General features: G+C 58.8%; 53 protein-coding genes and 1 pseudogene (2 of these 54 only partly in view). 29 read left to right on the top strand and 25 right to left on the bottom strand.

What is annotated here, in order from left to right:
• The 4 genes in view from L867_RS0115100 to traI are tightly spaced (at most 7 nt apart) and all read right to left on the bottom strand, a layout consistent with a single transcriptional unit that may run on beyond the window.
• Positions 1-206: the 5' portion of a conjugal transfer protein TrbD gene (locus L867_RS0115100; RefSeq protein ID WP_028737667.1), read on the bottom strand. The gene continues 94 nt to the left of window position 1, outside the view; the window shows 206 of its 300 coding nt (coding positions 1-206); it begins with the start codon at positions 204-206; its stop codon lies beyond the left edge, outside the window.
• Entirely contained in the window at positions 199-576 is a 378-nt protein-coding gene (locus L867_RS0115105; RefSeq protein ID WP_028737668.1) for a TrbC/VirB2 family protein, read from the bottom strand. Before L867_RS0115105 ends, L867_RS0115100 begins: the two co-directional genes overlap by 8 nt.
• On the bottom strand, positions 566-1,531 hold the full coding sequence (trbB, locus tag L867_RS0115110) for a P-type conjugative transfer ATPase TrbB (RefSeq protein WP_028737669.1): 966 nt from the start codon (positions 1,529-1,531) through the stop codon (positions 566-568). Before trbB ends, L867_RS0115105 begins: the two co-directional genes overlap by 11 nt.
• A 7-nt stretch (positions 1,532-1,538) precedes the next feature.
• Entirely contained in the window at positions 1,539-2,162 is a 624-nt protein-coding gene (traI, locus tag L867_RS0115115; RefSeq protein ID WP_028737670.1) for an acyl-homoserine-lactone synthase, read from the bottom strand.
• Between the two features lie 388 nt (positions 2,163-2,550).
• Here traI and repA point away from each other — a divergent pair, with 388 nt between their 5' ends.
• The 5 genes from repA to L867_RS0115140 all read left to right on the top strand — a co-directional run bounded on the left by repA (position 2,551) and on the right by L867_RS0115140 (position 7,619).
• Positions 2,551-3,738: a plasmid partitioning protein RepA gene (gene repA / locus L867_RS0115120; RefSeq protein ID WP_028737671.1), complete on the top strand. Its 1,188-nt coding sequence runs from the start codon at positions 2,551-2,553 to the stop codon at positions 3,736-3,738.
• Positions 3,739-3,812: 74 nt separating this feature from the next.
• Positions 3,813-4,799: a plasmid partitioning protein RepB gene (repB, locus tag L867_RS0115125; protein ID WP_028737672.1), complete on the top strand. Its 987-nt coding sequence runs from the start codon at positions 3,813-3,815 to the stop codon at positions 4,797-4,799.
• Between the two features lie 155 nt (positions 4,800-4,954).
• The gene (gene repC / locus L867_RS0115130) at positions 4,955-6,169 is read left to right on the top strand and encodes a plasmid replication protein RepC (protein ID WP_028737673.1); all 1,215 of its coding nucleotides are present in this window, start codon (positions 4,955-4,957) and stop codon (positions 6,167-6,169) included.
• Between the two features lie 528 nt (positions 6,170-6,697).
• A complete protein-coding gene (locus tag L867_RS27985) occupies positions 6,698-7,048 on the top strand; it encodes a hypothetical protein (RefSeq protein ID WP_232363939.1) in 351 nt (116 codons plus the stop codon).
• A 1-nt stretch (position 7,049) separates the two neighbouring features.
• Positions 7,050-7,619, top strand: coding sequence for a type II toxin-antitoxin system VapC family toxin (locus L867_RS0115140; RefSeq protein ID WP_028737675.1), 570 nt, complete (start codon positions 7,050-7,052; stop codon positions 7,617-7,619).
• A gap of 144 nt (positions 7,620-7,763) precedes the next feature.
• Here L867_RS0115140 and L867_RS0115145 read toward each other — a convergent pair whose 3' ends face one another.
• The 4 genes from L867_RS0115145 to L867_RS0115160 are packed head-to-tail and all read right to left on the bottom strand — an operon-like array spanning position 7,764 to position 9,833.
• On the bottom strand, positions 7,764-8,909 hold the full coding sequence (locus L867_RS0115145) for a site-specific integrase (RefSeq protein ID WP_028737676.1): 1,146 nt from the start codon (positions 8,907-8,909) through the stop codon (positions 7,764-7,766).
• A complete protein-coding gene (locus L867_RS0115150) occupies positions 8,906-9,154 on the bottom strand; it encodes a type II toxin-antitoxin system Phd/YefM family antitoxin (protein WP_028737677.1) in 249 nt (82 codons plus the stop codon). The genes L867_RS0115145 and L867_RS0115150 overlap by 4 nt, the downstream gene beginning before the upstream one ends.
• A gap of 11 nt (positions 9,155-9,165) precedes the next feature.
• A complete protein-coding gene (locus tag L867_RS0115155; RefSeq protein WP_028737678.1) occupies positions 9,166-9,543 on the bottom strand; it encodes a type II toxin-antitoxin system VapC family toxin in 378 nt (125 codons plus the stop codon).
• On the bottom strand, positions 9,540-9,833 hold the full coding sequence (locus L867_RS0115160; protein ID WP_028737679.1) for a type II toxin-antitoxin system Phd/YefM family antitoxin: 294 nt from the start codon (positions 9,831-9,833) through the stop codon (positions 9,540-9,542). Before L867_RS0115160 ends, L867_RS0115155 begins: the two co-directional genes overlap by 4 nt.
• Positions 9,834-10,010: 177 nt before the next feature.
• Here L867_RS0115160 and L867_RS0115165 point away from each other — a divergent pair, with 177 nt between their 5' ends.
• A complete protein-coding gene (locus tag L867_RS0115165) occupies positions 10,011-11,150 on the top strand; it encodes an RHE_PE00001 family protein (protein WP_028737680.1) in 1,140 nt (379 codons plus the stop codon).
• Positions 11,151-11,391: 241 nt separating this feature from the next.
• On the opposite strand, the gene L867_RS0115170 is transcribed toward L867_RS0115165, so the two are convergent.
• Positions 11,392-11,958: a recombinase family protein gene (locus tag L867_RS0115170; protein WP_028737681.1), complete on the bottom strand. Its 567-nt coding sequence runs from the start codon at positions 11,956-11,958 to the stop codon at positions 11,392-11,394.
• Positions 11,959-12,115: 157 nt separating this feature from the next.
• Positions 12,116-12,324, bottom strand: a pseudogene (locus L867_RS27990) (helix-turn-helix domain-containing protein); the annotation flags it as partial.
• Positions 12,325-12,423: 99 nt separating this feature from the next.
• Here L867_RS27990 and L867_RS0115175 point away from each other — a divergent pair.
• Positions 12,424-13,539, top strand: coding sequence for an efflux RND transporter periplasmic adaptor subunit (locus L867_RS0115175; protein ID WP_028737682.1), 1,116 nt, complete (start codon positions 12,424-12,426; stop codon positions 13,537-13,539).
• Positions 13,536-16,649, top strand: coding sequence for an efflux RND transporter permease subunit (locus L867_RS0115180; protein WP_028737683.1), 3,114 nt, complete (start codon positions 13,536-13,538; stop codon positions 16,647-16,649). The genes L867_RS0115175 and L867_RS0115180 overlap by 4 nt, the downstream gene beginning before the upstream one ends.
• 174 nt (positions 16,650-16,823) lie before the next feature.
• Here the strand turns inward: L867_RS0115180 and L867_RS0115185 are convergent, their stop codons facing one another.
• Positions 16,824-17,687, bottom strand: a complete 864-nt coding sequence (locus L867_RS0115185) for a class I SAM-dependent methyltransferase (protein ID WP_028737684.1) — start codon at positions 17,685-17,687, stop codon at positions 16,824-16,826.
• A 35-nt stretch (positions 17,688-17,722) separates the two neighbouring features.
• Positions 17,723-18,370, bottom strand: coding sequence for a TetR/AcrR family transcriptional regulator (locus L867_RS0115190; protein WP_028737685.1), 648 nt, complete (start codon positions 18,368-18,370; stop codon positions 17,723-17,725).
• Positions 18,371-18,590: 220 nt separating this feature from the next.
• On the opposite strand from L867_RS0115190, the gene L867_RS0115195 reads away from it, so the two are divergent.
• From L867_RS0115195 to L867_RS0115210, 4 genes are all read left to right on the top strand, one after another.
• Positions 18,591-19,484, top strand: coding sequence for an NAD(P)/FAD-dependent oxidoreductase (locus tag L867_RS0115195; protein WP_028737686.1), 894 nt, complete (start codon positions 18,591-18,593; stop codon positions 19,482-19,484).
• 23 nt (positions 19,485-19,507) lie between these two features.
• Positions 19,508-19,981, top strand: a complete 474-nt coding sequence (locus L867_RS0115200; RefSeq protein ID WP_028737687.1) for a methyltransferase family protein — start codon at positions 19,508-19,510, stop codon at positions 19,979-19,981.
• Between the two features lie 144 nt (positions 19,982-20,125).
• Complete coding sequence (locus L867_RS0115205) at positions 20,126-20,971, top strand: alpha/beta fold hydrolase (RefSeq protein ID WP_028737688.1); 846 nt, start codon at positions 20,126-20,128, stop codon at positions 20,969-20,971.
• A 125-nt stretch (positions 20,972-21,096) separates the two neighbouring features.
• Positions 21,097-21,912 (top strand): oxidoreductase, encoded by an 816-nt coding sequence (locus L867_RS0115210; protein WP_028737689.1) that lies wholly within the window; start codon positions 21,097-21,099, stop codon positions 21,910-21,912.
• Positions 21,913-22,113: 201 nt separating this feature from the next.
• Here the strand turns inward: L867_RS0115210 and L867_RS0115215 are convergent, their stop codons facing one another.
• The 4 genes from L867_RS0115215 to L867_RS0115225 are packed head-to-tail and all read right to left on the bottom strand — an operon-like array spanning position 22,114 to position 27,645.
• The gene (locus tag L867_RS0115215; RefSeq protein WP_028737690.1) at positions 22,114-25,023 is read right to left on the bottom strand and encodes a Tn3 family transposase; all 2,910 of its coding nucleotides are present in this window, start codon (positions 25,021-25,023) and stop codon (positions 22,114-22,116) included.
• 29 nt (positions 25,024-25,052) lie between these two features.
• Complete coding sequence (locus tag L867_RS27440) at positions 25,053-25,556, bottom strand: toll/interleukin-1 receptor domain-containing protein (RefSeq protein ID WP_169734088.1); 504 nt, start codon at positions 25,554-25,556, stop codon at positions 25,053-25,055.
• A 21-nt stretch (positions 25,557-25,577) separates the two neighbouring features.
• Positions 25,578-27,023 carry an SIR2 family protein gene (locus L867_RS0115220; protein WP_028737691.1) on the bottom strand — a complete coding sequence of 482 codons (1,446 nt, stop codon included), beginning with the start codon at positions 27,021-27,023 and terminating at the stop codon, positions 25,578-25,580.
• A 1-nt stretch (position 27,024) separates the two neighbouring features.
• Positions 27,025-27,645, bottom strand: coding sequence for a TIR domain-containing protein (locus L867_RS0115225; RefSeq protein WP_232363940.1), 621 nt, complete (start codon positions 27,643-27,645; stop codon positions 27,025-27,027).
• Between the two features lie 66 nt (positions 27,646-27,711).
• On the opposite strand from L867_RS0115225, the gene L867_RS25400 reads away from it, so the two are divergent.
• The 3 genes from L867_RS25400 (at position 27,712) to L867_RS0115240 (ending at position 30,788) form a co-directional block, all read left to right on the top strand.
• Positions 27,712-28,320 carry a DUF4231 domain-containing protein gene (locus L867_RS25400; RefSeq protein WP_028737693.1) on the top strand — a complete coding sequence of 203 codons (609 nt, stop codon included), beginning with the start codon at positions 27,712-27,714 and terminating at the stop codon, positions 28,318-28,320.
• 196 nt (positions 28,321-28,516) lie between these two features.
• Positions 28,517-29,578 (top strand): hypothetical protein, encoded by a 1,062-nt coding sequence (locus L867_RS27995; protein ID WP_232363941.1) that lies wholly within the window; start codon positions 28,517-28,519, stop codon positions 29,576-29,578.
• 256 nt (positions 29,579-29,834) lie between these two features.
• The gene (locus tag L867_RS0115240; protein WP_028737694.1) at positions 29,835-30,788 is read left to right on the top strand and encodes a hypothetical protein; all 954 of its coding nucleotides are present in this window, start codon (positions 29,835-29,837) and stop codon (positions 30,786-30,788) included.
• A gap of 52 nt (positions 30,789-30,840) precedes the next feature.
• Here L867_RS0115240 and L867_RS25415 read toward each other — a convergent pair whose 3' ends face one another.
• Together L867_RS25415 and L867_RS27445 are read right to left on the bottom strand one after the other, a co-directional pair.
• A complete protein-coding gene (locus L867_RS25415) occupies positions 30,841-31,164 on the bottom strand; it encodes a DUF2958 domain-containing protein (RefSeq protein ID WP_051439009.1) in 324 nt (107 codons plus the stop codon).
• A gap of 71 nt (positions 31,165-31,235) precedes the next feature.
• Positions 31,236-31,412 carry a hypothetical protein gene (locus L867_RS27445; RefSeq protein ID WP_156951570.1) on the bottom strand — a complete coding sequence of 59 codons (177 nt, stop codon included), beginning with the start codon at positions 31,410-31,412 and terminating at the stop codon, positions 31,236-31,238.
• 394 nt (positions 31,413-31,806) lie between these two features.
• Here L867_RS27445 and L867_RS27820 point away from each other — a divergent pair, with 394 nt between their 5' ends.
• From L867_RS27820 to L867_RS26485, 3 genes are read left to right on the top strand one after another with little or no spacing between them, the layout of a single operon-like run.
• The gene (locus L867_RS27820; RefSeq protein WP_210163643.1) at positions 31,807-32,982 is read left to right on the top strand and encodes a hypothetical protein; all 1,176 of its coding nucleotides are present in this window, start codon (positions 31,807-31,809) and stop codon (positions 32,980-32,982) included.
• 16 nt (positions 32,983-32,998) lie between these two features.
• On the top strand, positions 32,999-34,156 hold the full coding sequence (locus L867_RS0115260; RefSeq protein ID WP_028737696.1) for a Swt1 family HEPN domain-containing protein: 1,158 nt from the start codon (positions 32,999-33,001) through the stop codon (positions 34,154-34,156).
• A 3-nt stretch (positions 34,157-34,159) separates the two neighbouring features.
• Positions 34,160-35,044, top strand: a complete 885-nt coding sequence (locus L867_RS26485) for a hypothetical protein (protein ID WP_051439011.1) — start codon at positions 34,160-34,162, stop codon at positions 35,042-35,044.
• A 214-nt stretch (positions 35,045-35,258) separates the two neighbouring features.
• On the opposite strand, the gene L867_RS0115270 is transcribed toward L867_RS26485, so the two are convergent.
• Both L867_RS0115270 and L867_RS0115275 read right to left on the bottom strand, forming a co-directional pair.
• Positions 35,259-37,700 (bottom strand): S8 family peptidase, encoded by a 2,442-nt coding sequence (locus tag L867_RS0115270; RefSeq protein ID WP_232363942.1) that lies wholly within the window; start codon positions 37,698-37,700, stop codon positions 35,259-35,261.
• Positions 37,606-38,688 (bottom strand): AAA family ATPase, encoded by a 1,083-nt coding sequence (locus tag L867_RS0115275; RefSeq protein ID WP_028737698.1) that lies wholly within the window; start codon positions 38,686-38,688, stop codon positions 37,606-37,608. Before L867_RS0115275 ends, L867_RS0115270 begins: the two co-directional genes overlap by 95 nt.
• Before the next feature lie 495 nt (positions 38,689-39,183).
• Between L867_RS0115275 and yhhA the strand changes: the two genes are divergently transcribed.
• The 7 genes from yhhA to L867_RS0115310 all read left to right on the top strand — a co-directional run bounded on the left by yhhA (position 39,184) and on the right by L867_RS0115310 (position 46,300).
• Positions 39,184-39,363 carry a YhhA family cyclophane-containing RiPP gene (gene yhhA / locus L867_RS0115280; RefSeq protein ID WP_028737699.1) on the top strand — a complete coding sequence of 60 codons (180 nt, stop codon included), beginning with the start codon at positions 39,184-39,186 and terminating at the stop codon, positions 39,361-39,363.
• Positions 39,364-39,379: 16 nt separating this feature from the next.
• The gene (gene yhhB, locus L867_RS25425) at positions 39,380-41,518 is read left to right on the top strand and encodes a cyclophane-forming radical SAM/SPASM peptide maturase YhhB (RefSeq protein ID WP_051439012.1); all 2,139 of its coding nucleotides are present in this window, start codon (positions 39,380-39,382) and stop codon (positions 41,516-41,518) included.
• Between the two features lies 1 nt (position 41,519).
• Positions 41,520-42,503 carry a hypothetical protein gene (locus L867_RS0115290; RefSeq protein ID WP_028737700.1) on the top strand — a complete coding sequence of 328 codons (984 nt, stop codon included), beginning with the start codon at positions 41,520-41,522 and terminating at the stop codon, positions 42,501-42,503.
• 62 nt (positions 42,504-42,565) lie between these two features.
• Positions 42,566-42,973 (top strand): GNAT family N-acetyltransferase, encoded by a 408-nt coding sequence (locus tag L867_RS0115295; protein ID WP_051439013.1) that lies wholly within the window; start codon positions 42,566-42,568, stop codon positions 42,971-42,973.
• 27 nt (positions 42,974-43,000) lie between these two features.
• Positions 43,001-44,059 (top strand): glycosyltransferase family 2 protein, encoded by a 1,059-nt coding sequence (locus L867_RS0115300; RefSeq protein WP_028737701.1) that lies wholly within the window; start codon positions 43,001-43,003, stop codon positions 44,057-44,059.
• Between the two features lie 327 nt (positions 44,060-44,386).
• On the top strand, positions 44,387-44,971 hold the full coding sequence (locus tag L867_RS25430; protein WP_037173590.1) for a glutathione S-transferase family protein: 585 nt from the start codon (positions 44,387-44,389) through the stop codon (positions 44,969-44,971).
• Positions 44,972-45,100: 129 nt separating this feature from the next.
• Positions 45,101-46,300, top strand: a complete 1,200-nt coding sequence (locus L867_RS0115310; protein ID WP_028737702.1) for a thiolase family protein — start codon at positions 45,101-45,103, stop codon at positions 46,298-46,300.
• A 110-nt stretch (positions 46,301-46,410) separates the two neighbouring features.
• On the opposite strand, the gene L867_RS0115315 is transcribed toward L867_RS0115310, so the two are convergent.
• Entirely contained in the window at positions 46,411-47,793 is a 1,383-nt protein-coding gene (locus tag L867_RS0115315; protein ID WP_051439035.1) for an MATE family efflux transporter, read from the bottom strand.
• A 237-nt stretch (positions 47,794-48,030) separates the two neighbouring features.
• Between L867_RS0115315 and L867_RS26490 the strand changes: the two genes are divergently transcribed.
• Together L867_RS26490 and L867_RS0115325 are read left to right on the top strand one after the other, a co-directional pair.
• Positions 48,031-48,447, top strand: coding sequence for a MarR family winged helix-turn-helix transcriptional regulator (locus tag L867_RS26490; RefSeq protein ID WP_051439014.1), 417 nt, complete (start codon positions 48,031-48,033; stop codon positions 48,445-48,447).
• Between the two features lie 126 nt (positions 48,448-48,573).
• The gene (locus L867_RS0115325) at positions 48,574-49,071 is read left to right on the top strand and encodes a nuclear transport factor 2 family protein (RefSeq protein WP_037173593.1); all 498 of its coding nucleotides are present in this window, start codon (positions 48,574-48,576) and stop codon (positions 49,069-49,071) included.
• Positions 49,072-49,266: 195 nt separating this feature from the next.
• Here the strand turns inward: L867_RS0115325 and L867_RS27450 are convergent, their stop codons facing one another.
• The 4 genes from L867_RS27450 to L867_RS0115345 all read right to left on the bottom strand — a co-directional run bounded on the left by L867_RS27450 (position 49,267) and on the right by L867_RS0115345 (position 52,425).
• The gene (locus tag L867_RS27450) at positions 49,267-49,425 is read right to left on the bottom strand and encodes a hypothetical protein (protein WP_156951571.1); all 159 of its coding nucleotides are present in this window, start codon (positions 49,423-49,425) and stop codon (positions 49,267-49,269) included.
• A 34-nt stretch (positions 49,426-49,459) separates the two neighbouring features.
• A complete protein-coding gene (gene ftsZ / locus L867_RS25440) occupies positions 49,460-50,491 on the bottom strand; it encodes a cell division protein FtsZ (RefSeq protein WP_051439015.1) in 1,032 nt (343 codons plus the stop codon).
• Entirely contained in the window at positions 50,488-51,765 is a 1,278-nt protein-coding gene (fabF, locus tag L867_RS0115340) for a beta-ketoacyl-ACP synthase II (protein WP_028737705.1), read from the bottom strand. Before fabF ends, ftsZ begins: the two co-directional genes overlap by 4 nt.
• 69 nt (positions 51,766-51,834) lie before the next feature.
• A complete protein-coding gene (locus L867_RS0115345; RefSeq protein WP_028737706.1) occupies positions 51,835-52,425 on the bottom strand; it encodes a TetR/AcrR family transcriptional regulator in 591 nt (196 codons plus the stop codon).
• 97 nt (positions 52,426-52,522) lie between these two features.
• On the opposite strand from L867_RS0115345, the gene L867_RS0115350 reads away from it, so the two are divergent.
• Both L867_RS0115350 and L867_RS0115355 read left to right on the top strand, forming a co-directional pair.
• A complete protein-coding gene (locus L867_RS0115350) occupies positions 52,523-53,632 on the top strand; it encodes an efflux RND transporter periplasmic adaptor subunit (protein ID WP_028737707.1) in 1,110 nt (369 codons plus the stop codon).
• Positions 53,632-56,739: the 5' portion of an efflux RND transporter permease subunit gene (locus L867_RS0115355; protein WP_028737708.1), read on the top strand. 9 nt of this gene lie beyond the right edge of the window; the window shows 3,108 of its 3,117 coding nt (coding positions 1-3,108); its start codon is at positions 53,632-53,634; the stop codon falls past the right edge of the window. The genes L867_RS0115350 and L867_RS0115355 overlap by 1 nt, the downstream gene beginning before the upstream one ends.

The raw sequence follows: 56,739 nt of genomic DNA on the forward strand, positions 1-56,739 counted from the left end.
GCCATCACGCGAAGCACCCCGACCACGAGCGTCCAGCCGGCAAGACCGAACAGCACGGAATAGAAGGTGAGCACGACAAAGATCAGGACAATGGCTGCAAGGCCCGTGACAAGGACCAGTTCGCGATCGGCGCCCATCAGCAGGTTGGGGCGCGAAAGGGCCCGGTGAATGCGGTGGTGATGGAGAGACGCTGGCGCTTCAGCCATGGGAGCACCGCACGCCCGTTCCTGCGAGTGCCAGAGCCGGCATTTGCGGACCTGAGGCAATGGTGGCGCCGGTCGCCCCGAACAGGCCAACAATCTGGGTCGCGCCGAGCAGGATGCCGGCGACCAGCACGACATACATCAGACGCCGGGCAAAATCGTTGAGCTCTCCCCCGAAGATCAGCATGCCGCCCGCAACCGCGACCGCAGCAAGGGCGATGAAGCCGGCGACAGGCCCGGTGATCGACTCCTGTATCTGCTCGAGCGGCCCCTCCCAAGGCAGGCCACCACCGGAACTGGCAAGCGCGGGTGTTGCGATCAGCACGAGGGCGAGCAAGGCCGCGCGCTTGAAGGTCAGTCGGTCAGGCTGCATTGTTCTGTCCTTCTCCGTAGGTTTCGGTGTGATACCGCCCGTCTGCAAATCCTCTCAAATGCACGATTTCCGTGACACGGCGGCCGCTGGGAGTGCGCTCGATCGATATGATCAGATCAACCGCATCCCCGATGACCGCCTGCATGGGCTGCTGGCTGACTTCTGCGGTCAGTTGTTCAAGCCGTTGCAGGGCGGATCTGGCGCTGTTGGCGTGTATTGTGGTTGCGCCGCCGGGATGACCGGTGTTCCAGGCCTTGAGCAGGGTCAGTGCGGCCCCGTCACGGACTTCGCCGACCATGATCCGGTCGGGCCTCAGCCGAAGCGTACTCTTGAGCAGGCGCGCCATGTCGACCGTCTCACTGGTGTGGAGGCACACGGTGTTTTGCGCGGCACACTGGATCTCGGCGGTATCCTCAAGGATAAGGATCCGATCGTTTGGGGCCTGCTGGCTGATTTCCAGGATGACGGCGTTGGCAAAGGTCGTCTTGCCCGATCCGGTCCCCCCCGAAACGACAATATTGAGCCGGGCACCGATCGCGTTGCGGATCAGCCCGGCTTCGGACGCAGTTATCACCTTGGCCTTCACATAGTCGTCCAGCGGGATCAGCCGGGATGCGCGTCGACGGATGGTGAAGGACGGACCGGCCACGACCGGTGGTATCAGCCCTTCGAAGCGGTGGCCGCCGAGCGGGAGTTCACCCGAAATGATCGGTCGCTCATCGTCCACTTCCTGGTTGAGGACATGGGCGACGCAGCCAATGACGATCTCGGCGGCACTGCGCGAGAGTTCGCCGGCTGGCGAAACGCCCTGGCCGAGGCGCTCTATGAACAGCCGGCCGTCCGGGTTCAGCATGATCTCGACCACACATGGATCGTCCAGCGCGGCACAAAGGCATTCGCCAAGCGCGTCCTGGAGCTTGCGTATGAGACGGGGACGGGAGCGAAGCTCGGTCATGGTCGCCTCACGCCGCCTGGTGGGTCGAACGAAGCGAGGAGCAGTAGTCGGCAGGCCGAAGTTTGAGCAAGCTCGCCTCATCAAGCGGAAGAAGACCCGCGACGCTTTTCGTCTCGTTGATCATCTGCGGAACTCCGAGGCGGCGCATTGGCCAGCCGGCCCGCTTGAGGATCCGCTCAAAGCGCAGATCGGTAGCGGTAACGAGCTCGCGTTGGCGGTGCGCCACGCCCCATTCGATGATGCCGGCGAACATGGTCAGGGTCGCCCGGTGCAGGAAATCCGCTCCCCTCCCCTCCTCGCTCGAGGTATCGACACAGAAGCGGGAGCTCTCGATCATCGCTTCATGGGTCTCAAGTGTACCGGCTGCCAGAAGTTGCGCGAACACCTGCTGCAGCATTGTCGTGCCCGTGGCGGGAAGAAGACGCGCGCAGCCGATCACCCGGTGCCTAGCGGAGAGGGTGAGGATATAGGTGGGATCGAGCTCATCGAATTCGTCGCGCTCCAGACCGCCTGTGCAACTGACATCCCAGTGCAATCGATCGGAAAAGACCTTGGCGCGCAGCCTGTGCATTTCCTCGACGAGGCGATCTTCGCCGCGCGATCTGTTGGTTCCGATTGCCACCACCTTCATTGTGCAGGTCTCCTTTGGTTGATGCGCACAAAGGTGACGGGATGGGGGAATCGGGTCTAGTCGCAAATCTGCGACTCGGCCCCGCGCCAGTGAGTCGGGCTTGAACAATTTAGAGAATCGCTTTTCAGCTGGCCTGAAGCCCGCCCTCTTGCGCGCTCCCACTCGCAAATCTGTGAGTCACGGAACCGATGGGCGAAGCCGGCAGCCGATATAACACACGGAAATCGTTCATCTTATCGCGCCGAAGCAAAGAAATTCCCGGGTTTGAGAGGGTGGACGCTCATAACCCGTTAACCCTATTCTCCTTGCCAAGAAGGGGGAATCGGATAACAGTCCCGATAATTTCCGTGTTTTCGCAAAAATATCGTGACAGAGGGCTCTGAACCAAATGAACGTGAAAAAGGCGACGTTGGACTCGGTATCGAGCTTCGCCGATATCATTCTCGAACAGGGTAGCGAGATTTCGTCGAAACTCGACATGCTGCGCATGGAGAAGTTTCCGCCGAATGCGCAAAAAACCCTTCGCATGTTTTCGCTGGCAGAAGTCGCCCAGTTCGTGGGCGTCTCGCAGAGCTATCTGAAGAAATTGCATCTCCAGGGCAAGGGTGTAGAGCCGAGTGTCACCGCGACGGGGCGGCGCTACTACACAGCCGCCCAGATGAACGAGCTTCGCACCCTTCTGGATCGCGTCCCCCATCGCAAACCCGGTGACAAGCTGCAAGTCATCGCCGTTGTCAATTTCAAGGGCGGTTCTGGCAAGACAACGACGGCAGCCCACCTGGCGCAGTTCCTGGCCTTGAGCGGTTACCGGGTCCTGGCCATTGACCTCGACCCCCAGGCCTCACTGACCGCTCTTTACGGCATCCAGCCCGAGCTCGACGAGAAGCCGTCCTTCTATGAAGCGATACGGTATGACGAAGGCCGCCGATCGATCGACGAGATCATCCAGTCTACCAATTTCCCGAATCTCGACATCGTGCCGGCAAACCTGGAGCTCCAGGAATATGAATACGAGACGCCGCTTGCCATGCAGCGGAAGGACTCGATGCAAGGCAAGCTCTTCTACACCCGTATCGGCTCCGCGCTGGCGGAAGTCGATGACCGCTATGACGTCGTTGTCATCGACTGCCCTCCCCAGCTTGGCTATCTGACCTTGACAGCCCTGACCGCCGCCACCTCCGTTCTGATCACGGTTCATCCGCAAATGCTCGACATCATGTCGATGTCCCAGTTTCTGCTGATGCTCGGGAGCATCTTGAAGAGTGTCGAGGGCACAGGCGTGAACGTCAGTCTCGACTGGTTCCGCTACCTGATCACCCGGTTCGAGCCGATGGACGTGCCGCAGCAGCAAATGGTGGGGTTCATGCAGTCCATGTTTGCCCAGCAGATGATGAAGAACCACATGGTCAAGACCACCGCCGTCTCGGACGCCGGCTTGACGAAACAGACGCTCTACGAGGTCGAACGGTCACAATTTACCTCCTCGACCTATGACCGCGCGCGCGAGGCCATGGATCTGGTAAACGGCGAAGTGATCGAGCTGCTGCAGGCAGCCTGGGGGCGGCGCAATGACTGATCCGTTGTCAGCCGTACAAACCGGCATTTTGGTGAAAGATTACATGAGCTTGGACTGCGAGAGAGGTTTCCGGCATGGCGCGTAAGGACATCTTCGCAAATATCACCGCGAGCGAGAACACACGGCCGGAACGCAAGGCCACCCCTGGCTATGCCAATCGCGGCGCGTCGCGCTCCATGATCAATTCGCTGAGTGAGCTTGCGGAAAAGGCGGCCATGGCCGACCAGGCATTGGTCGGCGAAGCAGTCTTGGATATCGATCCGGCCCAGGTTGATGATTCCTTCATCTCGGACCGCATGGGCGAGGACGAGGCCGCTTTCAAGGAACTGGTCGATGCGATCCGGGAGCGGGGACAGGACACGCCTGTCCTGGTGCGCCCGCACCCGACCAGCGAAGGGCGTTTCCAGATCGTATTCGGTCACCGACGGGTCCGGGTGGCGAGGCTCCTTGGCCGCAATGTCAAGGCAGTCGTCAAGCCTGTCTCCGATATCGACCATGTGATTGCCCAGGGCCAGGAAAACTCTGCCCGGGAAAACCTCTCCTTCATCGAGCGTGCCGCCTTTGCCCACCACCTTCAGGAAATGGGCCACGAGCGACGCACGATCCAGCTGGCTCTGTCCGTGGATGCCCCTCTCCTCACCCGCATGTTGTCGGTGACCAGCCGCGTGCCCGAGGCGCTCATCCGGGCCATCGGCGCGGCAAAGGGGATCGGTCGCGATCGCTGGCTCGATGTTGCCCAGCTGATCGAACATCCGGACGCTCTGGCTGCTGCCAACCGGCTTGTTGGTGACGAGCGCTTTTCCAAGCTGCAGTCCGAGGAACGTTTCGACCTTCTGGTCTTAGAGATCAGGAAGGCGCGCAAGCCCCAAAAACGGGCAAAGGCCGCCGGCAGCTGGCAGTCAAAGGATGCAGGCGTGACTGCGGAGTTCAAGGGCGCGGGAAAGAGCTACTCGATCGCCCTGAAGGCCAAGGATGCCGCAAGTTTCGGTCGGTTCATCTCCGAGAACCTGGAGAGACTGCACGAAGAATTCAAACAGACGATGAAATCTCAAGGAGACTGACCGCAAAAGAAAAAGGCCCCCCAAACGTCGCCGTCCCGGAAGCCTTCCTCATATCCTAGCAGTTTGAGAATCGCATCTCCAGGAATCATAGTCAAGAGTCTTTGGCGCCGTTTTGGGTGAGTGGATTTCTTTTGCCTTGAAGAAGGTGAAGAAAGATGCAGACGCATGGTGTGACGACGCCTTTTGGGCGGCGATCGATGACGCTTGCCCTTGTGGGAAGGCAGCTCGAAAGCGCAGATATCAAGGCAGGCAAAACCGCAGACAAGTGGAAAGTGTTTCGTGACGTGTGCGAGGCAAGGGCGCTCCTGGGTGTCCAGGATCGCGCGCTCACTGTTCTCGACGCATTGCTGAGCTTTTATCCGCAAAACGAACTGTCGGAGGAACGAGGTCTCGTCGTCTTCCCCTCGAACGCACAATTGTCGATCCGCGCGCACGGGATCACCGGGACGACCCTTCGACGACACCTGGCTGCCCTTGTGGAGGCCGGCCTGATTTCCCGCAAGGACAGTCCCAACGGCAAGCGTTACGCGCACAAGGATCGCTCAGGCGATATCGAGCAGGCCTATGGGTTCTCTCTGGCGCCGCTTCTGGTGCGCGTCGAGGAGCTGGCCGACCTGGCGCAGCAGACCGCTGCCGCGCGCAAGCGGTTCCAGATCACCAAGGAAGCCCTTTCCATCTGCCGGCGGGATGTCCGAAAACTGATCTCGGCGGCGATGGAAGAAGGTGCTGCTGGCAATTGGGCCGCGATCGAGGAACAGTATCTGGACCTTGTGCGGCGGATCCCCCGCACGCCGACGATCGAAACGCTCGCCCCCATCCTCGAAGAAATGGGTATGCTGCGCGACGAGATCGTCAATCTTCTGGAATCCCAGATGAAATCACAAAAAACAGACGCCAATGATGTCCGTTTTGAACGCCACATACAGAATTCAAATACCGAATCCATCCATGAACTTGAACCTAGCTCTGGAAAAGAGCAGGGCGAAAGCCCGAGCCCGGCCAAACGGCAGACGCGTGAGCCGCTTAAGGCTTTTCCGTTGGCGATGGTGTTGAAGGCGAGCCCCGACATCGCCGATTACGGGCCCGGGGGCCGGATCGAAAACTGGCGGGATCTGATGGCGGCCGCGGTTGTGGTTCGATCTATGCTCGGCGTGAGCCCATCGGCTTATCAGGATGCCTGCGATGCGATGGGGCCAGAAAATGCAGCGGTTGCGGTTGCCTGTATCCTCGAAAGGGCAGGGCATATCAACTCCGCCGGCGGATACCTGCGCGATCTGACGCGAAAGGCGGAACGTGGCGAGTTCTCGCTCGGGCCCATGCTGATGGCGTTGATGCGGGCAAATAGTGTCAAGGGACAGAGGACGGCATAGCAGGGCAATGGCATATGGCTCGAATTTTCTCTTTTTGCGCAAGGATCGAATCCCAGGTGCATCCGAGACCCAATTTTGGAATCGAGAAATGTCTTGCGACGAAAGATTGAAATCCCAGATTTCCATATACGGTTGCCCTGGACGGCGGAGGATCGACCGGTGGGTGCCGTTTTGTGCAGGCTTCAAGCGAAGTCACCCGAGCGCAGCGCGTGTTCTTGAGAGCAATGCACGAACCCGGACAACTTTCGGGGCCACAATTTCTCTTCCCGCGGTCAACATACCGTTAACCACGAAAATTTGCGACAAGCCCCCGCGAACAGTCGGCTTTAGAAAAGGCTAGCCAGGAGGGGCAGCGTTAACGCGTTCTCAAGGACGAGGATCAGCAGCGGCAGAACCAGAACGAGGGTTCGGAGTGATAACGATCAGATTTTTGGTTCATTGCTCCGCAGCTTGCACACCCGGTGCAAACCGGATAGTGTCAGACAAAATCTAAAAACGTCTAACATCTATCGTTTTATGGAGACGTCGATGACAAAACAGAGCCGCGAAAAAGACATCACATCATCGTCGCCGGACGGCCGTCTCACAACGGCCGCCCGGTCCGCTAAAGCCGAGCAATTCGTAACGGTCAGCAAGGCCCGGTTCGAGGCCGTGATGAAAGCCGCTGAACATTCCGGCTTGCTGGGTGAAAAGAGCAAGCGGATCGGCGGCCGTATCAGTCCTGCTCTCATCGAGCAGGCGAAAAAACATACGGGTATTGAGACAGACACGGATCTGATCGAATTTGCATTGGCGAATGTAGCCCTGGACGATAATTTTGGAGCCACGTTCCGGAAGACACAAGGCACTGTAGACCCCGATCTGAAACTGGGTTTCTAAGTTGTCAGACTTTGATTTTGATGCAGCAGTCCGCTGGGCTCGCTTTGATCCCTACCGAACTCTTGCTCGACGTGAGGACGATGAACTCCCGTTCGTCAGTGATCGGGCGGACAGTGGCCAGGAGCTTCTTCTCGATACGTGTGTCTATATCGACGGCCTCCAGGGACGTGCGCCCGAGGTCGTCGCCGATCTGCTGGATATCAGAGTGAGCAACCATTCGACCGTGGCTATTCAGGAGTTGATGCACACTGTTGGCGTCCTGGATCCTAAGCACGCAGGCACCAAGGGAGCGGTGAGCCAGATTGGCGTGACAATCACGGACATGAAGCCGCACCGTATTTTTGCGCCCGATCCTGACGTGCTGGGGCGCTCAGCGCTCCTTTCCGGCATGCTGTGCCGCCTTCAGGGCTATGAAAAAGATGCGCGCTTGCGGGCACTTCACGACTGCGTTCTCTTTTTGCAGGCTCAGAAAATGGGATTTACGGTCCTTACAGCCAACGTCAGCGACTTTGATTACCTTCTGCAGTTGATCCCTTCCGGGCGGGCTTTGTTCTACAGGGCAGGGCAGTAATCCCGAGCTACCAAATTGAGGTTCGTTCAATAGGTTCGGTTGGCGCGTCAAGGTGTGCGTACGCGCGATCCTTTGGATCGCTCGGCCTAGAAATGGTTTGGCAGCACTACATAGGCTCGCCTCATTTCCCATTGGAATAATCAATTACGGCACAAGGCGCGCAGCCCGTCCTGTTCGCCTTGTGGCATGGTTGTAGTAGCTGGATGCCTGTTGCACCGAGCGGTGTCGCGACTGCTCCATTGCTTCGGGGAGGGGGACCCCACGATTGGCGGCCTCAGTGAGATAACCGGATCGCAATCCGTGCGCCGAAAACTCCCCTGGCTCCATCCCCGCCAGCGCCGCCCGCTGCTTGACGATATGGTTGACGGCACTCGGCTCCAGTGCCCGCTTCGAAACATTCCCCCAACGATCGACCTTCCGGAAAATACTTCCGCCCTCAATTTTGGCAGCCGCAAGCCAGACGTTCAGGGCATCCACGGGCCGGCCCGTCAAATAGACGACCGCATCGTGTTCAGCTCCTGACGTCTTGGTACGACCCAGATGGATGGCGAGAGAGGGGAGGGGAGGGCCGCCCTCGACGGCGATTGGCGGCTCGACGGTGAGTTGCTCTCTGCGCAAACCGGCAATCTCGCTGCGACGGCGACCGCCGGACGCGAACGCGACCATCAGCATTGCCCGGTCGCGGATGTCGTGCAGGCTGTCCGAGTCGCAGGTGGCCAGCAGCTTTGCAAGGACGTCGCCGGTCACCGCCTTGGCGCTCTTGCGTTTCCTTGGACGCGGCGTCGCGCGGACAGCAAGGCGTATTGCGGATTTCAGCGAAGGAGAGGAGAAGACACCCGTCAGCCCGCGCCATTTTGTCAGCGTCGACCAACTCGCAAGCCGCCGGCGCACCGTATCTGGCGCATGTGGCCCGGAGGATCGCAAGAGGCGTTGCTCGCGCAGGCTCTGCTCGATGGCAGCCGGCATGCCGTGGTGAGGATCGATGTCGCGCTGTTCGGGCTGCCAGAGATGGTGGGCGACGAATTTCAGAGCCAAGGCTTCGGGCGCTGGCCAGGGGAGGGAAGCACCGGTCGCCGCCAGCGACCAGGCCTGCAGATAGGCAAGGTCGGAGGTGAGTGCGCGCAAGGTGTTTTCGCCCATGCCCTCGTTGACCAGGTGGCGCAGCGTTTCGATGTCTTGGTCGGTGAGCAGTTCGGCAAGCTCGTCCCGCCGGTCGATCGGCAGGACGGCGGCGATCGTGTCCAACGTCTCGATGCGTCTTTCGATCGAACGTGACGAGGAACTACTCATTTCGGCAATCCGTTCTCGTCGTAATAATCGTCGTGGTTCGAAGTCTGGTCATTGCTCGCAGGTCTCCCCTTGGCCGCCAGCGCCCAGACATCATCCATCGTACCGTGGCCTTTCCGCGCAATGGGTACGATGTCCGCAACGGGTTCGCCTGCTCGACAGATGACAACTTCGTCCTCGCGTAAAACAAGGTCGATCAGCTCTTCAAGTCGTTCAGCTGCCTCGGCAATTTCTACGGATACCTTCACCGCTGCACCCTTTACCAGACCCGTTCGTGCAGAATTGCGTCGAACGCGATGTCGGTGGAGACAAAGGTGCAATACTCTAGCCGCGCCTGTGCGGCGAGTATGCGATCCCACGGATCGCGGTGATCCCAATCGAAGCTTGCCGCGAGCTCGGCGTGCAAATCGGTGATGGCAAGCATTTGCAGGCCGCTGCTGGTGACGGCTGCCCGGAGTTCCTGCGGCCTAAGGTCGAGCTTCTTCAGGCGCATCTTATTGTCCAGCTCATAGAAGGACACTGCGCTGACGAGGACATGGTTGGCTTTGTCCTCAATCAGCGCTCGTGCCTTCGGGGACAGGCGATCACTGCCGATCGTCCACCAGTAGACGGCGTGGCTGTCGAGCAGGATTTTCATCGCGTGCTTTCGCTACCATTGGCTTCGCCTTGCCAGACGCCGGTATCGTCATTCCAATCGCCGGCGTCGATGGCCGCCTGCTCGGCATCGGTGGTATCGAACAGGTTGTCGGGCAGACCACGGTGACGAAGCAGTCCAAAAGGACGCTTGCCGCCATCGGCCGCCGGGCCGATACGGGCATAAACCTCGTTTCCGCGCATGATAACGATTTCCTCGCCCTGATTGGCGCGCTCCAGGACTTCGGCGAAATTCTTACGGGCTTCGCTGATCTTGTAGGTGGTCTGGGGCATCGGGACCTCCATAATTGAGCCAGGCGAAGCGTATCACCGTTTCAAGGCACGTACAAGCAAAGTGTACGTTTAACATTCGATAAGCATTACTTATCGATGGTTAGGAGCGCAACTGCCCATCATACCATGTGAGGAACCTCAATTTTGATATAGAGTTCGTTTAGTAAATCATTTACCATGATTTCAATGGCTTACGATCTCGCGAAAATCAGCATGAGTACCTTGATGCGGCCCGCTTTCGACGCCGGTCTCGCGCTAACGCGTCTGGACGAGCGGATTGCGCGTTCGCCGGTCGGCGCGGGTTGGATCGAACGGTCCCAATTCACCGACGCCTGTGCCTCGCTGTGGATCGACGGCGAGCTTGTCCATCTTGAAGACCTCGTCCTTCATGACGCCACGCGGGATATTCGCACACCGACCCATGAGCTGACAATCGCCCGCGACGTGCTGCGAACCCGTCGGCGCATTGCCGCCCAACCACCTGGCTGGGCGTTGTCCGCAGACGGCATTCGAACGTTGCGGCAGACGGAGCCAGGGGCGTCGATCGGCACCGACGAAGCAGAGGCGGGCGGCGCCACCCGGGGTGCCGTCGCAATAGATCCTGTAGGGGAGGGGGACGACGCCGACGGTGGCGAAGATCTTCCCGGCGTCGACTATGCTGCCATCGATGCGGTGCTTGCTCGATCGGAGGCGGCGATCGCGAACGCCACACGGTCGGGCCGCAGCGGCGCGGCGGAAAAAGATGCGCTGGTCTATGACCTCGATTGGGACGAAGATTCCAGGCTGGACGAATGGCGTGGCGTGTTGCGACAGGCGGAAAATTTGCCGGCGATGCTGAAGGCGATCGTGACCCTCGATGCCTGGAACGAGCTTTCGGTTCTTCAGCACGCCCCTTGGCTCGGCCGCTTGTTCGCCGCCTCAATCCTGCGTCAGGCCGGCGTTACCACCGGCGCCCATCTTGCCGCCATCAATCTCGGCCTCAAAACCATTCCCGTCGATCGGCGCCGGCATCGTGATCGGGAGACCCGGTTGCTGGCCATTGCTCACGGGCTGATCGCGGCCGCCGAGCTCGGTCTGAAAGTGCATGACCGGCTGGCTCTGGCTCGAACACTGATGGAGCGAAAGCTAGACGGACGCCGGGCCTCGTCAAAACTGCCGGAGCTGGTTGAGCTGGTGATGGCCAAACCACTGGTGTCGTCAAAAATGGTGGCGAAGACGCTCGATGTGACGCCGCAGGCGGCGCGGCGGATGGTTTTGGAGCTTGGCTTGAGGGAAATGACCGGGAGGGGGAGGTTTCGGGCGTGGGGAGTGATTTAGATGGAAAGTACGTGGCGGTATTATCGCACTCAACCGGAGGTCAGCCAGTCACGCAAAGGTACAGCGGTATTGGGAACCTCGTCCCAGACAATCCACTCCAACTTGTCGCGCCCTTTAATCTTTCCCCAGACGATCCGTTGGTAAAGGCCAAGATACTCAGAAGACGCCCAACTCATATCGGCCCAGTCGGCCCGAAGCTGCGATTTTGGCCAACTAAAAGAATGGAAAGTGAACGGCGCAATCAGATAGAATCTAACTGTGCGTCTTGACCTTCCAAAGCGCGGTAAACGGTCATCCTTGAAACATTCAGATCGCGGGCAACTTGAGCCTTGGTTGTACCTGCAGCGATCCGCCTTCGGATTTCGGCGTCATCGACATTCTTCTTTCGTCCCTTGTAAACGCCCTCAGCTTTTGCCGCGTCAATTCCGGCTCTTTGCCTGTCTTTGATGAACTTGAGTTCCATGTCAGCAACCATGCCGAGGATGGTGACCACCATCCGTCCCATGCTTCCGGCGGTTGTCACTTCTGGTTCAAGGACACGAAGCGATGCACCTTTCTCGTCAAGTTCGTGAACGATATTGAGAACATCGCGAGTAGACCGGCCGAGCCGGTCAAGGCGTAACACCACCAGCTCGTCACCCGCATGCAGAAACTGCATGATGGTTTCCAGCTCGGACCGGCCTTTTCTTGAAGCCCCCGATCCGGTTTCAGAACGTATGATTTCGCAACCGGCGGCCTTCAGGCGCGCGCTTTGAATATCGAGGTCCTGATCTGTGGTGCTGACGCGAGCGTATCCGATGCGGGCCATGGCGATTCTGTAACATTAGGGTGGTTCCGATTGTATAACGTCACTTTGATCGAAAATCCACCCTTTTGCTACACTCCGCGCGCGTAACATTTGAATGTCACTCTAGGGCGTACCGAAAAGTGACATACTATCGCAAAAGTTACCCACTTCGGGAGGGCGCACTGAACAGCGCCTCCTTGTTCTCGAAGTGCCGATAGATGCTGAGCTTCAAAAGCCCGCTCGTTTGGTGACCTCGTCCAGGGTCGTCGCCTGAAAACCCAATTCCACAAAGTCGCACGCGGTGTCGATAATCGTTTGACCAAGTGTTGACGGACCGCCGCGCCGGCCCTGTCGATCTTCGGTCTCGAAATTTGCAGTCCTTGACAGTATCTCAATTCCTACATTATGATACCGTTTAGTATCCCAATATATGCAGATCAATGGGCGGGTTTCAGCCATGCCCTCTACTCGAGAAAAGATCGTAAAATGAAACGCAAACATGTCCTGGCTTTCGCCGGTCTCGTGGCAGGGGCGGGTGCCACTGCCTTCTTTCTGGTTTTCGAAACGCCAAAAAGGGAAGCGGATGCCGCGGACCCAAGGACTGCGCCACCACTGGTTAGGGTGGCAGAAGCGATGAGGACGGAAACGGCGGAGCGGTCGTTTACCGGCACGGTCGCTTCGCGCGTACAAAGCAATCTCGGTTTTCGGGTTCCGGGCAAGATCGTCGAGCGGATGGTCGATGCGGGCCAGCAGGTCAAGCAGGGCCAGGCCCTGATGCGGATCGACGAAACCGACCTCCATCTCGCGCTGACGGCGAAACGCAACGCCGTGACGGCAGCGCGTGCAGTCCTGACCCAGGCGCAAGCGGACGAGAAACGTTATGCGGTGCTGGTGAAAAACGGATTAGCCGCCACTCAACAGCGGTATGAACAGGCAAAGGCGGCATTGGATACGGCCGCAGCGCAGCTTGCTGCGTCCGAAGCAGACGCCGGGGTCGCCGAAAACGCTGCCAACTATACTGTTCTTGTTGCAGACTCGGACGGAACAGTCGTTGATACGCTCGCAGACCCGGGCCAGGTCGTGGCCGCGGGCCAGACGGTCATTCAACTGGCGCAGGCCGGGCCGCGTGAAGCTGTTATCTGGCTACCGGAGACCCTGCGGCCGGATATCGGATCCGAAGCGCAGGCCAGTGCCTATGGCGGTGACGGGCTGAGCGGAGAAGCCCGTTTGCGACAGATTTCCGATTCTGCCGACCCGCAAACACGGACCTACGAAGCGCGTTATGTTCTCGAGGGGGCGGCTGCCTCTGCTCCGCTCGGCTCGACTGTGACGATCAGTATTCTGGACGCCGACCGACAGTCAGAGGTCGCCGTGCCCGTCGGTGCCATTCTGGACGACGGTAGCCGGACAGGTGTGTGGACTATCGACAATGCCACATCCACCGTGAACTTCACGCCGGTCGAGATCAAACGGATCGGCGACGAGACGGCGTTTGTGAAGGGCATCACGATCGGTCAGCAGATCGTCGCGCTCGGCGCACATCTCCTTCAGGACGGCGCGATAGTCAGAACAGGCGTGCAGCAAGAGGTGGCAAAGCCATGACCTTCAATCTCTCTGCCATCGCGGTTCGCGAGCGCGCCGTCACACTGTTCTTCATCATTCTGTTGGCGGCCGCCGGCGTCTACGCCTTCGTCAAACTAGGACGCGCCGAGGATCCCTCCTTCACCATCAAGACCCTGACGGTAACCTCAGTTTGGCCGGGCGCCACCGCGCGCGAAATGCAGGATCTTGTCGCCGAGCCACTCGAGAAGCGCGTCCAGGAGCTCACCTGGTACGACCGGGTCGAGACGACCACGCGGCCTGGCTACGCCTTCCTCACGGTGACACTTAAGGACAATACGCCAGCATCCGCAGTTGAAGAGGAATTCTATCAGGCGCGCAAGAAGCTCGGCGACGAAGCCCGAAATCTTCCTCCGGGCGTCATGGGTCCGTTCGTCAACGATGAATACTCGGATGTGAGCTTTGGTCTTTACGCGTTGAAGGCGAAGGGGATGCCGATGCGAGACCTCGTTCGGCAGGCAGAGGTCATCCGTCAGGATCTCCTGCATGTTCCGGGCATCAAGAAAATCAACATCCTCGGGGAACGCCCCGAACAGATCTTTGTCGAGTTCTCCTTTGCCAAGTTGGCGACGCTTGGGATTTCGGCGCAGGATATCGCCGCAGCTTTGCAGCGGCAGAACACGGTGACGCCCGCTGGCTCGATCGATACGCGCGGACCGCAGGTTTTCATCCGTTTCGACGGAGCCTATAACAGCGCAGAGGCCATTGCCGATACGCCAATCGTGGCCGCCGGCCGGACGCTAAAGCTTTCCGATGTGGCGGATGTGCGGCGCGGCTACGAAGATCCCGCGACCTACATCATCCGCCATCAGGGTGAGCCGACGATCATGCTGGGCGCAGTCATGCAATCGGGCTGGAATGGTCTGGAGCTTGGCAAGGCGCTTGAGGCGCGGTCCGCCGCGATCGCGCAGACACTGCCGCTGGGCATGGCGCTCACCAAAGTCAGCGATCAGGCCGTCAATATCGATGAGGCGGTCGGTGAATTCATGCTGAAGTTCGCCATGGCGCTCGGTGTCGTTCTGTTCGTGAGCCTTGTCGCACTCGGCTGGCGTGTCGGCATCGTTGTGGCCCTTGCAGTGCCACTGACCCTTGCCGTCGTCTTCTTCATCATGCTGGAAACCGGCCGGTTCTTCGACCGCATCACGCTCGGCGCGCTCATCCTTGCGCTTGGGCTTCTGGTGGACGACGCCATCATCGCCATCGAGGTGATGGTGGTGAAGATGGAAGAGGGCATGGACCGCATAAAGGCGGCCGCCTATGCCTGGAGCCACACGGCGGCGCCGATGCTGTCCGGCACACTCGTCACCATCATCGGACTGATGCCCGTGGGTTTCGCCAAGTCCAGCGCCGGGGAATATGCCGGCAACATCTTCTGGGTCGTGGGGTTTGCCCTGATCGTCTCCTGGTTCGTTGCCGTGATCTTTACGCCATATATGGGCGTGAAAATGCTGCCTGATATCAAACCGATCGAGGGTGGGCACCACGCCATCTATGATACGCCCAACTACCGCCGCCTGCGCTCGCTCATCGAGTTTGCGGTTCGCCATAAATTCATGACCTGCGCGGTTGTTGGCATCACGATGGCCGTCTCGGTTGTCGGGATGGGGGGCGTAAAGCAGCAGTTCTTCCCGACTTCGGACCGGCCTGAAGTTCTTGTCGAAGTCCGCATGCCTGAAGGCACGAGCATCGAAAGCACGACGGCCGCGGTCAAGAAAGTCGAAGGCTGGCTGCAAAAGCAGCCGGAAACGAAAATCGCTACCAGTTACATCGGGCAGGGCGCACCCCGGTTCTTCTTCGCCATGTCACCGGAATTGCCCGATCCCGCTTTCGCCAAAATAGTTGTGCTGACACCTGACGCTCATTCACGAGAAGAATTGAAGCATCGCCTTCGCGCCGCTATTTCCGACGGTCTTGCTCCAGAGGCTTCTGTCCGCGTAACGCAGCTTGTGTTCGGGCCATATACACCGTTCCCCGTCGAGTTTCGGATCATGGGGCCGGATCAGGATGAACTCTATAAGATCTCCGAGCATGCTCTGGCGATCATGAAGACTGTTCCTGATGTTCGGCAAGCCAACCGCGATTGGGGCAACCGAACGCCTGTCCTGCGCTTTGTCCCGGATCAGGAGCGGCTTAATCTGATCGGTCTTTCGCCTTCAGAGGCAGCCCAGCAGATGCAATTGCTGCTGAGCGGGATTCCAGTCACGCAGGTGCGCGAAAACATTCGTAACGTTCCCGTGGTGGCACGAAGTGCTGGCGAGAACCGCCTCGATCCATCACGCCTTGCTGACTTTTCGCTGATGAGCAGGGCTGGCCGCCAGATTCCACTCGACCAGATCGGACATTCCGAGATCCGCCTGGAGGAACCTATCCTGAAACGTCGCGACAGGACACCGGTCATAACGATCAGGTCCGATATCAACGAGGCGACACAGCCACCGGAAGTTTCGCAACAAGTGATGGAGGCTCTCCAGCCGCTGATCGCGTCGCTTCCGGTCGGGTATCGTATCGAAATGGGCGGGAACATCGAAGAGTCGCAAAAGGCCAATATCGCACTCGTCCAGGTCTTCCCGCTGATGATCGCGGCGATGTTGATCGTCATCATCCTGCAGGTTCGCAGTCTATCGACGATGACGATGGTGATGCTGACCGCACCGCTTGGCCTTGCCGGCGTGGTGCCGGCATTGCTCCTGTTCAATCAACCCTTCGGCTTCAACGCCATTCTCGGCTTGATCGGATTGGCAGGTATCCTGATGCGCAACACGCTCATTCTGACGGAGCAGATCAAGGAGAACCAGGCGGCTGGTCTTGATGACTATCATGCCGTCATCGAAGCGACCGTGCAGAGGACTCGTCCAGTTATCCTGACAGCGCTCGCTGCCGTCCTGGCCTTCATACCTCTGACGCATTCGGTGTTCTGGGGATCGATGGCCTATACGCTGATTGGCGGCACGGCTGCGGGCACTGTGATGATCCTGCTCTTCCTTCCGGCCCTCTACGCTGTGTGGTTCCGGATCAAGCCTCCAAAGCAAGCGAGCCAGCCCGAGGCGATTATCGATGAGCGGCATTCTGCCACTGCACTTGCCGCCGAGTAGAGCTGTCTTTGCGCAAGGGAGACGCCGCAACGATATCGGCCGTGCCCAAGCATGGCCGCCTTCATACCAGATCTAAAAACCTTGTCTATCGTGCTGGCGCCAATTGCGTTCGAGAGACGCGCGCCACGCGTTGTTCGCCAAAGCGAAACGAGGCGTCTGTCCTGTTAATCCCTGTCAACTTGCCGCATTACGCGCGGTGACGATCCACGTTGCGCCGTTGATCATCACCGATCGCTCACCGGGGCACCCCGCGAAGGCGGCACGAACCGCAGCCGAGGCGCGGGCGCGAATATCGTCGGTCTGATCAGCAAGTGCGCGCGCCAGTGGGCCGACCTCAAGTGTCATCGCCACCGCGTCGTCGAGCGCCGCCTCCCGCGTGTCCCCCTTGCCAAACGGAATGGAGGCATCGAATGGTGCGATAGCGACGTCAGTGAAGCCAGCTGCCGTCAGGACACGCTCCACCCGCGCCTGGTCGCCAAACGAGAACGCGCCGGGCGCTTCGGGATGGGGGGGAGCCATCGGCGGGAGGATGCCCTTGATCGCACCCATCGGCAGGCGCACCCAATCATTCTCGGCCATGCTGCGCCAGCAGACGAAAGCGACCCGCGCGCCCGGCTTGAGCGCACGGCGCATGTGAGCGAACGCTGCGGCAGGATCGTCAAAGAACATCACGCCGAAGCGCGAGAACAGGATGTCGAACGTACCCTCGGGCAAGTCTGCGCTGCTGGCGTCGGCCACCTGGAAAAGGGCCGGCGTATCCTGCGGTGCTAGCGCGCGCGCTCTGCCGATCAGCGGCTCGGATATGTCCACGCCTAACACCTGGCCTCCCGCGCCGACGTGCCCGGCCAGATCCAGACTAGACGCGCCCGCGCCGCAACCGACGTCCAGCACGCGTTCGCCCGTGACTGGCGCGGCGGCCTCGATCGCGGCCTGGCCGAACACCGCCATCATGGCATCGAGCCGTGCCTGGTAAGCGACCCAGCGCTCTCCGCTTTGGCCTTTCCAGTCGGCTACCTGAGAAACATTTTCCCCTGTCATGCCATATCCTTTGTTCTGATCCGTTCTTAACCAGGCTATCCGCCCGCGTGGTCGTTGCCACTGTGCGCGGCGATGAACATGGCGACGGCCGACCGGCAATAGGATTCGATTTCGTTGTCGTCCTCTGCTCTCGCCTGATCGAAGCGTGCGATAATCAGGAGATCGCATCCTTTGAAAAGCGCAGCAAACAAGCGGGCGGACCGGAGAGGATCGGGCACGTTCAGAACCGCCTTCGCGTGCAACTGACGCAACAGGGCCTCGATTTGGGCGATGATATGGGCGGGGCCTGCTTCGTAATGGAGCTTACTCAACGACTTTTGGTTCGGCGTGTCGGCCATGACCATGGCTTCGACACCGCTGACGTCCGGGCGCAACAGCGTGCGAAGCAGGGATGATCCCACCGCCATGAGCTGATCTTCGGCCGAACCGTCGACGCCTTCAAAAAGTGCCTGTGGTACTAACTGATGGCAGCGGGCCGTAAAGGCCGCCCCGAACAGCGCCTCCTTGTTCTCGAAGTGCTTGTAGATGCTGAGCTTGGATATCTTCGCTCGCTGGGCGACCTTGTCCAATGTCGTCGCGTGAAAACCCAGTTCCGCAAAGAGTTCGCTCGCTGCGTCGACTATCGTTTGGCCAAGCGCCTCGTTGACGGGCCGGCCGCGCCGGGCCTGACTATTTTCGTTCATGTTGAAATCCAGTCCTTGACAGTATCGTTATTCTTGAATTACGATACCATTCAGTTTCACAAATATGCAAGCCAAAATGCGCCGACATACACACGAGGGTGCCATGCAACGACGAACACTGCTGAAGCTGGCCGCGCTTTCCACCATCGGCGTCCCCCGTGCCCAGGCCGCGGCCACGCCCAACTCAACGCACTCGATCCGCAACTCGGAGTCTACCACCATGGATAATGTCATCATCATCGGCGGCAGCTTTGCCGGCCTTGCCGCCGCCCTTCAGCTCGGCCGTGCCCGTCGCAAAGTCACCGTTCTCGATACCGGCCTGCCACGCAATCGCTTCGCCGGTCGCTCGCACGGAGTGCTTGGCCACGATCACAAGCCGCCATCGGACATCCTGACCGAGGCGCGGCAGCAACTGGCGCGTTATCCCGCAATCAGGCTGGTTAATGCCCGGGCCGACAGCATTTCCGGTACTATCGACAATTTCTCCGTCCTCACCGGCGATGGCGAGAGCCTTGGAGCGCGCCGCCTGATCCTGAGCTATGGCGTTGTCGACAAGATGCCTGATGTTCCGGGCTTTGCCGAAAGCTGGGGCACATCCATCATCCCATGCCCCTATTGCGACGGCTTCGAAGTCGCGGGCCAGCATTGGGGCCTCGTCTGGTCCGGCCCGCAGTCGATGAATCAGGTCAGGCTGTTCCACGATTGGACCGACAGGCTGACGGTCTTTGCCGATGGTCACGACATCGCACCCGACATCCGGGCCGATCTGGCGGGCCGAAAGGTACCTGTCGTTGATGGCCGGATCACCGAAATCGCCCGTCATGGGGACCACAATGCAACTATCAAGCTCGATACCGGCCCCGATGTCGCAGTCGATATTCTGTTCGCGCATCCGCGCAACAAGCCGTCCGCAAGCCTGCATGAAACACTCGGGCTTGACACGGTCAATACGCCAACCGGCATCGCTATCAAGACCGACGAGCGCCGCGAAACCAGCATTCCCGGCATCTATGCCGCCGGCGACCTCGCCAACCCCGGAATCCCCTCGGTCACCACGGCAACATGGCAAGGCGCGATGGCCGGTATCTTCGCGCAGCAGTCGATGCTGGTTTGAGAGCACAGATCGGAGGGACGAGCATGGCCGTCGAACCAGATAGCGCGGGTGTGCGCTTCCCTCCGCCACTCATTTATCTGGGAGCGCTGCTGCTGGGACTGTTGGCGGAGCGGTTCGTCAGCCTGCGCTCTTTCGGCATCGACTGGCGGTTGCTGACCACGACGGGCGTGCTGCTTTTCGTTGCCGGCGTGGCGATGATGCTTGCGGCGGCCGGTTTGTTCCGGCGGCTTGGCACCAACGCTCCACCGACGCAGCCGACGACCCTAATCGTAAAGACAGGTCCCTATCGCTGGACTCGCAATCCCATGTATCTTGCAATGGCGCTCATCTATGCCGGCCTTGCGATCGGCTTCGACGGGCCGATCGCCCTGACCTTGCTCCCGTTGGTGCTGATCATCATCCAGACGCAGGTGATCGCCCGCGAAGAGCGCTATCTCGAAGCAAAGTTTGGCGACGAATACCGCCGCTACAAGGTGGAGGTTCGCCGCTGGCTCTGACTATTCCGCCGCTCCCTTGGAGGCATTTGACAAACCAGCGTTGGCTTACTTGCCGCGAGATATCAATCACGGAAGGTCGCGGGCCGGTGTCAAAGACCGACTGGTCGCCTGCCCGCCCGACTGCTCCTGAAAAGGCTGACACATATGGATTTTGAACACGTCACCTTCGATCTGCCACACGGCACCTTCCACGCGTTGCAGGGGGGCGACCCCGATGGCCAGCCGACGATTGTCTTGCACGGCTTCCCGGACCATCCGCCGACCGCGAAGCCCTTCCTTGCCGAGCTCGGCCGCCGGGGGCGTCACATCGTTGCACCCTGGCTTCGCGGTTATGCGCCGTCCCCGACCGCGGGGCCGTTCGACTTTGCAGCCCTCACCAGCGACGTGCTCGCGCTGATCGACCGCTGGTCTCCGGGGCGACCCGTGGAGCTGATTGGCCACGATTGGGGCGCCCTGATCACATATGATACCTGCATCACTGCACCGGAGCGAATTGCTCGCGCGGTCGCGCTCTCGATCCCTCACCCGCTCACTTTCATGAGCAGACTGACGCACCCTGCTCAGTTGCGCCGGAGCTGGTACATGGGGCTCTTCCAACTGCCAGGAAGCGGCTGGATCGCCACGGCCCGCGATCTGGCGCTCATCGATCACCTCTGGCGTCAGTGGTCGCCCGGCCTCTCGCTTGATCCTGCTCTCAAGGCGGAACTACACGAGCACCTGCGGGCGAGTATGCCCGCGCCTCTAAAATACTACCGGGCGATGATGCGACCCGGCATGCTTGGGGCGACACGCCGCATGTCTCGCCCGATCGCGGTGCCCATGTTGCAGCTTCACGGTGCCAACGACGGCTGCATCCTCCCAGCAGAGGTTGATGACCGACATCGGTTCGCCGCGCAGCGCACGAGGGAGGTCGTCCCCGACGTCGGTCACTTCCTGCACATCGAGGCCCCCGAGGCGATTGCGGAACGGATTGCGGCATGGGCCAAGTAGGGGCCTTTCAGCCCTGCAAAAACACTCGAACGAAGCTCCTCGACGACGGGAACTGACCGGACTGGCGCACGGGGCACAAAAGGAACGTCCATGCCTCTCAAGAGTAAAAAAAGGAAGTGATCCTCATGAATACGACTAATCCTGGCGTCGCCTTGGTGACCGGCGCGTCCTCTGGCATCGGTCTCGCCACTGCCAAAGCCTTGCAGATTGCGGGCTTTCGGGTGTTCGGAACCAGCCGCCGCGCCGTGGCGGAGAGTTCAGACGGTATCACTATGCTGACCTGTGACGTTACCGACGATGAGTCCGTGGCAAGATTGGCCGAGCGGGTCCTGGCTGAGGCCGGCCGCATCGATCTCCTTGTCAACAATGCCGGCAGTGGTCTGTTCGGCGCCGCAGAGGAGTCCTCGACGGTCCAGGCGCAGGCGCTGTTCGACGTGAATGTCTTCGGCGTTCTACGCATGACCAGGGCGGTGCTACCGGCCATGCGCCATCAGAGGACAGGCAGAATCATCAATGTGAGTTCAGTGCTGGGCTTGATCCCGGCTCCCTATTCCGCCGTTTATGCGTCGACCAAGCATGCCATTGAAGGCTATTCCGAATCGCTTGACCACGAACTTCGCACCTTTGGCATTCGCGTTGTGTTGGTCGAGCCCGCCTTTACAAGGACGGCATTTGAAGAAAGCCTTGCTAGACCGGACCAATTGCTTGACGTCTATGACGCCGCGCGCGCCAGCATGAATGTAATCAACAAAAAAGCGATAGAAACCGGCGACGCCCCCGACGTCGTCGCCAGGACGATTGTCGAAGCGGCGAGCGCAGTCGTTCCAAAGAGGCGCTACGCGGCGGGAAAAATGGCGCGACGGATCAGTCTCCTGCGCCGTTTCGTCCCCGAGTTCGCATTCGACAAGAGCCTGCGAAAACAGTTCGGGTTGCCGATCTGACGACGAGAAACATCCTGCACATCGAGGCCCGCCGAGGCCTTTTCCGAACGGATTGTGGCATGGGCCGACTAGCGGATCGCTCGTCCAGGCCGAAGTCAGTACCGTCCCCAAAGTCAGCCTACTCCGTAGCTTTCGCAAAAATCCCAACAAAAGTTGGAATTTTACGCCTGAGTTTTGCATCGCGCATTTCTGCGCCGCTACTCACGCGGCGATTTTGCTGAAATCTATCCGGCTGTCCAGATCAAGGTCGAACCGGCCGTAAGGGTTGACGTGTGCATAGATCAACGGTGTGAGACCGCGATAATCTTCCGGTGCCATACGGCCGTGCCAGGCTGGTTCGGCAAGCACGGTTTGCAGCATGCGCGTGTTCACATAGACGAGCGATGCCTGAAGGAGGTGTAGCGCCAGTGCCGATACCTCCTGCTCATCAACTCGGTTGGTCGCCATTTCTCCGCCCTTGCCGAAGAAGACAAAACCGTTGGCGCTGTTCCAGTTTTCAACTACGTTGAGGCCTTCGTGAATTTCCCGGCGGAAGGCTTCCTGCCGCAGATAGCGGCATAAAAAGATCGTTTTGACTGCCCGACCGAGTTCATTCAGTGCCTTGTAGGTTGGATGCATGACTTCCCCCCGCGCGAAGCGGCGCAGGATTGCCTCTGGATCGGCGGTGCGCGTCTGCATGGCAGCGGCATATTTGACCATCTCGTCATATTGCTGCTCGATCTCCTCCCAGTTGATCGGATTGGAAAGGATCGGAAGCAGGTTCGGCAATCTTGCCTTAAAGGCAGCGTCTGGCAATGCCAGCTTCTGCCGGGCTATGGCTTTCAGGCGCGGGGCGAGCTCAAATCCGAGTAATCGGCAAAAGGCGAAACCAACGGCGCTTTGCCCGTGGCTATCGACATATTGCCGCTGGATTTCCAGATCAGTGCAATGGCGAAGAACACCTTCGATCATCGATGCAACTTCCGACGACGAGCACCGCTTGAGCTGGGAATAGACGCAGGTGGCTCGCTTTTCGACATGCCAGTAGATCATGACGCCGCGCCCGCCATAGCGGGCGTGCCACTCGGTCATCAGGTTGCGATCCCAGGCCCCGAACTTCGTGGAATCCGATGCGCAGGCCGTTCCGGCGTCTCCCCAGACCGCTGCATTGCGAATTGCAAGCGTGGCATTGGCAACCCGAGCGCAGGCGTCCCGCAATGCGCCCGCGTGAATGAAGCGGCGATGCACGTGCAGAAGTTCCTCGTAGCTGGCATCGGTGGTGGCACCGGCCACCCGCTTCAGACCGGCATTGGTGCCGAGGCCATAGAGGCAAAGAAGCAATCGCTGATCCAGAACAGCCTTCGGCAATGCAACGCGGGAGGCCGAGGTCTCGAACGCATCGAGAAGCCCGGTGTCGAGCGCCGCCTCCTTCAAAACATCAAGCAGGCCCGTCATCGGCCAGCGCTGACTGATTTCTGATTTTATGGCTGCCAGCCCTTTCGGCTCCGGCGCTGGCTTGAACGGCGTGATCGATATCCGGTTTTCGCCGCGCCAGAGGATTCTCACCTTCTCGTTTCGTGGCATTGTTTCGTTCAGAAGCAGCAACTCGTGTTCCAGCTCCTTGCGAACCATTGCCACAAATTCGCATGCGTCCTGTGTCAGGTTCAGCTTGGAATAATAAGAGGAGCGTCGAGCCGCAAAATCCTTCGGCAGATCATCATCGGGATTGCGGTATCGGTCCGCGCCGACAACCCAGATTTCCTTGGACCGGATGCATTCCCGCAGTTGGGTCAGGACGCAGAGTTCATAACTGATCCGGTTGACGCGACCATTTCCATCGATGACAGAACTGCGCCACTTTGCCGGGATCACACCGTCTATCGGCACTTCGTTCTGCGGCACGAACCGGCACCCGTCCTCCAGCCTTGCCTTGATCCAGTCGAGGGCGGACAAAACTGGTCGCCAAACCGCATTGTTCGACCGGAACTCCAGCACGGAAAGCAGGCTTGGTAGCATCCGGCGATAATGATTGGCCCATGAATTGCGCATGACTGCATAGATGCGGCGGTCAAGCGCACCCTTGGCACTGCTTTCCTTGATGATCGCCGCCAGCTTTTCCTTGCCGACAACCGGAAAGATGACATCGCAGATGCGACCGTTCGGATCGTCAATCGATGCGGTTGCAATGTCGACGAGCAGCCGTTCCTTGCCATAGACCCGTTCGACATCCTTGGCGATGTCACCCACCACCTTCCGTTTCGACCGGGTTGTGATCTTGTGCACCGTTTCCACAAGTAGTTCGACCATTGCATCGGTCATCGCCGTTTCCCGCGCCATCAGATACACCGCATAAAGCGCGAGCTGGCGGGTTTGCGTGTGACGGCGCATCTCCGATGCCTTTTCGCCGGAAACCCGGCGGGCAACATGCTCAATCCACGCCGGGTTGATGGTTGAAAGCATATCCCGTGGGAGGTTCAGTTTCCGGATGAACGCCAGCCGGGCGGTCACCTCCAGAATGTTGTCGAGCGTTGCTCGCCCCGCATCGGCCTTCATCGCATTGAAACCCGTCGGCCCTTCCGCATCAGCCAGGGAGCTTTCCATCGCTGCAACAGACTCCGGCGGTAGCGCGACGCCCACCTCATAAAACCAGCCGTCCAGATATTGTTGCCGTTGCGAACGAACAAGCCGTTCAAGCTCCTTGGCAGACGGACCATAGATATTGCGATCCCGGCACCAAAGAAACACCGCTTCAAGCATGGCGCTGACGGATTGTCCGGACGGGCAAAGTTCGCCGATAATCCAGAAGGACAGCATTTCCCGGTCCACTCGCGTCATGCGGCGATATCCAAGATACTGTAAAATCTCGGCGCAATGCCGACGAGCAGTTCTCCCGGCGAAATCATAATCGGACAGTTCGTCGGCTGGGACGCCGATCTGCTCGGCCAGGTATTCGGCAGCATCGTTCGGGACCAGTGTGCCATCATCAGCGAAAAAACCGCGAGCGCTGAAAAACTTCAACTGCGCGGCCAAGCCAAGCCTCGTCGCGGCTGGTTTGGAATTGATGAAATCAATGTCGGCGAAGCTCAAACTCCATCGGCCGACAAAATCCGAACTGGAAATACCCGTACTCATTAAAACGCTCCTCAAATTAGAGCGCAATGTCATGAGCGGACGCTTCTCCGGTCAATCCCGCAAGCTACGTTCCCACAACGTTCTTCGAGTTGGCCAAAATCGCAGCTTCGGGCCGACTGGGCCATATCGGTCGGGCTGTCTGCTGACGGAAACAATGCGATCGGATTCATCCCTTTTGATCCGTCGGCAACACCGAGTTCCCACGGCACCCACTTGCTCTCTTTGCTATTTTTGCTTGTTAGAAGGACGAAGCGCTTCGTCTGCTTAATGCGCGTTTTCAACAGCGCGGCAGTTTTGGCCGTTGTATACGGCGGCATTTCTGGGTCCTTCTCGTCCGTGTAAACAAGCGCTCCGTGATTTTCGAGTACGATTGTTGCTCCAACGACTAGATCCTCATCTTTGCTGGAGTGCGAGAGAAATGTGGAGCCATTTAACGAGCGAGACGAGGCACTTCTTCGGATTACTTGCTGTTCAGTCAGTGTCTTTTGGGCTGCAAACGAACGAAGTTCGGCTCTGGTAACAAACTCAGGCAACTGTACATCCTTTTAAGGAATTCATTTTTGCTGACGAGCGATGATTTTCTCAACGATCGCCAACAGCGCGTCGTTCGTTTTTGTTTCATCGCTCAAGGCGGCGAGCTCATCATCGGTAGGCCGTCTGGCGTCCGCCCCCGTGGAAGGCCAATGGCTGCCGCGCAACGTTTCGGCAATCTCCTTTGCTGCGCCGCCGGTAGACCCAACAGGGAGCAAAAACACGCCTGCTGCCTTGGCCTTCTCAAATTCCTCAAGCACACCATCGGCAACAACGGCGCTTCCGCCTGACATTTTCGAGCCTCCGAGAAAAACCACAGTCCCGGAGTTCCGCGCAAGCTCAGCGCGATGGGCCGACCATAGTGCTTTATCGGTGGTGTCTCCTGGTGCGGGCTGCGGAAACGGCCTTGAAACAAGCCTTTGATCAATATCCCACCCACCATCCGCGCGAAGTGCTTCGAGGAAACCTGAAATAGACGCAGACCCAACGAGCACACCCGACCCAGTGACCAGACTCAGTCCATTAGCTCCAATTATCCGGCCAATCGCTTCGGAGAGCCGATATAGCGTGGCAGCTTTAGCGTCCCCCGCTTCAATAGGCCAACTCCCGCTCACCCAGATCCTGTGCTTGGCAACTCGTCGCTCTACCTGCTTTAAAAGGGCCGGGACCTCGTCATAGTCATCGATCTCAACTGCGATCAGACCGTAACGCTGGAGATCCTTGGCCCATAAAGCATGCTGTGCCGCCCGCGCTTTGTATTCGTCTGGATTCTTAAAATCATCAGCTTTCGGTGGCCTCACGATAGCGAAATGTTCTGGTGGAGCGTCAGAAAAGCTCTCTCTTATCATGGAGAGAACATGCCGAACGTTGGGATCCGTAAGGCTCAGCCCAACAAACAGCATCGACATTCCGGTGAGATGAGCTTGCAGCAGTGGAAGGAAAGCCCCACGCTTCGAACGATAGAGCTCATAGTCATCGGTCGAGATGACGATATCGTCGAGTCGATCGACTGAGCCATGCATTTTATAAAGGCGGACTGCCCCAGCTTTGGCCTTCAGGGAAAGGTCTTTAGAACCAGACACAACATCTACCGGTCGCCGGATCGCTTCAAACGCTCGTTCGACGAGCCTATCGTAGTTTGTTGTCCAGATATGGCGAACCGGAAGGCGCGCTATAATCTCAAGTGCTTCAGGCACCGGTAGATCTTTGCCGATTTCCGTCTTGATCACATTACGAACGCGCGTTGCACCCCCGCTTTCTCGGATGTGCCACTGCGCGAGTGCTGCCAGATCGTAGATGTCGCCTGAACTCAGGCCAAGTTCTTCTCCGATCTCACGAAGCAATGATGACCATGACGGATATCCAGCCGCCATCGAAACGCCTGCGCCAAGAAACACTGCACCAGTGCCCTCATGGAGGGATGTAGGAAACTCCTTGAGGAAGCGTGTTTTTCCTGAGCGCACAACCATTTCAACGACCTGCTGCGGTTGCGGCGGCCTCGATCCAAGCTGCTATGTTGTTGTATCCATCATCCCGAACCCAATCGTAGGTCCGGTAAAGGCTGCTAAACGGAACCTTTCGACCAGCCTGCGTAATTTCCCAATAAGACAGCGGGTTTTTACCCTGTACATCACCACCTAGCTGCGGATGCTTCACATTGTGGATATCGATCGCGAGAATGCCTTTTTTCAACTCATAGCTTCGCTTGATTTCGTGTCGTACCCACGGCCGATCGTATGTCTCGGCACCAAACAGGACGACCGTTACAGAGGTTCCTCGAAGCTGTTCCTCGATCCAATTTTCGATGCCGCCGGCCCGCTTCTTCACGGATTCAAATTCCGCCTTGTCGTAAAACGGAGGGGCATCACCAGATGCCCTAACTACCCAAGAATCTCTGACCTGGACGACTCTATGGACGTCCCGGTCATAGTGAAAACTAAAAAATACCTTTCGCGCCATTCCTGCCCCCTTCTCACATCCCAGAAATATGGTTGCTTCAGGATATACCCGCAAGGGTTGGTCACACTCGGACTTAAACGTTTTCTCCGATTTTTTTTGTGATTCCAATCCTCTGATCGCGAGCTTATTCAAGTCCAAGCTATCCATTGCAAACCACCGAAGCATGTGACTCTACTTTATCGGTAAAAGGGGCTTCCTATGAACGAGAGCTATTGGCTGCTTGCGATAAAATTGTATGTTTCATTGGCTGGCTTCACCGCTTTACCCGTGATCTGGACAGTTTTTTCAAACGTTCCACTAAACAAAGCTGGGCCGCATTTCGATGTTTCTCCGCATTTCACTGATGCTGAAAAGCTCTTGCTCCAACAGCACTACGAACGGATCCGGGGAACGTTGAGCTTTTGGAAAACCCAGGCCGAGAGATACAAGCGTGCCCATTTCTACTGCCTCTCGTGGACGATTCCATCGTCGGTAATCGTGCCCGTCCTCGCGCAAGCGACTGACACTGATGCATATTCAAAGTGGCTGATTACGGTCGTATCGGCATTTTCAGCAATCCTTCTTGCATTGCATCGAGCGTTCAAGGTCTCCGACAACTACCGCGCATATCGAGAAGGTGAGTCAATGTTCTACGACACCTACCGAAGGATGCTCGATCGCCCCGAAACTTTCGGTGACGCGAGCACCAGGGTGGAGAGGTATTTTGCAGAAGTCGAAGAACTGAGGAAATTCATTAGAAACACTGAAACAGATAACACACCTTCACTTGATCAGACTAAAAGCCAGAAAGCAGAAGACTCTGGTTAGTAGAGGCCGGCAATGCGAGATGCCGGCGTAGCTGTCGATCCTCAGGCCCATGGACCAGATTGAGGACATTGCATCTAAAGTTTCAAGTCGGCCCAACCATTGAAAGCGCAACTCGAGGCGTTGTTACGGCTTTAGCTCGCGAGAGCACTGCAATTGGATAGGTAATAGTTAGGGACAGAGAGGGACGCAGCAGCGAATGAGAGAGCAGATCGACGAGCCTGAAATTCCGTCCACCATGCCGGACATCGCGGTCACGGTGCTCGGCTTCGATAATGAATATGCCGCAGAATGCTTGCGGCTCGGCACGAGGGATCTAGTATACGAGATCGGCCGTTATATCGACATCAGCACACTCGACGGCATCACGGTTGCGGTCGATTACGATGCGGCGCTTAGGGGGCTCGATCGCGGTATCGAAGGGCTTCGTCCCGAAGAACGCACCAATGACAAGGGGTTGGTCGGCGTAGGCAAGTCAGTGGTCGTCAGGCGTGATGAGCAGTTCCGGACACATATCGTGCTTCTGGCAGATTTGGTCTGCGTCCTTGCGTTTGCCGAGGAGGATCGTAACATCGACGATCTTCGCACGGCGCTGGCGATCATCTCCCATGAATGCGCCCATGTCGAAGAACACGCGGATCGCGACCGCCAGTTCCCTGGTGTCCTGCTCGGCTACAGAGCGACGGACTATGTCGGCAAGCTAGAGCAGCAATTCGCGGAATCTTTCTGGGGCGAATATGCGGTATGCCGTGCCTCTGCACCCTGGGCACGGAATCAGGAAACGCGTTATCGGGAAAATGTCGCGACCCGGCTCACCGGTGCGCGAAGCAGGGCGCGTGATGCTATCCGTTCTTACCGTTTGCATGGCGACGTCGAACGGGTATTGCAGGAGGCGGGCGCAGCGCTTCTGGAGCCATTGCGGATGGCATCCTACCTGTTCGGCCATCTCGACGGCATAGCCGAAGAAGAACTGCCTGATATCGCCGCAGAGCTGGTCGGTGCTGATGCCGCGATCGCTGCGGCCATTACCGAACTCGTTCCGCAGATGCGGTCCCTTTGGGACCGACGCGGCGAATGGGAAAGCTATGACGGGTTGATAGCGCTGGGCCGAACAGCGTTCAGGCTCATCCATGCGTGCGGTGTCCATGTGACGCCGCAGGCAAACGGAAGCGCCTATATCAATGTGCCTTTCACTGCCGACACGATGCCGGCGGGTGCGACGCAAGCCGATCTCTACCGCCTGATGATGGGAGGCAGGTAGCAGAAGAACGGTGATGCACATGCAGCGGAGGATGGAACGGCCGGCACATACGGCCCGCTCACCTCTTTCCCTTCGCACCCCTTACCAGCTCCGGTCTTTCGGCTCGCTTTTTCCGGCGGACGCGTCGTAAGATCGCTTGAACCTGCCGATGGCAAATGACTAGTCAGCGCATCGCACTGCAGGGGATACGTCACCGCTTTCTCGCAGCCTATGCGACCGTCGGTACGGGCGAGCACCGGAAAGGAAATCACCTGCCATGACCCTCAAGGCTGCCATCGAGCAACGTTATCCGCATAATGGCGGTCGTGTACCCGCCATGCGTGAACGGATCATCGAGGTGGCTCAGGCCTATCTCGATGCGGGGCAGGGGGATGTCAACGCGCTGCAACGCCTCTGCTCGACCGACGAATTCATGTACTGGCAGCAATTGTCGGAAGTGCTGCTGGGATACCAGCTCGGCGAAGCCGGCATCACCTTCACACATCAGGCCGCGGGACCGGATTTCCTGATCGAGCGCGAAGGCAGGCGGATCTGGGTCGAAGTTATCACACCGACCCCCACGGGGATTCCGGCCAATTGGCTGGCACCCGCTGAGATCAACGGTGTCAGGGATTTCCCGCATGAGCAGATCCTGCTGCGATGGACGGCCGCGATCAAGCAGAAGGCGGAAGTGCTGCTGGGTCAGCGCGGACAGCATGCCGGCTATTTGGGGGGCGGCATTGTCGGCGCCGACGATTGCTACGTCATTGCGGTCAATGCCCGTCTGCTGCGCGGCTATGGCGGCACGTTCACCGAATTGACTGGCATTAGCCAATGGCCGTTCGCCGTGGAAGCGACACTTGCGATCGGGCCGCTTCAGGTCCGCATCAACCGCGACACGCTAGAATCCTCAGAACCCGAGCACCAGCAACGTTACGTCATCCATAAGCCGGTGGGGCAGCCAGTCCCTGCCGACACCTTCCTCGATGAGCGCTTTGCGCCGATCAGCGCGATATGGGCAGCGGATATCGATGAGATGACGCTGCTCGACCGTCCGGCAAGCATGGTGGTCGTGCATAACCCGCGCGCGACGCATACCCTCCCGCTCGGGCTCTTGCCGGCGCAGGAGGAATACAGGGCTGCCGTGCTGGATGACGAGCACTACCAGCTCGAACGCATACAAGGCATTAGCGCTCAAGCGCAGGAGATCTCCGTTACGGTTGAACCATAACTCCTTCCTGGCCGGAGAAGGAGAGCGGTATGAAAGCCGCTCTCGCTTCGCATCAGGCATTGATCCGACCGAGGCGGGATGCTTCCGACATGTAAGCGGACAAAGTCTGCTTGGCCTCGAAATGAAGGTCACGTTTGATCTTCAGGCCGAACGGACCACTGATGCTACTCAGCTCGGCAATACTGACCGTTCCAAGCTCGGGATATCCCATGCCAAGGTCGCACAAGCCGAACGCATGGTCCGGCTCATCCGGATCGATCTCCGAGAGCAGCCAAGTCGCGCCACCCCATGGGGTGAAAAGCTTGATGACCGGTGAGAAATCGATCTCGCTTTTAGTGCCCTTGAGGGGCTGCTGCTGGCGACCATTCGCCAGCAGGCTTTGGTGAAGAGTTTCATCGCCGCCTCCCTATGCGTCTGCTTTGGGATCGCGAAGGACGATGCGGCCGTTCATCGGGACCGCCTCAGCACCAGCGTTCCGCCGTCGCCTTCTTCATGGGCGAAGAAGGCGCCCATCTTGGTACAGTAGCCCTTTCGGCCTTCGCCTTTACTTTCGCTGACCACGTAGGCGTGGAAGCTCGGCGCTTTCGGCTCTTGCTTGCGGTTTTGTTTGTTTTTGAGGTTCATCGTAAAACTCCTTGGTTGATGGGTTGTGTGTCCTGTTGGACGGTTCCCGATCGGTACGGAGCAAAGGACGGCATGTCCCCAACACTGGAGACTTGGAACGCGGCGAATGGAGCGGGCAGGAGGAGGACAAGGCGTCCGGCCGTGCCAGAACCAGGTCCTGCTTCAGGATAACGACTCGAGCATGGGGGAGGCGAAGAACTCACGGACCTAAAGGCAGAGAGCGCAAGAACGGGAGTGCCAACCCGTCGGTAAGCGGGTAGCTAGACCAAGGGGCGTGAGGAACGGCTTTGTTACTTGTGCAACGGATAACGAAATACTGGTTTTGCTTGGGGGCCTCTGATAATTTTTCGCACGTTAAACGCGAGAACCCCATTTCCGTCAGGAGCATGTGCGCGTGGATGCTGTGAGTGAAAAAACCTATGCCGGAATGCTGGTAGGCAATGTCGGCGAACCGATCAGGTTGAAGGAACTCAATCTGGCCGGGGTTTCTGCTGCGCCCGCAAAAGGAGGAGACACGGCGCAAATCTGGACCCGGATGTCGCTCACGTCCGATGAGCTGATGTTCCACACAATAGCAGAGAGCATCAGCGGCGTGTTGATCCACGCGGCTCAGGAGAACGGTGCTGGTATCAGGCCGGACAGGGTTGATATGCTGCTTTTGGTCATCAAGCCGGATAACTCGGCAGAGCTATGGGCGGATACGGCGGCCGTCACGATGCACGCTATGCTAAACCGATCGGTCCAGGGCGGCGCTTTCATTTTTGATAGTGACGTTACTGATGTCGTTGGCATGTGGTTTCCAAGGGTCGATATCACGGACGAGGACCGGATACTCTGCCTGTTCCGGACGAAATGGAGCTTTGCGTTGTTCTTCGACCTGCACCGCGAACATCCGCTCGACATCGAAGCTGCACAACGCGATTTAGGCACATTGCACCGACGGCTCTATTATCGTCACCTCTACGAGATGGTCGAAAACGAGCTGAATATGCAGCGGCTGGCCAAAAGCGGCTGGTTCCCGTTCGCGGAAATCATCAGCCGCGAATTCGCGGAGATCGCAAACCATTCCAATGCGGAATTTGACCTGACCGAGCTGGAGGGAAAAATCCTCGCCTCCTTCGATGATGCACGTATTGAGAAGATCTTCAGCCGCTGGATGGTGAAGCCCGCATTTCAGGATAAGGAAAAAATCCTGCGGCCGGCGATCGACGCATTCAAGCGCGGCGAACCCGTCATTGTGCTCAAGACGCTGCTGACCGAGATAGAAGGCGTGCTGCAATCGGCTCATCGGCGTAAACACGGAAAGAGCGCAGCGAACCTCAAAGCGCTTTTTGCCTTTGCGACCGCATCGGCGGAGGAACGCGCGGGCACGGGAGATTCATTGCTGTTTCCGGCGAGCTTCGTCGAGTATCTGAAGGCCCATACCTTCGATCATTTCGATCCGGATGCGGTCGGTGATACGGCATCGCGCCACGCAGTCGGTCATGGTGCGGCGGGAGCGGACAGCTACACGCAGATCCGCGCGCTGCAAGCCATCCTGACGCTCGATCAATTCGCGTTTTACTTTTAAATCTGGGAAATCCTGCATGTCGAACGAGTTGAAAAAGCTGCTCGAACAACAGCGTGCTCTTCAGGACCTAGCGGGCATCGGCTCTCTTAGCAAAACGATAAGCGATGCGGCTCGGCTGCATGGTTTGAACGATCTTCAGACCCGGATATCAGAGATGGCGACCATTCCCAACGCAAGCGCATTGGCGCTCGCCGCAATGGGCAAACAGAATGCGTTGGGCGAACTGGCAGCGGGACGCATGAGCGGTTTAACCAATCTGGGGGAATCGATCCGCGCGCTGAACGAAAGGCTGATCTTTCCGGAAATCTCTGCCCTATCGAAGCTGCTTAAGGACTATCCGTTCGGATACTCGAAGGCCTTTCGTGACGCGGCGGGCGGCATCGAGTCGCTGACAGCACGCATGGAGGCCATGAAGACACCGTGGCTGGATGTGCAGCAGCATGCGCTTTCGGCGCGCGCATTTGTCGATCTGCAGGCAATCGGCGGGCTAGCCAATTCCATGAACTCGTTCAGTGCGCGTATTTCCGCAGCGCTGCGGATCGAACTGGGTGATTGGCGGGATACCATCACGTTCGATGTGCCGGCGCTGATTGATCCCGTCGCCCGATTTGAGCTGTATGACGCTCAGGGCTTCGACACGAACCTGACCCATTTCAGCATTGAAGCATATGAGGAGACGGTCCAGATCGCCGGCCTCGCTGTCGAGGAAGACACCGAAGCGGATAGTGTCTCTGAAGACGATGCCGGCGTCGAACTCAACTCGCGAGCCTATGAGACCTTGCTACGGTTCGAGCGCGAGGTCCGCGCTTTCATCGTCGCGGTGATGACGAAGCATTTCGGCGCTGACTGGATGAAACGCCAATTGCCTGCAGATCTTCTCGATAAGTGGAGGGACAAAAAACAGAAGGACATGCAGCAAGGTGGGGAGGACTTCCCGCTGATCGACTACGCCGATTTTGCCGATTACAAAGGCATCATCGAGCGTAATGACAACTGGGAAGCGGTCTTCAAAACAGTATTCGGCCGGAAAGAAGACATTCGGGAATCCCTTCAACGACTGTTCCCGGTTCGCATTGCCACTATGCACGCGAGATTCATCACGCTGGAGGATGATCTATATCTAAGGGCGGAGACGACCCGTATTCTCATGCGTCTGCGCCGTCACATGAGCTGAGCTATGCACGAGAACAGTTTTCTTGATCCACTTGGTTCCCGCCTGCCCGCGCTGGAACAGAATGTGCTCAAGCTGCGCTCGGCCCAGATGGTGCTGGTACTATTCTATGCCGAGCAGCTCAAGGCCAAGGTGCTGTCACTGATACAGCGTTCCGATGGCTTTATGGCACATACTGGTCGTGCAGAACGCGTGCCGCGGGGGACAAAGAATCCAGTCGGCAAATGCCTCGATGCACTTGAAGCCGACGGCGCATTGTCGGCTGACGAAAAAGCGGAGATCCGCCGGCTGATCGATTACCGCAATAGCGTCGGGCACGATGTCCATGAGCTTGTCGCCGACATCACGTCGGAACGGTCCGTTCGCCGATCGTGGAGATACCTGCCTGAGAATTTCGCCCGTTATGATTACGAAGCGGTCGAGCGTCTACAGCATTTCCTGAAGCTGTTGGGCGAGAGGCAGAGGACACATCTTTATATCGGCACGATCAGCTTCGACGGGCTTCATTTCCGTGGCGCCGAGAGGGTCTTTCTAAAGGAGATCAAGCTACTGCGCCGGAAAATCGCGAAGCAGTGGAAGGCGAGACAGCAGCAGATCGACGACCTGAACAAGGAGATGCAGTCTGCGATCATCGGGAGTGAAGAGACCGATCCGCTTCATCCTGCGAACCAATATGATGATGGCAGGCTGACCCGAAGGGGCGAGGAGATTTGCTACCGCCTGTTCGACCAGGGGCTTTCTCCCTTGGCGGTCGCGCATTTCATGGGACTGCAATTGACTTCGGTGCGGAACCGGCAACGAAGTTGGGTGAGGCTGGGCGGCAAACAGCGCCCGGCTGTGGATTTTGAAACGCTGCCCGAGCGGAAAGATCACCGGCGCAACGACGACTAGCTAAGTGTCTGCTTCTAAATACTTTTACTTCCGCATAAACTACAAGGCCAAAGGTTCGTATCCTTTCAATAGCGCATTGTTGGTTGTGCGTCCTTGCGGGTCCTCGATGGGTTAAGTTCGTTGGAGGCGGACGAGGAATGAGGACCGATCGCGCATCAGTCCTTCTACCGCCGCTCTTCATCTCCACCATCATACGTAGTCACTCGGTTGCGGCTTAGACCGCGACCACGGCCGCTGCTATGTTGTCGATAGCGGCCTGTAACTCGGCGTAAAGCTCGGCCGGGACAGTGCCGGCGTCGATTTCGACGACCAGCGCAAAGCGAGCATTAAGGTTATGGGGATTGGAGATGCTCTTCGCTTTCCACCATCCGGTCACGGGATGGACTGCAATCAGATTGCGGCGTGCAAGGTCAGAGGCAGCACATGTCAGCTGATCGATCTGCAGCGATCCGACATCGCGCCGGTTCGGCCCAAACATCCAGCCATCCGGTTCCTCGATCGTTCCTTCATCTGTTTGCTCCGCAATCTTGCTGATCCTCTTAATAAAGGCGCCCGGCTTTTCATTCGGCCTGTTCAACTTGAAGCGCAGATTGTGCGACGCATAACGGTATTTGTTGCCGCGGGCCGGTTCTGACGGGTTTGGCAAAATAAAGGTGCTGAGGCTGATACGCAGCTTGACCTCGGCTGCGCCAAGCCGGCGCAGCTCTTGGACCGGCCAAGGAAGCTCGAACAGCTTCAGCTCGTTATGGATGTGCTCGGCATTCTTCGTGGCGCTCTTCTTGTAGGGCTGGATCGCGTCCTCGACTATCAGCGTCACGGCATTCGATGCGCTGCGTCGTGCCCGCTCCATATCCGGAACGCCATAGCCATAGCGCCTGAAGAGGATCCCGAGATCCGTCTTCGACGGCTGCTGAGGAACGTGGCTGAGCATCCGGTTGGTCCATCGCGCCGACGACACGAAGATTGCCCGCACGGTTTCCGGCCAAAGCTCTGGATAGTCCGACCACAGCGCGGTGATGTCGCGCGAGGCAAGCGCTGTCGCCGCACTGGTCTCGCCGCAAGTAGTGAACGCCCGCGCCGGATATTGGTGATCGGTGGTGAGCGGCCCAAGGGCCGGATGTTTCATCGGCGGCGGCGCGCCGTGCATAAACCAGTTGCCACCCTCGTAGACGACGTCTGGCTTGATTGGCCAGTAGGATTGCCAGCTTGCGGTCCGCGATGACGGCGCCAGATCGCCCAAGGGAGCAACGCAAACGCCGGGCTCACCCGGTGGAAGCGTGACCTTCTGCGTATAGGCGCCAACACTGATTGCGTTCCATGCTTGCGCTGGCGATTCCAGCTCGTTATCGGGGTGATCGGAGACGGCGAGATAATTGCCACCGGTGAAAGCGTTCTGGTCGCTGTTGCCCGCCGAGACCAGAATAAGTCGCTGGCGTCTCTGCAGTCCTGATGCGCCGGACGCGAGCTGATCGATTTCACTCGACCAGGACGTCGGCGCGCCGTCATGTGGTGTGTCGTCTTCCGTAGTGCTCGCCAGGCAGAAGGTCCGCCGCCGGACCGCAGCCGCCTCCGCCGCATTGATACCCTTGCGGGTCACGGTTCCGAGCAGATGATGGGGATTGTGACCGGCATCCGGCATGATCTTTGCTGATTCCAGCCTGTGACCGATGGTGATCGGCAAGGTTGTCTGCAAGGCCGTGCTCAGATCGCCGAACAGCGCCAGGCCGGCCAGCTGCGTGCCATGCCCCACGAAATCGTTGACGTCCCATGCCGCCTCCGCGGCATGCCGGTCGGCTGCCGCCAGTGCGGGCTGGATCAGAGGATGGGCCCGGGTCACGCCGCGATCGAGGAGCGTGATGTAGTTCGGATCGGCATCGACGGAAAATGTCGTGCGGCCGACGAGATCACCGATCCACTCATGCTGTTCCTCGATCGGCATGGCATCGAAATCGTCCGCGGTGCGGGTCGGCGTCGCCAGCGCCCGGACACCGCCAAGATTTCGGACGGCAGCTGCCAGTTCGACGGCAGTCGCAACCGCGATCACCACCACATCTTCCGGGAATTCCAGCGTGTCGGTCCCGACCGCAACACCGTAGTCCGCGGCACTGGCGAGAAAGCCAGGGGCGTTCGACCTTCCAAGCCAAACTTCCCAAGCCTGCTTTCCGGGCTCGGTCGGAAACCGGCCACCGGGACTGCGCCATAAGGCCCGGAGCCCGGCCTCGGAAATCGCGCCGATGCTTTGCACCAAGTCGGCGTTCTTCGGCGGCTTGAAGCTTCCGTCTTCACTGACCGGGAGATCGCCGCCAAAATCCTCGATCTTCTTGCGAAGCTTCTCGATGCCTTTTTCGGTCGCAAACACCGTCGCCGCCGCCGTCGCGCCGGGCTGCTTCTTGACCTTAAGAAGCGTCAGCCCGCTGGCGTTCAGGCTTTTGGTGACCATCACCTCATGCGGCCGTCCCTCGATCGCGAGGTAGACACCCGGCAGATTGTTCTCGGTGATGTTTGGGAGGTGGTCAAGGGCTGTCAGCAGCGCCTGCGCATGCGCCTCACGGTGGTTGACGTCACTTGGATGTTTTGACGATCCGCCGGTTTTTGCTGCGAACGGGCGCGCCTTTCCGATTCCGCTCAGTGTGAAGTGGCGCCGATCTCGAGCCATGCTTGTCTGTTCCTATGCCTTGCAGCGAACGCCTCCGCTCCAGCGATGCCACCACGGCTGAAGTCTCGACGGCGCCCGAATCGAGAATGACAGCACGGCGCGCAGCGTCTTCAGCAGCCGCGATCACGTCGGCCGTCGATAGACCATCGGCGCAGCCGGTGATCTGACTCCAGTTGATCGCACCGACGTCGAAGCCGTGCAGTCGGCGCCGCATCGCCTTTTCGATCGCGTCCTCGTTCGGCAGATCGTAAGACAGGACCAGATCGAAGCGGCGCAAAACGGCGCGGTCGAGCAGTTCGGGAAGATTTGTGGTCGCGATGATGATCGACGGACCAGTGTCCTCGTCGAGGAACTGGAGGAACGAGTTCAAGACGCGTCTTGCCTCGCCGATATCGTTCTCGTTGCCGCGACTTGAGGCAAGGGCATCGATTTCGTCGAAGAGGTAAACGCCGCGTGTCGTCTTGATCGCGTCGAAAACCATGCGAAGCTTCTGGGCAGTCTCGCCCATGAACTTCGTGATTAGCCCGTGCAGAAGAACGGTAAAGAGTGGATAGCGAAGTTCGGCGGACAATGCCGCGGCCGTCAGGGTCTTGCCGGTCCCCGGCGGGCCGGCCAGAAGCACCCGCCGCCGTGGCCGCAGGCCACGCTCTTCGAGCTTTTCGGCATGGTGGATCTCAACGACCAGATGCCGAAGTTCGTCTTCGATAACAGGCGGCACGATCACATCGGCCATCCGAGCCGTCGGATAGCTGGCGCCAAGGAAACCCGACAGTTCACCGCGCGGGGCGACAAGGGGCGTCAGGTTGGGTCGTTTCTGTTCCGGCGCGCTGGCGCCGGCCTCGGCCCACTGGCGAAGCTGTTCGGCAAGACGGCTGTGGCCCTTCTGGGATTCGGCGGCAGCCAACTGCATCGCAAGGTCGTAGAAACGATCCTTGTCACCTTCAGCATGGCTCTTCACGAGCCCTATGATCTGTTGTGCCGATGCCATGATCTTAACTCTAAGCGTGTTGCCGGATTTAGGAAGTCCGGAACGGTTATACAGGAACTTTCTGAACAGATTTGCTTGAATCGTGCCCGACCCGGCTCGCCCGGACCTTACGATCCAGAAGGAGTCGCGGGCATAACGCTCCGCCCCGACAGTTGTTCGCAGGCTGATAGCAGCCGGGGGCGGTCGCCGCCACCCGATAGAGGGAGAATGAGAAGAAGCGAAGAACGGCGGGGGGAACGTGATCACAGGGCTTCCGCGTCGGCGTCGGTTGCGCTCTCCGATCGCCTTGCGTTCGGGGGTATTGACCTTGCAACTTTATTTGATTTCGGGGAGCTATCCTAAACTCACTCCATCCCCCACCAAGCACAGCAAAAAGTAGAGGACTTAGTCTAACTGTGCTGAAACGGGGAACAAGCTTTCGATTTATAGAAACGTATTGAAACTCAAACCTGGACACGCTATTCAGTATTTGTCACTCAATCGAAGGATGTAAGCATGTCAGACGTGCAGCAGGAAGTCCCGGTCGTTGAACAGGCATTGAAGACCACGGTCATGCGCAGCCAGTCGGAAAATCCGGCAATCCAGCGTCTCAAGAACCGGATCCTCGCGACCGCAGAGGCCAGCGAAGTCATCACCAGCTATGACCGGATGCATCACCGGCATAACCGCTCCTAAGCTCAGGTAGCTACCTGTGGCGGCGCGGATCACGTCGTTCCTGATCAAGATCGCCTCCCGGTGCAATCTCGATTGCGATTACTGTTATGTGTATCACCACGCTGATCAGAGCTGGAGATCCATGCCTAAAATCATGCCTGACGATATCCAAAAATCGTTTGCCGACCGTCTCGCCGAATATGTTCGGGAAGAGGGCCTGCGCCGTGCCGTGATCATTTTTCATGGCGGTGAACCCCTCCTTGCCGGGGCGGCCACTATCACGGGGTTTGCGGAGCGCCTTCGAGCTGCAGTCGGGTCCGAAGTTATGCTGGACTTCGCCCTGCAGACCAACGGCATCCTTCTTACGGATGCCGTCCTCGACCAGCTCGAGCAGGCCGACATCTCGGTCTCCCTAAGCCTCGATGGCCCGAAAGCCGCCAATGACCTCCACCGGACCAGCCGGAAAGGCCGCTCGAGCTTCGAAAGCGTCATGGGAGGCTATCGGCGTCTGGCCTCGCGTCCGGCTATCTTCGCGGGGATCATCGCGGTGATCGATCCCCGTATCGATCCTGAGGATCTTTTCCAGTTCTTTGATGAACTCGGTCCACCCAAACTGGACTTGCTGCTTCCTGATGCCCATCACCTTCGTCCTCCGCCAGGCCGGGCTGAAAACCCGGCCGTCTATAGGGACTGGCTGATCCGTGCGTTTGACCTGTGGTTCGATCGCTACCCGCATCTTCCGCTCCGGACATTTGAGGCGCTGCTTGATGTGGCGGCAGGCCTGCCTTCAGCAACCGATGCCTTCGGTTTTGGCGATGTGAACCTTTTGTCGATCGAAACCGATGGCAGCTACCATGACCTTGACGTCCTCAAAATCGTTGCTGATGGCGCGTCCGACCTGAAAGGCTCGGTTCGTGACATGGCCATCTCGGCTGCCGCGGCGTCGGCCGGTATTGAGCGCCACAGAAATCTCCTTCGTAAAGAAGGTCTCAGCGAGACCTGTCTCAGCTGCACGGTAATTGATATCTGCGGCGGCGGATCCGTGCCGCACCGCTTCGGACCGGACGGCTTCAATCATCCCTCGATCTACTGCGGCGAGCTAGCCAGCCTGATCACCCACGTCAAAGGCCGCTTGCTCGAGGACCTCTCTGGCGAGGAGGAAGATTTGGAAAACCGGCTCCCGGCCGCTTTCGATCTCGCGGCATTTGAACGAGCGGAGACTGCTCCGGACGCGCTGAAAGCGTTGCTGGTTGATGCAGACCAAGCCTATGCCGCCAATCTGACGGCTGTCGCGGCGCACCTAAAAGAAGGCGGCCGCCAAGACCTGGCAGACCAACTGTCCGGTTTAGATGATACATCCTTCCACCAGCTGGCCCACCGGCCGGGGGTGGTCGCCTGGACCAGGGCAATGCTCGCCCAACGCGATGGCCGGCAGATCCACGATGTGGATGGTAAACCTCTCCTGGCCGATGCCTCTTATCTGGCGGACTTGGTTTCCAGCCAGGATTTGGGCAAGCAGGAATGGGAGGTCGGCAAAGCGGATCCGTGGCTACGTCTTCCTTTCGGGGAGCAGATCGTCTTCGAGCGCGACAATGTGGCGGAAAGCGCCAAGGCGGTGGTCACCGAAGCGTTTGCCATTGTTCGGAAATGGCGCCCGGCCCTCGCGGACGAGATGCTGCAGGCCTGCCAGGCAGTCCAGTTCGTGCGCGATCCCACTGCTCATCCTGACAAAATCGTCTCGTTCAGTGACGACACCGTTCCGGGGGCGCTGTTCGTGTCCGTAATGCAGGGTGATGGCCTGATCGATCCTTATGATCTCGCGGACTCGCTTGTTCACGAGCATCGGCACCAGAAACTGTATCTGCTCGAGCGGATGGCGCCGACGGTCAGCCGGTTCGCGCCCCGCGTCGTCTCGCCCTGGCGGGCCGACCTCCGTCCGCCGTCAGGGCTGCTGCATGCGGTTTTTGTGTTTGTGGAACTGCAACGGTTTTGGTCGCATGTCCTGGAAACCGGACCGGCGCACATGAAGGAACGGGCGGCTAGCCAGCTCCGCGACACCGAACGGAATCTGGAGCTTGGACTCGCTACACTGGAGGGCTGTGAGCTTACGCCCATCGGGCGAGCGCTTGCGAACCTTCTTGATAGCGTCCGCACAAAACCGCGGTTGGCGGCGTAAGATGGAAATCCCGCTCGATCGTCTTCCTCTGGACTCGGTTGAGCGGCACACCAGGCTTCGCGATTACTTCTGTGACAAGGATGCCCATGCGTTGGCGGGGGCTGACAGCTGGACGCTGGACCTTCACTGGTCGGCCGATCCGGCACGTTACGTGGATCCTCGCCTGGCCGAAGGGCTTGCCTGGTGGGGGGAGGGGGTTCGCTATGAGACTATGTTCAGCGCACGGCGTCGTCATGGCAAACTCCTACGCTGTCTTTACGACAGCTGGACCCTGGCCAGCTGGAGCCGCTGGCTTGCTAAGCGGGGCAGCTACGGTGCTGCACCCGTTATCCTGCATGTGGATGACCATCGCGATTTCGGATCGCCTCGTCTCGAGCTGACCGATTCCGGTTGGTGCGACCTGATCAGTGGCAGGCCGTTCGTGCTTTCGGATCCTCAGTCGGTGGAAGCCGCGATAGTGAGCGGCGCCGTCGGTATGGGCAGCTTTATGACGCCGTTCCTGCACCATATTCCGGGCAGTGAAATCAGGCATCTGTGCCAGCCTCCGAAAACCACTGGCAGTCATACCCAGGTCCTGCAAATGAAAACGGACCTTGACGATTTGTTGACCTCCCAAGGGCGCCGACCGACAATCGAGCAGCACATCGCAGATGAAAACACTCATGGATTGCGTTATGTAGTGACGCGCGATCTTGACGAGTGGCTGGATGAGATTGAAGATCGCCCCATGCTGCTGCACGTCGACATGGATTATTTCAACAACCGCTATGACGGCGACAGCGACTGGGCCTCAAACGAGGCCAGGCTTGATCCCCCTTTCGATACGATCCTTCAGAAAATCGATGCGCTGACCAAGGCTCTGACCGGTCGTGACCTAGTCAGGCGCATTGACGATATTGTCATTGCATACTCTCCCGGCTTCTTCCCGGCTGAATTTTGGAAAGAGGCGGATGCGAGGCTGGTGGCCGGACTGGGACTAACCTGATGGTGTCACGCGCCACACCCTCGAAAAATGCGAAGCGGCGCGTGTCTTCAGGACCTCGGAAAATGCGCACTTTGTCGCGTGCGCCAGCTGATCCCGCACAGGTTCAGTTGGTAAGGACTAAGGGGACGAAAGGACGGGGCGGGGCCCCCGATGGAGAGGCTTGGAGGATCGAGCTAGATGGGAAACGCTGCGGAACCGTATTCATCAATCTTATCGATGAACCCCCGATCGGAAAACATGCTTCTCTGCAGATCTATCTCAACAAGGCAAGCCAGGGCCGAAAAATCGGCAGACTTGGCTATGCTCAAGCGGTCGCCCTCAGCAAGTACGACACCATTTATGCGCACATGCAGAAGGCAAATATTGCTTCAGCACGTGCCGCTGAAGAAGCCGGGTTCGTAGAACTGGATCCGGATGCGCACCGCCAGAAGGTGATGGTGTGGCGCCGGAACGCGTCTACGCAGGAATGACATAACTCCGTTTGCGAGCGCTTCGCCATGATGACTGCAGTCGTTATGCCATGTCTGAATGAACAGCTTACCTTGAAACGGTCCGCCGCTTCTCTGGGGTTCGGCTCGGGCGACCTGGAGGTCTTTCCGGATGCAGTGTTGATCATGGTCGATAACGCCTCTCGTGACGGAACCCGTGCGATCATGTCGGAGATCCAGCACGCATCGCCACCTGGCGCCGTGATTGTATGCGACGAAGCAGAAAGAGGTTATGTCCCGCCGCGGGTGAGAGGCATCGCGGCGGCCGCGCATGTCGCAGAATCTCGTAGGCTACAGCCAGATGAGCTGCTTATTCTTCAGGTCGACGCCGACACCTACTATGATCCTGGTTATATCTGCGCGTTTCAGGAAGCTGCCGGCGCTTTTCCCTCAGATATTCTGTTCGAAGGGGTGACCCATCCACCACATCGCTTCCTAAGCGGACATCCGGGATTTCAGAGGCTGGCCGACGAGACAGACGCAGCACTGGCCCCCTGGATGGCCGACGACGACAGCAATGTTATCATCGATGACAAGGTGAGTGCCTTCTCCTATCGAAGCTATCTCTCTTGGGGTGGCCATAGAAGGGAGTACGACAGCCTCGGCCGGGAAATTCATGCGGAAACCTCACGCCTTTATCTGCGCGGCAAGCTGTCAGGGGCCAAATATAGGCGCGTGACAGCCGCAACAGCGGCGCCTTCGCGCCGTAAGATCCTGCGGAACCCGATCCGGCATTTCGCTACGGCAGGGTTGCCCCGCAACGAGGCCTGGTGGCGCGATTGGAGCATGAGCTACAATGGTCCGCGAACGCTAGAGGCATTTGAAAGCCCTAACGCCCTTTCACTCCTGAAGGCGCCTATCACGACTCGGACCGCTCATCTGATTGGGATGTTCAATCTGCTTCCAACCCTGGTCCAGTTGATCTCGAAAGAAACGCCTACCGTCCACCAGCATCCTTGGACGCACTTAGCCTACGAAGGATTTACCAGCCGGCAGAAGGAGCTAGCTGTTCCGGCGATCTTCGAATTCACGACACAGTGGATAGACGTGACCGCAAAGCTCACATGACAATCTGTTGTCCAGAAGGCTCCGCCCAAAGTCTATATTTATCAGTTATTTAAATTTTTAGATCGGCTTGTTGCAGGTTCAGATCCCTTCAAGGCGATTGATCCTCTGGAGATATTTTAGGCTGCGCCATGGCAAGACTTCCCATTGGACCGACTCTCCGACCGGTTCAGTGATGATTTCATTTGACTCGGGGCGGAATGCAAATATAGATTTCGACTGAAATCTAAAATCCGATTTCGATCTGGGCACAATGATGCCGCGCTTTCGCGGGGCAATCACGTAATTGTTTCCTTGCTCGAAATCGCTTTGCTTCTCAGGGTGGTTGCCATGTATCCGATCGTCTCCGTCTTCAAGAACCCACCGGACGGCGGGCGGGGCTATCATCGGGATATGCGCGTGCGTTGGGCGCTCGAGGAAGTCCATCAGCCTTACCGTTTGCGGCTGTTATCGTTTTCCGACATGCGCCGTCCCCAGTACCGTCAGCTTCATCCATTTGGTCAGATGCCGACATATGAGGACGGGGACTTGGTGCTGTTCGAGTCCGGCGCCATTGTGCACCACGTCGCCCACACCTATCCAGGTTTGCTGCCGCCCGACGGACACGGCAGATCTCGCGCAGTCATGTGGATGTTTGCCGCTTTGAATACCATCGAGCCGTGCATCAGCTCAGGAAGTGCCGGGCATCTTCTTCAGCGACTGCATGATTTGGCAAATATTCTGGGTGACAACGAGTGGCTTGATGGCGGGTTCAGTGCAGGTGACCTCCTGATGGTGAGTGTATTGCGCCTGCTTCGTGGAAGTGACGTTCTAGGCGACACGCCGAGCCTGGACGCATACATCGCCCGTGCCGAGGCGCGACCGGCATTTCAACGCGCGTTGAAGATGTCATCCGAGTTCGCCCGCACAGCATAGTGACGACCTGATTGGGTCACCGGCTGGAGGAGGTTGCTTCTCGGTCCTGAGATGCAGTGAGGACCCCCAGAGCGCCAATCTCGACTGTCTCTGAAGAGAGCTTCATTCCAGGAAATGTGAGGAAATCTTATGGCAATCGATGCTGCTTCCAATATCGTCATCTCCCATCCGGTGCGCACACCGATCGGCACATTCAACGGTTCTCTCAAAGAGATGCTGGCGACTGAACTGGGCGCACTCGTCATCGGTGAGACGCTAAAAAGATCTAAACTGGCTCCGTCAGAGATCGGCTCTGTTATCATGGGGAATGTCATCCAGGCCGGTAACCGGATGAACCCCGCCCGGCAATCTAGCCTCAAAGGTGGCTTGCCTGTCGGTGTTCCGGCCATGACAGTTAACAGGGTGTGCGGTTCTGGCACGCAAGCTGTCGTAAGCGCCGTCCAGCAGATCATGTCCGGAGAGTGCGAAGCGGCGATTGCAGGCGGAATGGAGAACATGGACCGCGCTCCATACCTGATGAGTGGTGGTCGTTGGGGCTACCGCATGGGTCCGGCTGAAATCCTCGACAGCATGCTGACGGACGGCCTCGTTGATGGCCTTTCCGGGGAGCATTCTGGTTGGCATACCGAGGACCTGGTTGCGCAATCCCAACTTAGTCGATTGGAGCAGGATGAGTTTGCTCTTCGCTCACAGGAACGCTTCGCCCGTGCCCGGGACCAGGGTCTCTTTGACAAGGAGATCGCACCTGTCGAGCTGAAGACAAAAAAGGGCACAGCCTTCTTCGCGGTTGATGAAGCGCCTCGACCGGATACGACGATCGAAACGCTCTCGGCCCTGCGGCCCGCTTTCCGAAAGGATGGCACCATTACCGCCGGCAACGCTCCGGGCTTGAACAGCGGCGCCGCTGCCATGATCGTCACAAGCGCCAAGTTTGCCCAACGTCACGGCCTTCAGCCCATGGCGCGGGTTGCGGGATACGGCGTTGCCGGGGTAGAGCCGGGCATGTTCGGGCTCGGTCCGGTGCCAGCGGTCAGGATCGCGCTCGAACGGGCCGGATGGTCGATTGGCGATATCGAGCGGATCGAAATCAATGAAGCTTTCGCTGCGGTGCCTCTAGCTGTTCAGAAGGAGCTCGGCCTTTCCCCTGATATCGTCAATGTCGACGGTGGCGCCATCGCTCATGGTCATCCGATTGGTGCCACCGGCGCTGTCCTGATCACGCGTCTCCTTTACGCGATGGAGCGTGAGGACCTGCGGCGCGGCATGGTGACGCTCTGCATCGGCGGGGGGCAGGGCATAGCGGTTGCACTGGAACGAATGGTCGGCTGATTCATCTGAAGTTGAGGCCAATGCCAGTGCTGCCTGGCCAATGCGGGGCTGGCACACCTGACCTGAAGTCACCGACCCATGTCCGTGGTATATCCTTCAGATCCAAGATCTCATCGGGAAGATGGGCTGGCGATGGATGAAGAATGGCCCCGATGAAACATCCGAGACCAGATCACGGCTGCAACTGTCAAAGCTCCGTAGGCCAAGGCGGCCAGCGCCACGATCTGGAACAGTGTGGCGAGGCCTGATCCGAACCATAGAACGGCGGCCCAGCCAAACAAGCCGGCAATGACCAACCGAACTGTACCAGCCAGGACAGGAAGAACCACGCGTCTGGCCCCCTGGCTGGCGAAATACAGCGCCAAACCAAGGCCGACAGCACCGTAAGTCGGCGCGACTGTTCTGAGGTAGAGGGCTCCCATCTCCGCCACGTGCGGGTCGTCGCTGAATAGTTGCATCCACGCGTTGGGGAACGCGGCGGCAGCAATCCCTATGATCTGCGTTATCCCGAAGGCGATTGCTCCGCCCACAATGGCGACCCGACGGGCACGCACCGCCTGATTGGCGCCGATATTGGTCCCCACCATGGTGACGATGGCGGTTCCAAGACCGAAGATGATTGGGATCTGGAGATAGTCGAGACGCGAGGCAATGCCATATCCAGCGATGGCATCCGCTCCATGGTGACCAACGGCCGCTGTGACCAAGGTGACTGTAAGATTGACCTGGATTGTGCCGACCGCAGAGGGAAGACCGACACCCAGTATGTCCTTGAACAAGCGGCCTTCGAGCGGCGTTGTTCGTAGCCTCAGCGGACTTTTCGGCGAGCGGAGATAAAGGGCGAGGGCAAGGGCGGCCAGAACGTAATAAATGACAACCGCAATCCCCCCGCCAGCGACGCCGAGACCTGGAAACGAACCCCAGCCAAAGATCAAAAGAGGCGATAAGGCGAGCAGCATGGCCGTTCCTGACACGATTACAATTGCGGGTACGCTCGCGTTTCCAGCGCCGCGCAGGGCTGACGACAGCAATGCCGTGATCCAGATCGGGATCGATCCGGCGAATACGAGGCCTGAGTAGGTCAGTGCTGCGTTTAGCGTCGCATCTCGGCCTCCCAATGCGTGATAGAGGAGCGGCCCAAACAGGAAAGCGGCGGCGGAGAACAGGACCCCGAACATGACCGCGATAACGACCGCGTGCCACAACAGGCTCTCTGCATCGGCTCGCCGTCCTGCTCCTATCGCGCGCGCAACTGCGGCAGAAACGCCGCCGCCTATTCCACCATTCGACATCATCTGCATGAGCATAAGCACCGGGAAGACCAGAGTGACGCCAGCCAGCGCCTCTGTCCCGAGAAAGCTGATGAAATAGGTCTCAGCGACACCGACCATCGTCTGGACAACGAGAACAACGACAGTCGGCAAGGCCAGTCGCAACAATGTCGGCGTGACAGGGCCGTGCAGGATGGCCGGCCGAGTGCTCCCCGCGGTCATTGGGGCTTGCGCTCGCCCAGTCTTTGGCCCGTCCGTCATATGCCGTCCTCGTATCGTCGCGCCTCAAGCTTTGGCGGCGTGGACCAGAATCCACTCGCCGATTGGTGAACCAGCATCGCCAGCTAACCGTTTGACAATAGATGCCATACAACATCTAACGTCTCAATAGAGGTTATACGAAATCTAATTTGAAGTTTGAATCGATGCCACAAGTGGAGGCGCAAAGCGGATATCGGAATGATCGAGGACAGGCTCTATCCCCTTTTGCTGCGTCTGAATCGGCTCCTGTCCAGGGCGCTTAACGCGCGGTTGCGAGAGGTCGAACTGACGGGAGAGCAGGCGGTCATGCTCGATGCTATCGACAGAGATCCGGCGCTCAAAGTGACCGATCTCTGTTGCGCTCTAAGCATCGACGCCTCGACCGTTTCCACCAACCTCAAACCTCTGATGGCGCGAAGCCTCGTGTCGTCTGTTGCCGACTGTACTGACGCCCGTGCGCGGCGACTGCACCTTACGCAAGACGGACGACGCCGGCTTTCCGTTGCAAGACAGGTTCTTTGGGATCTCGACCTGGAGATGACGCAAAAGCTCAAAGACTGCGGATTTGTAGATGACCTCGCTTCAGCACTTCGGATCCTCTCGAGTGCTCCGTGAGATTGCAATCGGCGGATTTGTGGCGCCGATCGGATCTGATGCCGGCTGCGCTTTTCGTTTCGGCGGGGAGCCGCCTCAACTTGAAATGCTCAACTCATCAAGGAGAATAGATTGAGACACTTTTTCATGGCTGCAACACTTGCGTTCGCTGGCATCGTCCCGTCCGCCGTCTACGCTCAAGAGGCTGTCGTCGTGTCGGATAATCCGGAAGCACTTTTCACAAGTCCTGATCCAAAGCTGAACGCCAACAAGCAGGTGGTCTATAGGATCATCCTCGAGCTTCTAGAAGCAGGGCAGTGGGACAAGGCAAGCCAATATATCGCTGATGATTACATCCAGCATAACCCGAACGCTCAAAGCGGCTTAAAGCCTGTAGTTTACTATTTTACCCAGGTGCTGAAGGTCGAACCGAAGCCGATCCCGGCGAAGATCAGCATGAAAGTCGCCAATGTGGTTGCGGAGGGCGATCTGGTTGTGGTCACGTACGCCCGGACCGAAAAAGACCCGAAGGATCCAGCCAAGACCTACAGCACGACCTGGTTCGACATGTGGCGTATCAAAGATGGGAAGGCTGCAGAGCATTGGGATCCGGCGTTGCTCAACGAGGCGCCTGACTTGCGCTGATTGTACTGGAGGCGAGAACAGCGCCAGTTGACTTAGCTCTTGCCCGCCGGCTGCGGGCAAGAGGGTATACCCCTGGTATGTCAAACCACATGTTCCGCCCAGTCGATGACCAATTCGCTCCATCCGCAGGCGACGCTGCCCGGCTATGGATCACATGTCCCCATGGACGGACGGTATCTGTGGAGACGCGCACATCTATTCCTTGCGCTGCTCGACAGTCTGCATCAAGGCAACTTCCTGCTCCAACCGCACCAGCCGCTTTTCAAGCCTTGCCATCCGCTCTCCCTTGAGATCGTCGATACCATCAAGCGTCACTTCCCATTTGCGCCACCATTCTAGGAGACGTCTGAACATTGCTCTCTCCGACCTGTTGGCTAGAGCCCCATCTTCATGGGGCGCTTGCGAGGGCACGCTGCTTCTGGAGGTGTTCGGCGAGCACAACCACATCGGCCGGGCCATTCAGCCCTGCGGCGATGATAGACAGTCTCAGATCTTCACCGAGTGTCGCGTCAAAATTGGTGCCAAGGATCATATCGGTATCCGCATTGACGCGGTCGCGGATGTAAGTTGCCGCCTCGTCGACTTCGAACAGTGTCAACTCCCGTGTCGCGGACATCGAGACCAGCAGGGTTCTGGCAGTTTCGAGGCTCATCCCCTTGAACAGCGGATTTTCGATCGCTGCTCTGGCCGCTTCTCTCGCGCGACCGCTCCCTGCGGCCGTGCCGCTCGCGATGATCGCTCGGCCCATGTCTTTCATCACCGCTTGAACATCGGCAAAGTCCAGGTTGATCAAGCCATCAGCCCGCATCAAATCGACCAGGGACATGACCCCTTCGACAAGGACCTTGTCTGCCATCTGGAATGCGGCATCAAGCGTTGTGGTCGCGTTCGAAAGCAGGAAGAGGTTCTGATTTGGAACGACAATCACGGTGTCGGCTGCCTCGACCAGAGATCGTATGCCGTCCTTTGCCTGACGCGCCCGGTGCGTTCCTTCAAACGTGAAGGGCTCAGTCACCACCGCTACTGTCAGCAGGCCCGCCTGGCGGGCGGCATGGGCGATCACGGGCGTTGCACCTGTTCCTGTCCCGCCACCCATTCCGGCGGCAAGGAAGCACACCTGGACATCCTTCAAATGCTCCATGATGTCATCAAGCGATTCCGTCGCCGCAGCGCGACCAAGCTCCGGCTGAGAGCCTGCTCCCAGACCCTGAGTGACGCTTTTGCCAAGCTGGACTTGATGTTCGGCCTCGGAGGAGGCCAAGGCCTGGGCGTCTGTGTTGGCTGCAATGAACCTCACATCCTGATCGCCGCGCCCGATCATGGTGTTGATCGCGTTCCCGCCGCCGCCGCCGACGCCGATAACAGCAATCTTCGGCGTCCAGGCGCGAACCTCAAGAGAGGGCGTTGGCTTCTGTTTCATGGCGTCGAGGCGTCCCAGCGCCGAAATACTACGCTGGCATTCACGCCGCCGAAGCCGAAGCCATTGCTGATCGCGAATTCTATCGGGTGTGGCTTGGTCTTGTTGGCGACGAAATCAATGCCATCACCTGCGGGATCGGGAGCGTTCAGGTTCAGGGTAGGTGGGGCCACCTGGTCGCGCAGGGCCAGTATCGTGAAGATCGCTTCTAGGCCGCCGGCTGCTCCGAGAAGGTGGCCCGTTGCAGACTTGGTGCCGCTGACCGCGACCCCCGACTTTGTCCCGAACACGGCCTTTATCGCTTCGATCTCACCGCGATCTCCAAGCTGAGTGGATGTGGCATGGGCATTAAGATGCTGAATTTCTGAGGGGGCGATGCCTGCTTGTCTGATCGCGATCTGCATGGCTCTCGCCGCCCCGGATCCATCTTCTGGGCCAGACGTGACATGATGGGCATCAGCCGTGGTGCCATAGCCGACCAGTTCCGCGAGCGGTGTGGCCCCGCGCGCCAGGGCATGACTGAGGGCCTCGATCACCAGGATGCCAGCACCTTCCCCCATCACGAAACCGTCACGCAGCATGTCGAAAGGTCGCGACGCAGCAGTCGGGGAGTCGGCAAAGCCGGTCGACAGCGCCCTCGCCGCCGCGAAGCCTCCAAGGCTGACGGTGTTCATGCAGGCTTCTGTTCCACCGCACACGGCAATATCGACTTCGTTCGCCCGGATCATGCGGGCTGCGTCACCGATCGCCTGGACGCCTGCGGCGCAGGCGGTCACCGGCGCCCCGAGCGGGCCCTTCAGCCCATGTCGGATCGACACGTGTCCCGCCGCGAGGTTGACCAGGAAGGACGGAATCGTGAACGGAGACAGGCGGCGAGGGCCCTTCTCTTCGACGACGCGAACCGCCTCGGTGATCGCCGGGAAGCCGCCAATGCCCGAGGCGATGATTGTTGCCGTGCGCTGGCGATCCTCCTCGGAAACCGGCCTCCAGCCGGCCTGTGTCAGGGCTTCGTCTGCGGCCGCGATCGCGAACATGATGAAGCGATCCACCTTGCGCTGATCCTTTGGCGGCAGGACCCTGTCGGGATCGAAGCCTGCTTCGGGATCCTCCGCGAGCGATGGCACAACGCCTCCGACTTTTGCAGGAAGATCGCCAACGACATCGTCAGAGAGACGGCGAAGGCCCGACTGACCTGCCAGAAGGCGGCTCCACGAGCTCTGGGCATTGGCGCCGAGCGGGCTCACAGCCCCCATTCCTGTCACGACGATACGACGCATGATGACTCCAAGAAAACGACCTTCGCGGACAGCGAATGCTGAACCGATGGAGACCTTGTTGTTTCGCAGTTACTCGGCCAGTGCCGAAGTTGATATGCGTTTTGCCTCGGCTGCGGCTGCTTCGAGCAGGCGGTCGGCGAGCGCTTTGTCGGTTACGATCCGCGACAGCGTGACTGCGCCAACCATGAGGGCCAGCATAACCTCCGCCTTCTCCGCCCTGGTCTCGCTGCTGTCCGAGGCGGGTAGCAGTTCCTCCAGGACCTGCAGATGTGCCTTGATCCCGTCCTCGAACGGCTTACGCACGTCTTCACTTTGGCGGGCGGCATCAGAGCCGAGTGCGACCAGAGGGCAGCCATCGCCCGTCTCGCCGCGATGGCCTGCCGAGAGATAGAGCTCGATCACGCCCTGGATCGGGTCAGCACTCGACGCAGCGACCGACGACCATCGACGGGTGGCGCTTTCCATCGCGCGCCGCGACGCAAGGGCTGCGAGATCATCCTTGGATTCGAACTGTTTGTAGAAGCCGCCTTGGGTGAGGCCAGCTCCCTTCATCAAATCCTTGAGGCCGATCCCATCGAAGCCATGCTCGCGAAAGAGGCGGCTTGCGACGTTGATGACTGTCTCCCGATTGGCTTCGGCCTGCGCGCGGCTCACTCTCATCGTGACCTCCTTTTAGATTTCATTTGACATCTATAATTCTTTTAGAGTTAGAATGCAATCTATTAATTGAGATGCTCCCGTCAAGAAGGATGGTGTCATGAAACGAAAACTCCTGCTCGCGACAGCCGCAGTCGCCATATCCGGCGGTGTCGCTGCCGCCATTTTCCTCCTCCCGCCGGCAGCGCACGAGGCGGAAGCCTCAGATCCCCGTACGCTTCCGCCTCTTGTGCATCTGGCGAGCGTCGAAATTCCTGACGCGGTGGAGAGAAGCTTCACTGGCACTGTCGCAGCGAGAGTTCAAAGCGATCTTGGATTTAGGGTTCCCGGAAAGATCGTGGAACGATTGGTCGGGATCGGAGACCAGGTGAAGGTGGGGCAGCCCCTGCTGCGCATCGACAGCAACGACCTCGATCTCTCGCTGACCGCAAAACGCAATGCGGTGCTCGCAGCCGAGGCAGCCTTTGTGCAGGCACAGGCAGACGAGAAACGATTTGCCGTTCTCGTAAAGTCCAAGGCGGCGTCTACCCAGCAATACGAGCGCGCGAAGCTTTCTCTGGATACCGCTGCAGCCCAATTGGCTGCGGCCAAGGCGGATGCGACGGTGGCCGAGAACGAGGTGGCGTACACGGTATTGCTGGCTGATGCCGATGGTACGATCGTCGAAACTTTAGCTGAGCCGGGCCAAGTCGTATCCGCAGGACAACCGGTCATTCGGCTGGCGAAAGCAGGGCCACGTGAAGCACTGGTTTGGATGCCGGAGAATCTGAGACCCGAAATCGGCGCGACAGCACGCGCCACGATCTACGGACGGACCGGGGCCGAGACTGCTCTGCTCACACAGATCTCGGATGCCGCAGATCAACAGACGCGAACTTTTGAGACGCGTTGGGTGCTGCAGGGGTCTGCTGCCACCGCGCCTTTGGGAGCAACGGTTAGCATCAGTATTGAGAACGGCGCCCATGCGAACTCCGTAGAGATTCCGATTGGCGCGATCCTCGACGACGGCGCCCGATCCGGGGTCTTTGTTTTCAATGACAGCACATCGACCGTTCAGTTCCGGCCGGTCAAAGTGGAAAAGCTGGGCGAAGAGACAGCCATCGTCACAGACGTAAAGCCTGGTGAACGGGTGGTGGCTCTTGGAGCGCACCTGCTTCAGGACGGGGCGAGCGTGCGCACGGGGCAACAAACTGCAGAGGCGGTGAACTGATGAGCTTCAACCTTTCAGCGCTCGCCGTTCGAGAACGCGCCGTCACCTTGTTCTTCATCGTTCTACTGGCTGCAGCCGGCGCTTACGCGTTCATCAAGCTGGGGCGGGCGGAAGATCCATCCTTTACGATCAAAACCCTCACCGTCACGACGGTGTGGCCCGGAGCCACCGCCCGTGAGATGCAGGATCTCGTGGCGGAACCACTCGAGAAGCGCATTCAGGAACTGACTTGGTACGATCGTGTGGAGACTACCACACGCCCGGGCTTCGCCTATATGACGGTGACGCTGAAGGACAATACGCCGCCTTCCGTGGTTGAGGACGAGTTCTATCAGGCGCGAAAGAAGCTCGGGGACGAGGCGCGAAACCTCCCTCAGGGCGTGCTTGGACCCTTCGTCAACGACGAATATTCCGATGTGAGTTTTGCGCTCTATGCGCTGAAGGCGCAGGGCATGCCGAAGCGCGAACTTGTTCGCCAGGCCGAGACGATCCGTCAGGATCTGCTGCATGTGCCGGGCGTGAAGAAGATCAATATTCTCGGCGAGCAGCCGGAGCAGATCTTCGTCGAATTCTCCTATCCGAAGCTGGCAACGCTAGGCATCTCTCCGCAGGATGTCGCTGCTGCCCTGCAGCGCCGCAACACCGTGACCCCGGCGGGCACGATCGATACCCGCGGCCCGCAGGTGTTCATGCGCTTCGACGGCGCCTATGACAGCGTCCAAGCCGTTGCAGATACGCCGATCGTTGCCAATGGCCGCACCATCAAGCTGTCCGATTTTGCGGACGTGCGTCGGGGATATCAGGATCCCGAAACCTTCATCATCCGGCACAACGGTGAACCCGCCATCATGCTCGGCGTGGTGATGCAGCAGGGCTGGAACGGCCTCGACCTGGGCAAGGCCCTGGAAGAGCGTTCATCACAGATCGCGCAGGCGCTGCCGCTTGGTATCACTCTTGCCAAAGTCAGCGACCAGGCGGTTAACATTCAGGAAGCCGTCGGCGAGTTCATGCTGAAATTCGCCATGGCGCTCGGCGTCGTACTGTTCGTCAGTCTTGTCAGCCTCGGCTGGCGGGTCGGTATCGTCGTGGCGCTCGCGGTGCCTCTCACCCTCGGCGTGGTGTTCATCATCATGCTGGATACTGGAAGGTTCTTCGACCGCATCACCCTTGGGGCGCTGATCCTGGCGCTGGGCCTGCTCGTCGATGATGCGATCATCGCCATCGAAGTCATGGTCGTCAAAATGGAAGAGGGCATGGACCGCATCAAGGCGGCTGCCTATGCCTGGAGCCATACTGCAGCTCCGATGCTGTCAGGCACGCTTGTCACAATCATCGGCCTGATGCCGGTCGGTTTCGCGCGCTCGGCCGCTGGCGAATATGCCGGCAATATCTTCTGGATCGTCGGTTTCGCCCTCATCGTCTCCTGGCTGGTGGCGGTCATCTTCACCCCCTATCTCGGCGTGAAGATGCTGCCGAACATCAAGCCCGTGGAAGGTGGACATCACGCAATCTACAACACGCCCAACTATCGCAGGCTACGCAGTACGATCGAATTCGTAGTCCGCCATAAGTTCATGACCTGCGCTGTCGTTGTCTTGATGATGGGTGCGTCTGTTGTCGGCATGGGGGCAGTCAAACAGCAGTTCTTCCCGACGTCCGATCGCCCCGAGGTGCTCGTTGAAGTGCGTCTCCCGGAGGGAACGAGCATCAAGACGACGACCGCCACCGTCGCAAAGCTGGAGGATTGGCTTCAGAAGCAGCCGGAAACCAAGATCGTCACCAGCTATGTGGGGCAGGGCGCACCTCGCTTCTTCTTTGCGATGTCTCCCGAACTTCCGGATCCGGCGTTTGCGAAAATCGTTGTCCTGACACCAAATGCAGAGGCTCGCGAAGCTCTAAAAGCCCGCCTGCGCGAAGCCGTGTCGTCCGGCCTGACACCGGAAGCCTTCGTACGTGTTACACAGCTCGTCTTCGGCCCGTTCACGCCGTTCCCGGTCGAGTTTCGGATTATGGGGCCGGACCCCGAAAAGCTCTACGAAATCTCCGAGCAGGCGATTTCTTTGATGCAGACCGTTCCGGACGTTCGCAATGCCAATCGTGACTGGGGCAATCGCACGCCTGTTCTTCGCTTTGTTCCGGATCAGGAACGTCTGAACCTGATCGGCCTGTCCCCGGCTGAGGCCGGCCAGCAACTCCAGCTCCTGCTGACCGGGGTACCGATCACGCAGGTTCGTGAGGATATCCGCAACGTTGCTGTCGTCGCGCGAAGCGGTGGCGATACACGCCTCGATCCAGCCAAGCTGGCGAACTTCTCGCTGATTAACCGGGAGGGGCGAGCCGTACCGCTGGACCAGATCGGCCATGCCGAAGTGCGGTTCGAAGAACCGGTGATGAAGCGACGCGACCGCACGCCAGTCATCACCGTACGCTCCGACATCAACGAGGCAACCCAGCCTCCGGAAGTCTCAACGCAGGTCATGCAGGCCCTGCAACCGCTGATAGCGTCGCTGCCTGTGGGATACCGCATCGAGATGGGCGGCAATATTGAGGAATCCTTGAAGGCAAATACCGCTCTCGTGCAGGTCTTCCCCATCATGATTGCAGCGATGCTGATCGTCATCATCTTGCAGGTCCGCAGCCTGTCAACAATGACGATGGTGATGCTGACAGGTCCGCTTGGCCTGGCCGGCGTCGTTCCGGTCCTGCTCATCTTCAACCAGCCGTTTGGGTTCAATGCCATTCTCGGCCTCATTGGATTGGCTGGGATCCTGATGCGAAACACGCTGATCCTGACAGAGCAGATCAAGGAAAACCAGGCGGCGGGGTTGGACGACTACCATGCGGTCATCGAGGCAACGGTCCAGCGAACGCGGCCTGTCATCCTGACGGCTCTTGCCGCAGTGCTCGCCTTCATTCCGCTCACGCATTCCGTCTTCTGGGGATCGATGGCTTACACGCTGATTGGTGGCACGGCTGTCGGTACCGTCATGATCCTGCTGTTCCTGCCTGCGCTTTATGCAACCTGGTTCAGGATCAAGCCGCCCAAGCAGGGCGCTGAGCATCAGCATGAGGAGCAGCAGCCCGCAAGACCAGCACTGTCGCTCGCG

It is taken from the genome of Paenirhizobium selenitireducens ATCC BAA-1503 (genome assembly GCF_000518785.1).
GTDB classification, from domain to species: Bacteria; Pseudomonadota; Alphaproteobacteria; order Rhizobiales; family Rhizobiaceae; genus Allorhizobium; species Allorhizobium selenitireducens.

What these genes read in the sequence shown, in the direction of transcription:
- L867_RS0115310 (WP_028737702.1), top strand. Translation starts at nt 45,101, where the DNA reads ATGGCAATCGATGCTGCTTCCAATATCGTCATCTCCCATCCGGTGCGC.
- yhhA (WP_028737699.1), top strand. Translation starts at nt 39,184, where the DNA reads ATGTCAGACGTGCAGCAGGAAGTCCCGGTCGTTGAACAGGCATTGAAG.
- L867_RS0115195 (WP_028737686.1), top strand. Translation starts at nt 18,591, where the DNA reads ATGGATAATGTCATCATCATCGGCGGCAGCTTTGCCGGCCTTGCCGCC.
- fabF (WP_028737705.1), bottom strand. Translation starts at nt 51,765, where the DNA reads ATGCGTCGTATCGTCGTGACAGGAATGGGGGCTGTGAGCCCGCTCGGC.
- L867_RS0115350 (WP_028737707.1), top strand. Translation starts at nt 52,523, where the DNA reads ATGAAACGAAAACTCCTGCTCGCGACAGCCGCAGTCGCCATATCCGGC.
- L867_RS27995 (WP_232363941.1), top strand. Translation starts at nt 28,517, where the DNA reads ATGAGAGAGCAGATCGACGAGCCTGAAATTCCGTCCACCATGCCGGAC.
- L867_RS0115215 (WP_028737690.1), bottom strand. Translation starts at nt 25,023, where the DNA reads ATGAGTACGGGTATTTCCAGTTCGGATTTTGTCGGCCGATGGAGTTTG.
- L867_RS0115220 (WP_028737691.1), bottom strand. Translation starts at nt 27,023, where the DNA reads ATGGTTGTGCGCTCAGGAAAAACACGCTTCCTCAAGGAGTTTCCTACA.
- L867_RS0115295 (WP_051439013.1), top strand. Translation starts at nt 42,566, where the DNA reads ATGCGCACTTTGTCGCGTGCGCCAGCTGATCCCGCACAGGTTCAGTTG.
- L867_RS0115175 (WP_028737682.1), top strand. Translation starts at nt 12,424, where the DNA reads ATGAAACGCAAACATGTCCTGGCTTTCGCCGGTCTCGTGGCAGGGGCG.
- L867_RS0115145 (WP_028737676.1), bottom strand. Translation starts at nt 8,909, where the DNA reads ATGAGTAGTTCCTCGTCACGTTCGATCGAAAGACGCATCGAGACGTTG.
- L867_RS27985 (WP_232363939.1), top strand. Translation starts at nt 6,698, where the DNA reads ATGACAAAACAGAGCCGCGAAAAAGACATCACATCATCGTCGCCGGAC.
- L867_RS0115105 (WP_028737668.1), bottom strand. Translation starts at nt 576, where the DNA reads ATGCAGCCTGACCGACTGACCTTCAAGCGCGCGGCCTTGCTCGCCCTC.
- L867_RS0115155 (WP_028737678.1), bottom strand. Translation starts at nt 9,543, where the DNA reads ATGAAAATCCTGCTCGACAGCCACGCCGTCTACTGGTGGACGATCGGC.
- L867_RS27450 (WP_156951571.1), bottom strand. Translation starts at nt 49,425, where the DNA reads ATGTTCAGACGTCTCCTAGAATGGTGGCGCAAATGGGAAGTGACGCTT.
- repC (WP_028737673.1), top strand. Translation starts at nt 4,955, where the DNA reads ATGCAGACGCATGGTGTGACGACGCCTTTTGGGCGGCGATCGATGACG.
- L867_RS0115165 (WP_028737680.1), top strand. Translation starts at nt 10,011, where the DNA reads ATGATTTCAATGGCTTACGATCTCGCGAAAATCAGCATGAGTACCTTG.
- L867_RS0115345 (WP_028737706.1), bottom strand. Translation starts at nt 52,425, where the DNA reads ATGAGAGTGAGCCGCGCGCAGGCCGAAGCCAATCGGGAGACAGTCATC.
- L867_RS27445 (WP_156951570.1), bottom strand. Translation starts at nt 31,412, where the DNA reads ATGAACCTCAAAAACAAACAAAACCGCAAGCAAGAGCCGAAAGCGCCG.
- L867_RS0115290 (WP_028737700.1), top strand. Translation starts at nt 41,520, where the DNA reads ATGGAAATCCCGCTCGATCGTCTTCCTCTGGACTCGGTTGAGCGGCAC.
- L867_RS25430 (WP_037173590.1), top strand. Translation starts at nt 44,387, where the DNA reads ATGTATCCGATCGTCTCCGTCTTCAAGAACCCACCGGACGGCGGGCGG.
- L867_RS0115205 (WP_028737688.1), top strand. Translation starts at nt 20,126, where the DNA reads ATGGATTTTGAACACGTCACCTTCGATCTGCCACACGGCACCTTCCAC.
- L867_RS0115185 (WP_028737684.1), bottom strand. Translation starts at nt 17,687, where the DNA reads ATGACAGGGGAAAATGTTTCTCAGGTAGCCGACTGGAAAGGCCAAAGC.
- L867_RS0115190 (WP_028737685.1), bottom strand. Translation starts at nt 18,370, where the DNA reads ATGAACGAAAATAGTCAGGCCCGGCGCGGCCGGCCCGTCAACGAGGCG.
- L867_RS0115270 (WP_232363942.1), bottom strand. Translation starts at nt 37,700, where the DNA reads ATGGCTCGAGATCGGCGCCACTTCACACTGAGCGGAATCGGAAAGGCG.
- L867_RS0115275 (WP_028737698.1), bottom strand. Translation starts at nt 38,688, where the DNA reads ATGGCATCGGCACAACAGATCATAGGGCTCGTGAAGAGCCATGCTGAA.
- repB (WP_028737672.1), top strand. Translation starts at nt 3,813, where the DNA reads ATGGCGCGTAAGGACATCTTCGCAAATATCACCGCGAGCGAGAACACA.
- repA (WP_028737671.1), top strand. Translation starts at nt 2,551, where the DNA reads ATGAACGTGAAAAAGGCGACGTTGGACTCGGTATCGAGCTTCGCCGAT.
- traI (WP_028737670.1), bottom strand. Translation starts at nt 2,162, where the DNA reads ATGAAGGTGGTGGCAATCGGAACCAACAGATCGCGCGGCGAAGATCGC.
- trbB (WP_028737669.1), bottom strand. Translation starts at nt 1,531, where the DNA reads ATGACCGAGCTTCGCTCCCGTCCCCGTCTCATACGCAAGCTCCAGGAC.
- L867_RS0115315 (WP_051439035.1), bottom strand. Translation starts at nt 47,793, where the DNA reads ATGACCGCGGGGAGCACTCGGCCGGCCATCCTGCACGGCCCTGTCACG.
- L867_RS0115300 (WP_028737701.1), top strand. Translation starts at nt 43,001, where the DNA reads ATGATGACTGCAGTCGTTATGCCATGTCTGAATGAACAGCTTACCTTG.
- L867_RS26485 (WP_051439011.1), top strand. Translation starts at nt 34,160, where the DNA reads ATGCACGAGAACAGTTTTCTTGATCCACTTGGTTCCCGCCTGCCCGCG.
- L867_RS0115260 (WP_028737696.1), top strand. Translation starts at nt 32,999, where the DNA reads ATGTCGAACGAGTTGAAAAAGCTGCTCGAACAACAGCGTGCTCTTCAG.
- L867_RS25400 (WP_028737693.1), top strand. Translation starts at nt 27,712, where the DNA reads ATGAACGAGAGCTATTGGCTGCTTGCGATAAAATTGTATGTTTCATTG.
- L867_RS0115170 (WP_028737681.1), bottom strand. Translation starts at nt 11,958, where the DNA reads ATGGCCCGCATCGGATACGCTCGCGTCAGCACCACAGATCAGGACCTC.
- L867_RS0115180 (WP_028737683.1), top strand. Translation starts at nt 13,536, where the DNA reads ATGACCTTCAATCTCTCTGCCATCGCGGTTCGCGAGCGCGCCGTCACA.
- L867_RS0115200 (WP_028737687.1), top strand. Translation starts at nt 19,508, where the DNA reads ATGGCCGTCGAACCAGATAGCGCGGGTGTGCGCTTCCCTCCGCCACTC.
- ftsZ (WP_051439015.1), bottom strand. Translation starts at nt 50,491, where the DNA reads ATGAAACAGAAGCCAACGCCCTCTCTTGAGGTTCGCGCCTGGACGCCG.
- L867_RS0115160 (WP_028737679.1), bottom strand. Translation starts at nt 9,833, where the DNA reads ATGCCCCAGACCACCTACAAGATCAGCGAAGCCCGTAAGAATTTCGCC.
- L867_RS0115325 (WP_037173593.1), top strand. Translation starts at nt 48,574, where the DNA reads ATGGCTGCAACACTTGCGTTCGCTGGCATCGTCCCGTCCGCCGTCTAC.
- L867_RS26490 (WP_051439014.1), top strand. Translation starts at nt 48,031, where the DNA reads ATGATCGAGGACAGGCTCTATCCCCTTTTGCTGCGTCTGAATCGGCTC.
- L867_RS0115210 (WP_028737689.1), top strand. Translation starts at nt 21,097, where the DNA reads ATGAATACGACTAATCCTGGCGTCGCCTTGGTGACCGGCGCGTCCTCT.
- L867_RS0115240 (WP_028737694.1), top strand. Translation starts at nt 29,835, where the DNA reads ATGACCCTCAAGGCTGCCATCGAGCAACGTTATCCGCATAATGGCGGT.